Raw genomic sequence first — 57,671 nt, forward strand, 5'->3', positions numbered from 1 at the left:
CCGACCCAAAGGGACACGCCATAAAAAAAATCCAACTCTGATGAATTGGATTTTAATGTATTGGGTGTTAGTTTTTTATTTTGTTAAACCTCTTGATATAACGATTCGTTGAATTTCAGAAGTTCCTTCATATATTTGAGTAATTTTAGCATCACGCATCATTCTTTCTACATGATATTCGCTTACATAACCGTTTCCACCGTGAATTTGAACGGCTTCGATTGTGGTGTTCATAGCAGTTTCTGAAGCGAATAATTTAGCCATTGCACCTGAGTGAGAAATATCTTCACCATTGTCTTTTTCAAAACCTGCTTTAAAACATAACATTCTGGCAGCTGTAATTTGAACATGCATATCTGCTAATTTGAAAGCGATTGCTTGGTGTTGAATAATTGGCTTTTTAAAAGTTACTCTTTCTTGAGCGTATTTTAAAGCTAATTCATAAGCACCTTGAGCAATTCCTAAAGCTTGAGAAGCGATTCCGATTCTTCCACCATTCAATACGTTCATTGCGAAAGCAAACCCAAAACCATCTTCACCGATTCTATTTTCTTTAGGAATTTTTACGTCAGAAAACATTAAAGAATGTGTGTCTGAACCTCTAATTCCCATTTTCTTTTCTTTTGGTCCAATTGTAAAACCTTCCCATCCTTTTTCAATTAGAAAAGCGTTTATTCCTTTATGTCCTTTTTCAATATCAGTTTGAGCAATTACAATATATGTAGATGCAGAGTTACCATTTGTGATCCAGTTTTTTGTACCGTTTAATAAATAATGGTCTCCTTTGTCAATTGCAGTTGTTTTTTGTGAAGTTGCATCAGAACCTGCTTCTGGTTCAGATAGACAGAATGCACCAATTACTTCACCAGTTGCAAGTGGTACAAGGTATTTTTGTTTTTGTTCTTCGTTACAATATTTTTCGATTCCAGCACAAACTAATGAGTTGTTAACAGACATAATTACTGCTGCGGAAGCATCAATTTTTGCGATTTCTTCCATTGCACATATGTATGAAATGCTATCTAAACCAGCACCACCATATTTAGGATCAACCATCATTCCTAGAAAACCTAATTCAGCCATTTTTTTGACTTGTTCTGTTGGAAATTTAGAATGTTCATCTCTTTCAATAACACCTGGTAATAATTCTGTTTGAGCAAAATCTCTCGCAGCTTGCTGAATCATTAATTGCTCTTCGTTTAATTTGAAATCCATAATCTAAAATATATTGTTTTGAATTTGTACTAAAATAAGTTGTCAAATGTACTCAATAATTAGCAAATTTTCAATAACTATTTGTAATTTTAACCCATGTTTAAGCAGAACTATAACGTTATCGGAGTAATGTCGGGAACTTCATTAGATGGAGTTGATTTGGCTCATATTAGATTTACTAAAAATTCGGATTGGAATTACGAGATTTTAGAAACTGAAACGGTTTCATATTCTGAAGAATGGTTAAATAAATTAAAATTAGCAGTTAATTTTTCAGAATCTCAATTAGAAGAACTAAATGTAAATTATACTCATTTATTAGCTGAAATAATCAAAGATTTTATTACAAAGAATACTATTGAAAATTTAGATGCAGTTTGTAGTCATGGTCATACAATTCTACATAAACCTAATTTAGGATATACATTACAGATAGGAAATTTGCCAATAATATCGGAGTTAATAAATCAGAATATTGTTTGTGATTTTAGAGTTCAAGATGTTGAGTTAGGTGGTCAAGGTGCTCCTTTAGTTCCAATTGGTGATAAATTATTGTTTTCTGAATATGATTATTGCCTGAATTTAGGTGGTTTCTCTAATATTTCATTTGAAGATAAGGTTCAAAGAATTGCTTTTGATATTTCTGCAGTAAATACAGTTTTGAATTTCTATTCAAACACTTTAGGCTTTGAATATGATGATAAAGGTGAAATAGCTAGGTCAGGAAAATTAGATTTAGAGTTATTTGATAAGCTAAACAAGCTAGAATTTTACAATTTAAGTTATCCTAAGTCATTAGGAATTGAATTTGTAAATGAATTTGTATTCCCAATAACTGAAAATTTCAAAATTTCAATAAATGATAAAATGAATACTTTTGTGGAACATATTGCTTTCCAAATTAGCAAAGTTATTTCTAAAAAAGACACTTCATTACTTATAACAGGTGGTGGAGTATATAATGATTTTTTAATCGAAAGGATAAAATTTCATTTACCAGATAATAATGTGATTATTCCAACTCAAAAAACAATTGAATTTAAAGAAGCTTTGATTTTTGCTTTTTTAGGTGTTTTAAAACTTAGAAATGAAATTAATGTTTTGAGTAGTGTTACAGGTGCAAAAGAAAATCATAGTTCTGGTAAAATTTATAAAAAAAAATAGAGAAACTTGCATCTCTCTATTTTTCCAATTTAACCAAAACCATTAATTATAAGTTTTTTATTTTTTTGCTATTTGATATTAAAAACACACCTATCAGTATGCCAGAAACAAATAATATGGTCATGTTTGAATTTATAGGAGCTGTTACAGGATCTTCATCTTCATCAACACCACCTTGAGCATTTATTGTAAAGCTTGAAATTAATAATAAAGTTATTAAAGCTCTTTTTAATGTTATCATTTTCATTACAGTTTAATTTTTTTATAAATAATTTTATTGTCAGTTGTGTTTATTTGAATTAACCCTAAAAGATTTTTATAAATTGAAGTGTCAATAGTTATTGATTTATTTTTGACATTGTTTCTTTCAATTAATAATCTTCCTGTATAGTCATAAATTCTAATTTTTTCTATTTCTATTTTTTCAGAATTAATTTTAATTCCATTTTCTGTTCCAAAAACGATGATATCATTTTGATTTAAGATATTACTATCAGTATTTAAAGCAGAAGCATACATAATTTGAAATCTATTATCGATAGAACCACTAGTTGTGAAAAAAGTATAAGGATTTGATAAACTTTGAATGGTGTTGTTCAATAAATCTTTAATATAAATATCTTGAGCTGAACTAAAGAATCCTGAAATATGATCAATGCTTATAGAATAATTACCATCAGTTTGTGTTTTTATACCTATAGGAATTATTTCAGAACTTATTAATGGAACTGAACGACTTTGGATAGTATAATTGTTATTGTCAAAAATAGAATAGATAGAGAAATCTTGTTCTCTTAATAATTTAGCATCTTTTCCATGATCATAACCATTTGTTGATCCGTCAGCGTAAACGATAGCATTTTGACTAAAATTAGAATTATTGTCATTTAAATTTAGCCACATACCGTTAATAGTATTAGAATTATTTGATCTGTAGAAATTATCTGTGTTTTCTATAGTTCTCATTGTATTCTTAAAAGTAACAGAAGTTCCACTACTTGCTTGAACAATAAATGCTTGTCCAGGACTTATTTTATCATTAGTCGGAGCTAGTGCATTTGAAGTGTTAGTTGTCCAAACTCCAGAAGCCCAAGTACAATAACCATATCCATTAGCTGCTCCGTTTGTTTTTCTCCAAAAATATGCAGTACCAGTTAAATTAGTGTTTTCAGCAAAAAATAGAGGTAAATCTAAATCAGAAGGATAAGGATTTCCAATTGCGTTAAAGCCTGAAATTCCTGATTGATTTGGAGTTATTGAAGCAGAAATAGTTCCGTTATTAGGCAAACCATTAAAAACTCCATTCCAAACAGTTGCAACTGTAGGATGGTTGTCTGCAACTCTAATTAAATACCCTTTACCAATTTCGAAAGGTGAATTTATTAATGTGTTTGTTAAAGGTTCAAAATAACCATCAGGTAAAGTAGCAGGGTTATAACTATTAAAACGAATAGGAGAAGTAACAGTTAATGGTGAGAAGTTTTTTAAGGTTTGTGCACCATTAACAGGAGAAGACCACATGGTGTAATCTTGTCTTTTTATTAAACTACTGTTTCTGTTTACAATTGTATTTCCACTTCCAGTATTAGTTGAATTATTAATTTGAATTAAATTAGAATTGTTTTCTAAAGTTAATATTCCATCATTAACAATTTCATTAGTTACTGTTAGAGAATTTGTTGCTGTAACAAGTAACGTCGTAGTTGAGTTTAAAGTAATTTTATTTGCAGTAGCATTGTTGCTAATTACAGGTAAATTACTTCCACTTGAAGGATAATTTATTATGGCTTCCAATGTAGAATTAGGAATTCCGTTAGACCAGTTTCCAGTATTATTCCAATCAGTACTTACAGCACCTGTCCAAGATGTTGAAGAACCAGCATTAGAAAGATTACTTTCCCAAATACCTCTTCCATATGTTCCAGCTCTCAATTTGTTTGTTGGGTAATAAATTTCTAAATCTCGAACAGCTACATTTGGTAGTCCAGTCATAAAAGTTGTCCAAGTTGATGTTGCATTAGACATTGTAAAAATTCCTATATCAGCTCCAATATATACTTCGTCTTGTGGACTATTATCTCTATATACTACAGTGTTTATAGGTAGGTTTGGTAATCCACTTGAAATATTCGTCCATGTTAAACCTCCATCAATTGATTTGAATACTTTAGATGTTGCTATAAAACCAGAATAGGTTACCCAGATTTTATTTGGATTTGTATTTGAAACAGTAATACTCTTAAATGAAGCATTTGTAGGAAGTCCTGTAGTTATATTGCTAAAAGATGTTCCAGAATTTGTAGATTTAGAAATAGCATCTTCTTGTACAGTGTAAATTATTGCTGAATTAGATGGTGCTACTACAAAATCCTTTATGTTTCCTGTACCAGCTGAAGACCCTAGAGGTGACCATAAATTCCCTTTGTTGTTAGATGTGTATAATACAGGTGTTCCACCCGAATAAATTTTTAAATGATTATTTGGATCAATTTTAAAAGGACTATAAAAATCCATACCTGTTGGTAATCCAGTTTGAATTGGGCTTACATTTGTACCTCCATCATCTGAACGACTATATTTTCCTTCAACATATTGAACGTATATTGTGTTGTTGTCAGTATAATCAGTAAAACATTCACCACCATCACCACCATTGATGTTAGTCCAACTGCTTACTGTTTTTAAATTAGTTCCATTATCTTGTTGTCCTGCAACTATAAAGTCAGAATTTGTTTGTGATAAACCTAATCCCACAACTTGACCAATTGCTAAGTTTGAACTAATGTCTGTCCATTGATCACCATTGTCTGTAGATTTAAAAATTCCTCCATCATTACATGAAAAAACAGTTGTGCCACTATTTGGTAAGTAATATACATCATGTACATCAGCATGAACTTCTCCAGAATCCCAAACAGAAGTATTTATCCATGTAGAACCACCATTACTAGAAATCCAATGGTTAATTCCACCTACAACTAAATAATTTGCATCAACAGGAGAAACAGCAATTGCTAAATCATAAAATCCTTGACCAGCAGTATCATTACCGTCTTCTGCATATCCTAATAAATTAGGAGTAGTAGACATAGTTGAAAAACTTGAACCACTATCAGACGAACGATAAACACCTTTAAAGGATGAGTTAGCTTTTGCTATTAATGCATATACATAATTATCATTATTTGGTGAAACCCCTAAAGCGATTCTAATAATATCAGTAGTTGGTATTCCATTTGTAATTTGAACCCAAGTAGCTCCAAAATCAGTTGATTTATATAATTTAGTTCCAGCAGCATAAACGGTATTTGCATTTGCATTACCAGGTTTAAATTCCATATCATACAAAGTTGGATATTCACCATTTACACTTACAAAAGTATTAGTTTGCCATCCGTCAGTTGTGTAAAATATACCTGTATTTGTTGCAACTATCATTTTTTGAGAATTTGATGGATCCATTAGAAGTTTAGAAATTTTATAACCTTCTTGAACTGTAAAAGTCAGACTGGTCGGATTCCATGTATTTCCACCATCAATTGATTTTAAAATACCAATACTTTTTCTATCTGACTCAATGTCACCAGTTGCTAGATACATAACATTAGGATTACTTGGTGTAATTGCTATGTCAGAACAACCTATTACTCCTAAGAAGTCGGTATTTGTTGTCCATGATGCACCATTATTAGTTGATTTCCATAAACCTCCATCTGGAGTTCCAACATACATTGTAGCTAAATCTGGTGAAAATCTAATAAAAGTTGTTCTTCCAGCTCCAGTTCTAGTATAGGGACTTGGTCCAGTTGGAGAACCAATAGGTCCAACCTCTGTCCAATTAGAAGTGATTAAATTATTAGTAGCTTGTCTAGAAGAGTTGTTTCTTTTTTGCCACTCTATATAATTTGTGTAAGCACTAGAAGGTAGGTTCATGTTTCCAGAAGGATATACTCTTTCTGACATATAGCTTTCCCATCTTTTAAAAGGTTTATAGCCTCGACTTCGAGAAGGAGTTTTGTCTTTCCAATAATTCTTAAAATCATTTTGGATTTCATAAAAACTTACACCTTTATTGTTGCCCATTTTTCTCCAATTTATACTGTCTTGAGCCATAGAGGCTGAAGAATAAATTAGAACCATAAAAGCATAGAGAATAATTTTTTTCATGTTTTATTTATTAGATAATTTTTAATTTACTCATAGAGTTAATTTACATTTAAGAAAAAAGTGTATTCTTAACTACTAATGAAATTGAATTTTTATATTTTATTCGAAAGTATTATAAATAACCTTTAATATCACTTTGTTGTTAGGGTACAATAAAGGGTACAATTGTTTGAATTTTTTAAAATGAGTCAAATGATGTTTTTGTAAAAAAAAGCAGAGAAACGAATGTTTCTCTGCTTTCAAATTTAACCTCTATTATTAACCTATAAACTACTTAATTATTATTTTTCTTGTCATGTTGTTTATTCCATCATTTATATTGATTAAATAAACTCCATTTTGAATGCTTTTTAGTTGAATGTTCTCATTAAAAAAACCATCATTAGTATAAGAATTTGAGAAAACTTGTCTTCCTCTAATATCATTAACCTTAATATCTATTTTATTAGTTGATGTTGAATTAAGTTTAATTGTAAAGTTTCCTTCACTTGGATTAGGATATAAAGCAAAATCATCAAATGCAAAACCTGCATTACTTGCCACGGTTGTAATCTCAAATTCTTCTGAATTTACTGCATAATAGATATTTCCTGTTGGTTTTACCATCAATCTACAAGTAGTAGAAGAAACACTAGGTGCCGTAACAGATGTAGTACCATTATTAGCTACAGAAGCTGCTAATGTCGTAAATGTTAATCCACCATCTGTAGATAATAAAACATCTACATTTGTAGAACCAGCTAATGAACTTGTTCCGTTTACATTCCAAGTTACTGTTTGAGTAGACCCTTGCGCCCAAGTTATTCCAGTTGTGTTTTGAGATGTAACTACAAATGGACCAACTGCTGCATCAACAGTTACAACCATAGCATCTGTTTTAGTTTGTCCTGCTCCAAGGTGATTATCTCTAACGGTAAGTCTGAAATTTAAATCTCTAGCCACATTAGAAACTGATTCCCAATTAGTAGGAGTTGTTAATTCACCATATAAAACATTTTCTAATTTTGGTAAATATCTAATTGGCTCTGGTGTTGCAAGAAATAATCTAAAAGTTGGACCAACTGTTTTCATATCTGTTGTAGTACTGTTTGCACCAACTGTAGCTGCTGTTCCATCGTCATTTTGTTCCCAACTATAGCTTAATACATCATTTGCATCAGCATCAGAACCTGTTCCTGTTAATTTGAACGCTGTTCCTTTTGGAATTGTATAATCAGCTCCAGCATTTACAACTGGAGTTGCGCTTGAAGGTGTGCTTACTGGACAAGTTTTTGTAGCCATGTTTGCTTCAACTTGCAGAACACTTGCAGTAGAAAATTGTATAATATTATGAGGTTGAACATCCCAGTTTGTAACACCAGCATATCCCATTGTAGCACATCCACTACCAGGTTCAATATTTGTTCCAGAACCTTCATACTCATAACTAAAAGTATGAGTTGCGCCAAACTGATGACCAAATTCGTGAGCTAAAAAGTCAAAGTTAAAAACAGAACCTTCTGGCATTGTTTGTGCACTTGTGAAACCAGCTCCTTTGTTTATATCAGTTTGATCTGTAATATCATCATCATTACAAACACAACCAATACATCCCGCATTTCCATTTCCACCTGTATTACAGACTAAATGACCTACATCATAAGCAGCATTTCCTATAGTAGAAGAAAGCATGTTTTGAAGTTCTAAATTCCAAACATCATTAGCTGAACCAGTTGCAGCATTAGAATATGGATCAGTTGCTGCATTTAAATAAATTAGAGAAGCATTGTTTGCTATTAAATTAACATGAATTGCTAAATCTCTTTCAAAAAGCGCATTTATACTTGTTAATGAAGCATTCATTCCTGCTAGAGCACCTGCGACTGTTCCTCCAAAATATTGAGCATATTCTCCATTACAAGACATTGCCAAACGCATTGTTTTTAATTGACCTGCGCTTGATCTATTTGTATTTTGAATAGGAGTAAAGTTTAAATTCTTATCTTTAACACCACAAGAAAAAGTAGTAGTTTCCGAATGACTGTTTTTAGAACTAAATACTACATAAACAGTTGCTGCTTTATCATAAGATTCAATAAATTCAGTGTCTTTTCCAGTCCTAAATACAACAGTTTGAAAACCAATTGGAGCTAAACTAAAACTTATACTTGCAGATTTATCTGTAGTTCCTTTTCCAGAATAGGCTCTGATATCTGGATATTGAGCTTGTAAAATTGGATCAAAATTTGAGTTTTCCCAAACTTCAAATTGTTCTAATTCTCCGTTCAAATTAGGAATAGAAACTAAAGTTCCTGCATTTTTTGAATGTATACTAGAAGCATTGGTAAGTGTTTGTTTTAATTGTAATGCATTTAAAGCATAATACTTTTCACCTTCTGTGTTCTTATGAGCAGTTTTTCTCGAAACGTTTGAAGTTTCTACCGAAGAAATAACTTTCCAAATTGAAGTTTTTTGCGCGTTTACCTGCCCAAAAACAAATGCAATTAATAAATAGAGTAAATTTTTTTTCATTGTTTTTTTATTAAATAAATTTAAGTGAATTAATCTTAGTGCAAAAATAGTTTTAATAGGTTGTATAATATGTAAAAATAAAGGGTACAAAAAAGGGTACAATTTATTGAATAATACCTAAAAAGGTATAATTTTGTTGGACAAAGCACTTAAACAAAGAATAATGAAAAATAGCATATTTATTTTAATAATGTTTCTTGTAACTTTTTTATCGTTTTCACAATCAAATATCAATTTGGATATGTTAAACACAAATCCAATAAAAGATAACTCTGAATTATCTATTGATGAAAAAATAAAAGTCCATAAAAATCTTTTAGAAAAAGCAATTTCAGAAGAAAATAAAAAACTTCAAGTCTACAGTAATTTATATTTATTCGTAGATTATTATATGAAGAACGATTTTGTAAACATGAATAAATGTTTATTAGAAGCAGAAATTATTGCTAAAAAGGAAGGTAATCCTGCCTGGAACGGTGTAGTTCATAAACGAAAAGCAATAATTTACAAACTAAAACAAGATGAACAAGGAGCTTTAAAGGAATTTAAAGTAGCATTAGATTTTTATACAAAAGCTAATGACCACTTAGGTATGGGAGAGTGCTTAGAGCAGATTAGTACAATTTACAGTGAAACGGGTGATATAGAAAACGCCATTATTATTACAATAAAGCGATGCCTATACTAAAGAAATACGGTGATAGTCAACAAATGGCATTGACATATAATAATTACAGTAACTTATTAGTGTCTGAAGAAAATTATAAAGAAGCAGAAAAATACATCGATAGTGCAATAGGGTTAGCGAAAAAAAATAATGATTTATATAAAACTATGTTATATCAAAATAACAAAGCATCATTATTAACTAATAAAAAAGAATTTCAAAAAGCAATAATTATTTATGATGAGTGTGAGCAAATTAATCTTGAAAAAGAATGGGGTAATTTGTTAAAAGTAAACTACATAGGAAAGTCTGTTCTGTATGAAGAATTGAATAATTATAAATTAGCTAACGAATATTTAAAAAAATATCATACTATAAACGATAGTTTAAATGGAGCAGATGTCTTGGTGAAAATTAATGATTTAGAATTAAAATACAAAGTAAAACAAACAGAACTCGAACTTGAAAAAAACAAAAAAAAATTAGAAAGAAATTATTGGTTTTTATTTAGTGCTCTTTTTCTATTAATTATTCTGTTCTTAGTTTGGAGAATTAATGTAAAAGAGAACAAAATTGAGTCTGAAAATCATAAAATTAAATTATTAGAGTTAACAAATCAAATAATTGAAAAAAATGACAAAATTATCAAACAACAAGAGTTAATTGATAAAAAAGAAACTAAAGAACTAACAAAAGTTGATTTTGAATTTAGAAACCAAAAAATTCTAACAGATACAGACTGGACCTCATTTAAAAATTATTTTGAAAAGGCATTTCCTAATTATATTCAAAAAATAAGAATAAAATACCCAAAAATTACTGATGCCGAAGAACGATTGTTTTTGTGTATCAAACTTAATTTAAGGTCTAAAGAAACTGCACTTATGCTTGGGATTTCTACAGAAAGTGTTAAAAAGAGTAGAAATAGATTGCGAAAAAAAATAAACTTAAATATTGAAGATGATTTAGAAGTGTTTGTAGGAAATTTTTAATGATTTTTTTTATTTCAGTTTAAAAATAAGTTTAGTTGCATTATTAAGGATAACGTTTAATTTAAATGCTGATTTTTAATGTTTTGATAAGGAATGTGTTAAACCTTTTTTTAGTTTAGATATTATTAAATTGCTAAAAAAATGTGAATATTTTATCTAATCCTATAGATTATGTATATTTGTTGAATTACAATTTAAAAGAATTAATGAAAGATTTATTACAAAAATTTGAGAATAAAGAACCAGAAATAGTTTTTAATTGGAAAGATCCTGAAACGGAAGCTGAAGGTTGGACGGTAATCAACTCATTAAGAGGTGGTGCTGCTGGTGGTGGAACTAGAATGAGAAAAGGCTTAGACATGAACGAAGTTCTTTCTTTAGCTAAAACAATGGAAGTGAAATTCTCTGTTTCTGGACCAGCAATTGGTGGTGCAAAATCTGGAATTAATTTTGACCCAAGCGATCCAAGAAAAAAAGGTGTTTTAGAACGCTGGTATAAAGCTGTTTCTCCATTGTTGAAAAATTATTATGGAACTGGTGGTGATTTAAATGTTGATGAAATTCACGAAGTAATTCCAATGACAGAAGAATGTGGTGTTTGGCATCCTCAAGAAGGTGTTTTTAACGGACATTTTAAGCCAACAGAAGCAGATAAAATTAACAGAATCGGACAATTACGTCAAGGTGTAATTAAGGTTATTGAAAACCCAAATTTTTCTCCACACGTTTCTCGTAAATATACAATTGCTGATATGATTACGGGTTATGGTGTCGCTGAAGCTGTTCGTCATTATTACGATATATATGGTGGTAATGTTAAAGGTAAAAAGGCAATTGTTCAAGGATTCGGAAATGTAGGTTCAGCAGCGGCTTTTTATTTAGCAGAAATGGGAGCTAAAGTTGTTGGAATAATAGATAGGGATGGTGGTTTAATTAATGAAGAAGGATTTTCTTTTGAAGAAATTACACAATTATTCTTAAACAAAGACGGAAACAAATTAGTAGCCGAAAACATGATTCCTTTTGAAGAAATCAACAAAAGAATTTGGAATATAGAAGCTCAAATTTTTGCTCCTTGTGCAGCATCAAGGTTGGTGCAAAAATCACAAATTGATGAAATGATTGCTTCAGGTTTAGAAGTTATTTCTTGTGGTGCTAATGTTCCTTTTGCGGACAAAGCAATTTTCTTTGGACCAATTATGGAGGAAACAGACAAGCAAATTAGTTTAATTCCAGATTTTATTTCAAACTGTGGAATGGCTAGAGTTTTTGCTTATTTCATGGAGAAAAAAGTGCAAATGACTGATGAAGCTATTTTTTCAGATACATCATCAATAATAAAAAATGCGATTCAGAAAGCATATGACCAAAATTCTGACAAGAAAAACATTAGTGCAACCGCTTTTGAAATTGCATTAAAACAATTAATCTAAAATAATAAAATAATAAAATAATAAAATGGAAGCAATTTTAATCATAATATTCATCGTAGGATATTTAGCTATTGCATTAGAACATAATTTGAAAATTGACAAACTTGTACCAGCATTAGCCATGATGGCTATTTTATGGGCAATTATAGCAGTAGCTCATCTTGATGTTTTTGAAGTAAATACTGCTACAAGGTCATTAGATCTTCATCATTTAGAAGGAGTACTACTACATCATCTAGGTAAAACAGCAGAAATCTTAGTTTTCTTGTTAGGAGCAATGACAATTGTCGAAATCATTGATTACTTTGATGGGTTTTCAACCATAAAATCTTATGTAAAAACTAAGCGTAAAGTTAATTTACTTTGGTTATTTACAACTTTAGCTTTCATTTTGTCTGCTATAATTGATAATTTAACGGCTACAATTGTATTAATTACTATTTTACAAAAAATAGTAAAAGAAAAAGAAGTGCGCTTGTGGTATGCAGGTTTAATAGTTATTGCTGCGAATGCAGGAGGTGCTTGGTCTCCAATTGGAGATGTAACAACTACAATGCTATGGATTGCTAATAAAGTAACGGCATCTAGTTTAATAATACATGTACTTTTACCTTCATTAGTTTGTTATGCGGTTCCAACATTTATCGCTTCAAGATTGTCAATATTCAAAGGTGAAATAGCTGCTGAAGACTTAAAAGAAGAAAAGTCTACTTCAAAACATAGTGCAATAATGTTTTATCTTGGTTTAGCGGGAATATTATTTGTTCCAATCTTTAAAACTGTTACTCATTTACCACCTTATATGGGTATGATGTTGTCATTAGCAATCGTTTCAATTTTTGCTGAGTTTTTTAGTAACTCTAAATTCTCTATGGCAGAAGCATCAGCAGGTGGAGGAGCTTTACCACCAAGTCATAGCCCAATTCATCATTCTTTGTCTAAAATTGAAATGCCAAGTATTTTATTCTTCTTAGGAATTTTAATGGCTGTTGCAGCATTAGAATCTTTAGGAATGTTATTTGAATTTGCAGGAGTTTTAGAAAGTTCAGTGCCGTTTTTAGGAACAGAACTTGCTTCTACTCACATTTCAGATCTAGTAGTTCTATTATTAGGTGTAGGTTCTGCAATAATTGACAATGTACCATTGGTAGCTGCAAGTATCGGAATGTTTTCGATTCCAATAGACGAACCAGCTTGGCACTTTATTGCATATTCAGCAGGAACAGGTGGAAGTATGTTAATTATCGGTTCAGCTGCAGGTGTAGTTGCAATGGGTATGGAAAAAATAAACTTCATGTGGTATCTTAAAAAAATCGGTTGGTTAGCCTTAATCGGATTCTTATCAGGATTTGCTGTCTTTGTTTTATTAAGAGATTTTTTATTAAATGCAGCATAATACAATTTTTATAATACATTTACGTTTTAATTTATATTAAATAATTCTATGAGTATATTTCTTCAAGTCGATAGTTTAGCAGTTGCTAATCAGGTTTTAACTGATGATCAACCAGTAGAACAAACGCTTTCAATCTGGTCATTGTTAACAAGTGGTGGAATTGGTGGTATTTCTATAATGATAGTTTTATTTATACTATTGTTTTTTGCGTTATTCCTGTATTTCGAAAGAATTATGGCAATTAATAAAGCCAGTAAAATAGATTCTAGTTTTATGAATAACATAAAAATGAATATTTCTTCAGGAAAAATTGACAACGCTAAAATGATTTGTGCGCAAACAGATTCTCCAGTAGCTCGATTAATCGAAAAAGGAATTTCAAGAATTGGAAAACCTCTAGAAGATATAAATACTGCCATAGAAAACGCAGGAACGCTAGAATTATACAAATTAGAAAAAAATACTTCAATGCTTGCAACAATATCTGGGGCAGGGCCAATGATTGGTTTCTTAGGAACTGTTGTTGGTATGATTCTTGCTTTTCATAAAATGGCAAGTGGCGGTGGACAAATTGAAGTTGGAGCATTAGCCGAAGGAATTTACACAGCAATGACAACAACCGTGGTTGGACTTATAGTTGGAATTATAGCTTACATTGGATACAATCACTTGGTAGTAAAAACCAATAAAGTGGTAAATCAAATGGAAGCAAATGCCGTAGATTTCCTTGACTTATTAAACGAACCAGTATAATGAAGTTAGGTAAAACAAGAAATAAAGTCTCAACAGAATTCAATATGTCGTCCATGACAGATATTGTGTTCTTGTTGTTGATATTCTTCATGATAACATCAACAATGGTAACCACTAACGCATTAGACTTAGTTTTGCCAAAAGCAAAAGGTAAAACAGACAGTAACAAAAATACAACGGTTAATATTACTAAAGATTTAAAATTTTTTATAGATAAAGACCCAATTGAAGAAACAGATTTAGAAGCTCAACTTTTGGCAATTCTTCCACCAGAAGACGATAAAGGAAGAGCCTTAATTCTTCGTGCAGAAGAAGGAGTGCCAATAGAAAAAGCGGTTTACGTTATGGATATTGCCAATAGAAACAAAATTAAAATAGTCTTAGCAGTAGACCCAAAATAGTTTATCCTGAATTTATTTCAGAATCTAATTTTTAGTAGCTATTTCCAGCTATCCACTATATCTTTTTTGTTTCGTTTTAAAAACGAAACAAAAAAGGATGTCGTTCCTATCTGGGCTAGGACTTTTAGTTGCAATTTAAGAATTGTTGTAAAATAAAATAATTTGTGCAAATTAATATTTGCTCTAAATCATACTAAAATATGAATGTTTTAGAAACACCAGAAGAAAAAAAATCATTTGCAATTACATCGGCAATCTTTGTAATCATAGCTTTGATATGCATATTTTTCGGATTAACCTACATGGATCCACCACCAGAAAACGGAATCGCAGTAAACTTTGGCACAAGCGATAACGGTAGAGGAGACGTAGAGCCAGCAGAAACTCAAGCTGCGGCAGCACAACCTGTAAGTCAACCAGTAGAAGCTCAAGAAAATTTAGCTACTCAAGATGATGATTCTCCAGTTGTAGCTCCTAAAAAAGAAAAAGTAAAACCGGTTAAAACGCCAACGAATACAACTCCAACAAAAACAACTCCTACTAAAGAAGTTAAGGAAGAAATTAAACAAACTGTTAATAGTGCAGCTTCTAACATGATAAAAGGCAAAGGAAAAACTCCTTCATCTGGAGAAGGTGACGGTGATTCCGATGGTAATAAAGGACAGTTAACTGGAACAATGTACGGTAATTCATATTACGGTAGCGGAAATGGTTCAGGAACAGGAAGCGGAAACGGAACAAAATGGGGTTTAAAAGGAAGAAGTTTAGCAGGTAACGATAAAATTATACAAAAATGCGACGAAGCGGGTAGAATTATAATCCAAGTTACAGTAAACAAAGAAGGAAGAGTTATTGATGCTCAATATTCTGCAAAAGGTTCAAACTCAACAAGTCAATGTTTAATTCAGCCTGCCATTGCAACTGCAAAAACTTTTAAATGGAATCAAGCTGCAGATGCTCCAGATAGCCAAATTGGTTTTGTGGAAATTAACTTTAGTGTAGGAGAATAATTTTTTTTAAATGAATTATCAAGAAACAACAGAGTGGCTCTTCAATCAATTGCCAATGTTTCAACAACAAGGTGCTTCAGCCTATAAAAAAGATTTATCTAATACAATTGCATTAGTAAATCACCTTAACAATCCAGAAAACAAGTTTAAATCAATCCACGTAGCCGGAACAAACGGAAAGGGATCAACTTCTTCCATGTTGGCTTCAATTCTTCAAGAAGCAGGTTATAAAGTAGGATTGTATACATCGCCACATTTAAAAGACTTCAGAGAAAGAATAAAAATAAACGGAAAAGAAATTACCGAAGACTATGTTGTTCAATTCGTAAAAGAAAACAAATCGTTTTTCGAACAAAATCAATTAAGTTTTTTCGAAATGACAGTTGGTTTAGCTTTTCAATATTTTGTAGATGAAAATATTGATGTTGCAATCATAGAAGTTGGAATGGGTGGAAGATTAGATTCTACAAACATAATTACACCTTTAGTTTCAGTTATTACAAATATTGGATTAGATCACACACAGTTTTTAGGAAATACTTTAGAATTAATTGCTAAAGAAAAAGCAGGAATTATAAAACAAAACATTCCAGTTGTTATAGGTGAATACCTTCCAGAAACAAAAAATGTTTTTATAGAAATAGCTAATAGAAATAATGCGTCAATATATTACGCACAAGAAAGAGAAATTCAAGATCTACCATGTGATTTATTAGGAGATTATCAAATTAAGAATAAGAAGACAGTTTTACAAACGATAGAATTATTAAATAATCATTTTATTATTTCAGAGCAAGTAGTAAAAGGTGGTTTACTAAATGTTGTAAAAAATACTGGTTTATTAGGAAGATGGCAACAAATAGGTAAAAATCCAACAGTAATTTGCGATACGGCTCACAACGCTCATGGCTTGGAAATAGTAATGAAACAAATCCAAAAGCAAAAATTCAAACAGTTACATATTGTTTTAGGAGTAGTAAATGACAAAGATTTAGATTCAATTTTACCTTTATTTCCAAAAAAAGCTTTTTTTTATTTTTGTAAACCAAATAATTCAAGAGGTTTAGAAGCAACGATTTTAAAGGATGTTGCACTAAATTACGGATTAAGTGGAGTAGTATGTAATTCTGTTTCAGAAGCTTATATTTCGGCAAGGTTGGAAGCTAATCAAGATGACTTTATATATGTTGGCGGTAGTACTTTTGTTGTAGCAGAAATAATTTAATTTTTTTTAAAAAATGTTTGGAACATTAAAAAAGTAGTGTATATTTGCACTCGCAATACGGAACAAGTATAGCAAAATAAAATAGGGCGATTAGCTCAGCTGGTTCAGAGCACCTCGTTTACACCGAGGGGGTCGGGGGTTCGAACCCCTCATCGCCCACAAAAAACTTCAACAGAAATGTTGGAGTTTTTTTATTAGATCAATATGGAATATTTTGTTTATATACTTTACAGTAAGCTTAAAAGTAAATTTTACATTGGTTACACTTCTAATTTAGAAGAACGAATAACTCGCCATAATCAAAAATCAAAAGGCTTTACTGGTTCTGTTAATGATTGGGAGGTAGTTTATACGGAAACATTTAATAAAAAAGAATTAGCGATTCAGCGCGAAAGGGTAATAAAAAGCTGGAAGAGTAGTGTCAAAATCAAAGAATTGATAGGGAGAAATATGTGAATTCAGTGCATTCCGATTCATCGGAAGGGTCGGGGGTTCGAACCCCTCATCGCCCACAAAAAACTTCAACAGAAATGTTGGAGTTTTTTTATTTAATACAATTAAGTCAATTACGCTTCAATCTTAAAATGAGGTCTTATTAATTTTATAATGTTTAATTTTGTAGAAAATTAAATGCAATGGCTTTAGAATATCAAAACGCTAGTCCTTTTAAAACATTAATATCTTTTCATAAGCTTATAGAGAGCTTAGAAGAGATTGCTATGTCGAATGTTGATTATCGTTCAAATTATGCTAAAAGCCTACTAAAAGAGATTGAGGATAAGCCTGAATTCAGAACTGGTATTGAAGATTTATCCATAATTAAAGAAAATGAGGAGTTAATAAAATATTTATTAGCAGATTTATTCCCTACAGCTTTGACTCACAATGAAATAAAAGTTGCAACAATTCCTTTTAAGAAATTTACATTTAATTATTCTGAACGTTATCGCAAAATTTTAACCGATGTTGGTTATCCTTTAGATATTAATATCAGTGATTTTGATGACCATCAGTTTTATGTACTCAATTGTTGTTTAATTTTAAACATCATTTTTAAACAAAAAATTGAATTCACAAGTCCAATCTTCTTTGATATTCCAGATAGTAATGGAATTACAAGACATTATAGAATTTTATATAATGCTGATTTCATAGAAATCTTACCTACAGAAAATTCAATTAATCTAACAGGAGAAGAAATTAAGTTATTAATTGATAATTATGATAACTTAGATTTATGGAAAAAATATTTTCCTGAGCAATCTTGGATTTTAAAAGGGTTTGTGATTGCTACTTTAATTGATGTTACTACAGAAAATGCTATTTCAAAATTAAAAACAAACCTTTTACAGACAGGTTATAAATCAAAAGAAAAAGGTGAAACAGTAGAAGAAATATTTAGATCTATATTTAGGGTTCCAGATTTAAAAATTGGATTTACTTCATATGATAAAGAAGAAAAATCTTTTGTAAAGCCTCCTTTTAACGACAATACTTTTACAAGTTTTTTATTAAATAAAGAAGAACAAGAACCTTGTATGGGAATACTTTGTGATTATTCATATGAATCTTTAATTAAGCAGTCTAAGCCACTTATTTTTTCAAATGTAGCATTGTATAAAGAAAATACCAGTTTAAGTATGCTGGCTAATAAGTTGCTTTCTCAAGATGTTAAGAGTTGCGTGCTTGCACCAATTGTTAAAGACAATAACTTATTGGGTATTATGGAAATTGTTTCTGCAACTGCGGGAACTCTAAACTCTATTAATGCAAATAAATTAGATTTAGTGCTTCCTTTTATATCAGATGCAATAGATCGATCTTACAGTGATTTAAAAAACTTGGAAGAAGCAATTATTCAGAAAGAATATACAGCGATTCATTCAAGTGTATATTGGAAATTTAAACACGAAGTTAAAAATTATATTGATTCAATGAATCAGTCTAAAGAATATATTTTCAAAGAAATTAGCTTCAAAAATGTTTACCCTTTATATGGTCAAATTGATATTAAAGGCTCTTCTGATAAAAGAAATGAAACAGTTAAGAAAGATTTAATTGCACAATTAGAAACGTTAATTGCAATTTTTAAAAAGATTAAAGCATCGAGTAATTTACTTATTTTTGGACAACTTGAGTTTGAATTAAAAGAATGTCTTGATGAATTAGGTTTGCCTTTAAAAGCAGATACAGAACAACAAGTTCAGCGTTATATTGAGTCTAAAATTCATCCTGTATTAATAGCAAATCAAGATAGTGTTTCGATAAAAGAATTGATCGAAAATTATTTTCAAAGTTTAGATCCAAAAACAGGAATGTTTTACAAACATCGAAAAGACTTTGATTACACTTTAACCATTATCAATAAAAAAATGGCCTCAATTATTGATGAAAAACAAATTGAAGCTCAGAAAATATTCCCACATTATTATGAAAGATTCAAAACAGATGGTGTTGAACATAATCTTTACATAGGTCAATCGATTGCTCCTAGTCTTGCTTTTGATAAAATATTTATTAGTAATTTAAGATTATGGCAATTGCAAACTTTATGCGAAATGGAACTAGAACATCACCGTATAAAAGAAACTTTGCCTTATGCACTAGAGGTTACTTCATTAATTTTAGTTTTCAGTTCTCCTTTATCTATTCGATTTAGAATGGATGAAAAACGATTTGATGTTGATGGTTCTTATAACGCAAGATATGAAGTTATAAAAAAACGAATTGATAAGGCTTTTGTTTTAGGAACTCAAGAACGAATTACTCAACAAGAAAAAATTACAATTGTTTATTCTAATAGTGAAGAAGAAAAAGAATATTTAAATTACATCAAGTATTTACAACACATAAATCTTCTAGAAGATACTATAGAACAATTTGAAGTTGAAGAATTACAAGGTGTTTCTGGGCTAAAAGCAATTCGAGTAAAAGTAGTTAATACGATAATTTCAGACGAAAAATATTCGTATGAAGAACTTTTAAAAGAATTAAACTAAAGGTCTAATTTCAAAAGCATAGACAAATGCAATTACAGAAACGATAATTCCAATCATAAAAATATTATAAGTTATTCTTAATAATCTGTATTTGCGTTCTAAAACGATTCCCAAAAGATATAAATCTCTAATCATTGCATTGTAAAGATAATTTCTATCGCCCATCATTTCGTTTATAGCATCTTCATATTGTTCATAAGGCATTTTATAAAAATTCCCAAAAAACAATAAATTCACTTTTCGATCTTTAATGTCTTGAAGGCTATGGCTTCCGGTTGTTACTTTAGGACGCGTTGATAGTATAGCAAATATGATACTTGTTACACTAAAAAGTAATAGAATAAAAGTAGGAACAATTAAATGCTGGTTGCTTAGGCTGTCTAATTTTGGAATTATCGTAGAAAGTGCAATAGAAATTATAATCGCATTTACAGATAGTAAAATGTTAGCTTTACTATCAGCAATTTCACTTAATCTAGTATGATTGTTAAGTGTAACTCTAAACATCGTATCAATTCCTCTATCAGGTTTTATTTCTTTTCTTTTCTTACCTGAAGTCTCTTTTGCTTGTTTATTTTCTTCTATTAGAGCTTCTATTTTTTTTATGTTTTTTATTTTTTTAGATTTCCATTTAGCTTTTGCAAAAGAAGTATAATACTTATGTTTTTGGGTCAACATGTTATAATTTTCAATTGCCCATTCTTCATCTGTAAAAGATTTGTTGCAGGTTTTTTTCCACTCTAAGCGCAGCTTTTCACAAGTTTCAAGGTAGTTTTTCTTAGAGAAATGATGATAATCTGCATCGCGCATTATTTGCTCAAGTTTTGTTACTGGAACATAATTAAAAACCGTTGCACTTATTAATTTTTTTACAGAATCAATGTAGTTTTGATCAATTTCATTTTGCTTTAGAAAACTTTCAGCAATTTGACAGCTAATTTCTTCATGATTTGCAGTGCCTTCAACGTAACCTGTATCATGAAACCAAGAAGAAATTACTAATTTTTCTCTATCTTCGTCAGATATTTGATAATAATCAGCCATTTCTATCACAGCTTGAATCACTTCATTCGTATGATCAAAATTATGATAGCTAAAATCAGAAGAAAGTTTTTCATTAAATAATTCTTCTACAAATTTTTCTGCTTTTATTATTAAACTCATTGGATGGTTTTTATGCTACTAATTTATGAAAATGTTTTTATTTAACGCTAAAGGTATAGGTTTTCGTGTGAATTTAATAGGGATTTGTTTTCTATTGTTGTTAAATTCTTGTGCTTCAACAAATTTGCAAATTAATGAAGTTAAACTTTCTCAAAATAAAACTGAAATTGATTCTTCAGAAGTTGCTTATACCTTTTATTTAATGGGTGATGCTGGTAATGCAAAAATAGATAGTACAACAATTGCTTTAAAGAATTTAACTAGAAGATTAGATACTCAAGATAAAAATGCAACAGTTTTGTTTCTAGGAGATAATATTTATCCAAAAGGTTTACCTGAAAAAAACACAAAAGAAAGAGCTTTAGCAGAACATCATTTAAACGTTCAAATTGATGTTGTAAAAAAAATAAAAGGAAAAACTATCTTTTTACCAGGAAATCACGATTGGTATAACGATGGTGTAAAAGGGTTAAAACGTCAACAAGAATATGTTGAAGATGCTTTAGGAAAGAAGTCATTTCTTCCAAAAGATGGTTGTCCAATTGAAACTATAAAATATGGTGATGATGTAATTTTGATTTTAGTTGATTCACAATGGTATATTACAAATTGGGATGATAATCCAACAATTAATGACGATTGTGATATAAAAACGAGAGCTCAATTTTTAGATGAATTTAGGAATGAAATCAAAAAAGCTAGAGGAAAAACAACTATAGTTGCTGTTCATCATCCTATGTTTACTAATGGTTCTCATGGTGGCAAATATTCATTTAAGAGTTATTTTCAACCTTTTCCAGTATTAGGAATTTTAAAAAATGTTTTAAGAAAAACTACAGGTGTTAGTAATGCAGATTTGCAAAATGTACATTATAATGATTTGAAAAAAAACCTTGTAGCAGCTTCACAATTCAATGATAAAGTAATTTTTGTTTCTGGACATGAACACAATTTACAATATCTAATTCAGGATAATGTACCTCAAATCATCAGTGGTTCTGGTTCAAAAATTAGTCCTGTTAAAAATGTTGGTTCTGGAGTTTATGCTCATGCGGCAAATGGTTTCGCGGTTTTAGAAGTCCATAAAAATGGTTCTTCAAACGTTAAGTTTATCAATGCAATAAAAGATTCAATTGAATTTAAAACGGCTATTTATAGTGCGGATAAAGTAAAGCCAAAACCTGTTTTTGAACCGATTGAAAAAGATTCAGTACAAGTTTCAATTTATACTAAAGAAGAAACGACAAAAAATAAATTTTATACTTTTTTATGGGGAGAACGTTATAGAAAGCATTTTAGTCAAGAAGTAACTGCAAAAACGGTTGATCTAGATACACTTTTTGGAGGATTAAAACCCATTAGAAAAGGAGGAGGAACTCAATCCAAATCATTAAGGTTAGAAGCTAAAGACGGAAGGCAATACGTAATTCGTGCCATGAGAAAACAAGCTTCTCAATATATACAAGCATCAGTTTTTAAAGATCAATATGTTGAGCGACAATTTGAAAATACCGTTTCAGAAGAATTAGTTCAAGATGTTTTTACAGGTTCTTATCCTTATGCTGGTTTAACAATTGGAGTGCTTTCAGACGCAATTGATATCAGTCATTTAAATGCTAAGTTATATTACATTCCAAAACAAAAAGCATTAAAAGAATTTAATAATGAATTTGGTGATGAATTGTATCTTTTTGAAGAACATGCTTCAGAAGGTCATATGAATTTAGGGGGTAAAAATTTCACTGGGAAAATTATAAGTACTTATGATGTTTTTAAAGAAATTCAATCCGATGAGTCTAAAGTCATTGATGAAAAAGAATACATTAGAGCAAGACTATTTGATATGCTAATTGGCGATTGGGATAGGCATCAAGATCAATGGAGATGGCTAGAATATAAAGAAAACGGCAAAACTATTTATAAGCCTTTGCCAAGAGATAGAGATCAATCTTTTTCAATTATGTCTGATGGTTTTGTGCTTGGTGCTGCAGTTAAATTAATTCCGATGGCTAAATTACTTCGTAAATATGATAGTGATTTAAAAGATGTTAAAGGGTTTAATATAGAGCCTTTTCCTTTGGATATGGCATTTATAAATCAATCAGATAAGTCAATCTGGGATGAACAAGTAAGGGTTATTCAAAGTGGAATTACAGATGAAATTATAGACAAAGCCTTTGATGAAGTTCCGAATGAAGTTAAAGACGAAAGAACGAAATTAATTAAAGAACTATTAAAGGAGCGTAGAAATAATTTACAAGCTATCTCTAACAGGTATTTTAAATTAGTGAATCGTTTTGCTGTTCTAACGGCAACAAATAAAGATGATTATATTAAAATTAATTGTCTAGAAAACGGAAATGTTGAAGTGACTTTCTTAAGAAAAAAAGACAATACTTATAAAGATATTTTTCATAAACGAACCTATGATCACAATGAAACCAAGGAAGTTTGGATTTATGGCTTAGACGACGATGATACTTTTGAAGTTTTTGGAAAAAGTTCTAAAATCAAAATCAGATTAATTGGTGGACAAAACAACGATAATTATATTGTTGAAAATGGTAAAAACGTAGTTGTTTATGATTATAAATCTAAAAAAAATGACATTAGTAAAGTAAAAAATGCTACCTTAAATTTACAAGATGACTATGCAATTAATGTATATGATTATAAAAAAATAAAAAATAATACAAATCAAATAATACCTGTTATTGGTTATAATCCTGATGATGGTTTTAAGATTGGAATTTCTGATTTATATACCAAATATGGTTTTGAACGTAATCCTTTTTCAAGCCAACATCAATTAAAAGGAGCTTATTATTTTGCTACAAATGGTTTTGAAATTGCTTATCGCTTTGAAGTTGCAAAGGTGATAGGAAACATTAATTTTGAATTTCTTTCATCATTACAAAGTCCTAATTTTACTCAAAATTTCTTTGGTTATGGTAACGAATCTTTAAATGAAAACGATGATGATAATTTGAATTTTAATCGAATAAAAGTTAGAAAATTTGCAATCAATCCTTCGTTAAAATGGAGAAGTCGTTCAGGAAGTAATGCTTATTTGCAATTAAATTACGAATCAATTGAGGTAAACAATACATCCGGAAGATTTGTTGAGAACAACATTCAATTACCAGGTTATATTTTTGATGAAGTTCAGTTTGTTGGCGTAGAATCAAATTATGAGTTCGAAAATACAGATAGTAAAGCTTATCCAACTAACGGAATTAAAACTTCATTTACTTTAGGATATAAATCTAATTTAGATATGAAGAATAGAGCTTTTGCTTATTTTATTCCTGAAGTTAGTTTTACTCAAAAATTTGATCCAGCAGGGAATTTAGTTTTAGCTACTATTTTTAAAAGTCAAATGAATTTTGGTAATGATTTTGAATTTTATCAAGGAGCTTCAATTGGAGGAGTAGATGGACTTCGTGGTTTTAGAAATCAACGTTTCTTAGGAAATCAGTCATTTTATAATAATACAGATTTACGTTATAGCTTTAGTTCACAAAAAACAAGAGTAATCCCAGTAAGACTTGGAGTTTATGGTTCGTTTGATTACGGTAGAGTTTGGTTGAAAGGAGAAAATTCAAACAAATGGAATAACTCTTATGGCGGTGGCTTTTTCTTAAATGGAATAGAATTAATGACAGCTAATTTGGGAGTTTTTAATTCTTCTGACGGAATTAGAGTAGCTTTTAAATTAGGATTTGGATTTTAAATCAGTAAGCTTTACTTCATATACATTTCCGTCTAACTTGCCGTTTCTTTCATCAGCAATTAATAAAGTGGCATCGTCTTTAAAGCAAATGGATTCTTTTTGAGAAACATGATTTAACTCTAGTTTTTTCATAGTTCCATTAGTAAAGTCATCACCTTTGAAATTCTCAAATAGAAACACAGCATCATGTGTTAGAAGAACAACTTTTGTTCCATTTGAATTTATAGCAGCACTTGTTATAGTACAATTGTTGTCATTAGTACAAGTTTTAAAACTCGATATTAATTCCGCTTTTTGTTCTCCTTTTTGATTAGCAATTTTATAAACTAAACAAGTTCCGTCAAAATTTTTACTTCTGTTTTTAGTAAACAGATAAAAATTTCCATCCCATTCAAAAAATGCTTCACAATCAAACAATAAATCTTTCTTTTTCGGTGGAAATTTAGTTTGTTCAGGATAAGAAAAAGTTGTTTTATCAACTGAAATTATGTCTTTTTTTAAGTTGCTTTTGTCTATGGAATAAATACATAAATCTTTTCTTTCGTTTTCATTATTACCAAAATCACCAATATAAAGATTTCCTTTTGTGTCTGTAGTTAAATCTTCCCAATCAATATTATCAATGTTTGACACTTTAGATTCAATTTCGATTTTTCCTTTCTCAGTTAAGCCGTAAATTTTATTTTTGTTTCCTGCATCTTCAATTACCCAAGTTAAATTATCTGTAATGGCAATTCCGGAAACTTCTTTTAAGGATTTTGGTAATTTATATAGTACAATTAAATCCTCTTTTAATGAAGAACCACAGCTCCAAAAAAAAAGAAATAAGATAAAAATACTGATAAATAAGTTTCTAATTAATTTCATTTAAATAAAATCTAAGGTTCTTTCTAAAGCCATTCCTCTTGAACCTTTAATTAATAGTAAGCTATTTTTGAAATTTTTTCCTTTTAATGTGTTTGAAAAAGAGTCAAAATCTTCAAAAAAGTGAATATGCTTACTTTCTTTTTTAGTTTTATAAAAATGTTTCCCAATAAAGTTAACTTCAACTTCTGAATGATTAGAGACTAATTCTACGATTTTTTGATGTTCTTCAAAACTTTCATCGCCCAATTCAAACATGTCTCCTAAAATAGCGATTTTTGGAGTTTTTGTCAATTGAAAAAAGTTTTCCAAAGCAACAGTCATACTACTTGGATTCGCATTATAAGCGTCCATAATAATTTCATTACTGTTTTTTTGAATCATTTGCGAACGATTGTTTTCTGGAATGTAATTTTCAATAGCTTCTTTTGTTGCTATATCATCAATTTTAAAATATTTTCCAATTGATATAGCAGCGTTTATGTTGTTTGCATTGTAAATTCCGATTAAATTTGATTGTATAGAAACAACATTGTATTTAATGTTTACCATCGGATTTGCATCAACAGAAGAAATAAATACATCTGCTTTAGGATTGTTTTGAGAAAAAGTAAATCGATTAATTCCTTTTGTTCTTTCTTCTTGAATGTTGTCATCTAAATTTACAAAAACAGTTTTTTTGTTCTCATTTAAATAAGTGTACATTTCGCTTTTGCCTTTTATAACGCCTTCAATACCACCAAAACCTTCTAAATGAGCTTTGCCAAAATTAGTGATGTAACCAAAATCAGGTTCAGCAATAGAGCACAAGAACTCAATTTCTTTTTGGTGGTTTGCACCCATTTCTATTATACCAATTTCCGTTTCGTTTGTTAATCTTAACAAAGTTAAAGGAACACCAATGTGATTGTTTAGGTTTCCTATAGTGGCTATTGTTTTGTATTTTTTAGATAAAACTACATTAATTAGCTCTTTGGTGGTAGTTTTTCCGTTACTTCCTGTCAAACCAATAATTGGTAATTTTAATTCTTTTCTATGAAAATTAGCTAATTCTTGAAGTGTTTTTAAACTATCATTGACTAAAATTGTTCTTTCATCAATATAGAAATCTTTATTGTCTATAATAACATATTTTGCTCCTTTGTTTAAGGCTTCTTTTACAAAAGTATTAGCGTCAAAGTTTTCTCCTTTTAGAGCAACAAATAAAGAATTGTTGTCAATTTTTCTCGTGTCTGTTGAAACAGATGAACATTCTAAAAATTTAGAATAAATAGTATTTATTTCCATAAAGTAAAGATATAAAAAAAGCCCTTTTTGAAAAGGGCTTTTTTTTATAAAGTAGTAGAAAAATTAATTTCTTGCAGTCTTTTTGCTTGATTTTGGTCCAACTTTAGACATTGCACATCTAAATCCAATATAATCAGTTGACATATCTTGTGGAAAATATCTTCTTGATGCTGGATCTAGCCAATAAGCTCTATCTCTCCAAGATCCACCTTTGTAAACCCTAACGTTATCATCTACTAAAGTTGTTCTTTTACTAGATTTGTCATATTGTTTTAATAAATCACCTAAACTGTCTCTAGAAACTGAGTGCTCAGGAGAATCATACATTCTGTGTTTGTCTTTTTCAGCTTCTGATTCTTCTTCAGTATTTCCAAAGTCAAAATAACGAGTTGATTGTCTATCACCATCTCTGTAGTTTCTGTTATCAGAAGTAGAGAATTGAGTTCTTAAATAAGTTTCGTTTTCATCAACTGGAACTTGAGCAATTTGACCAGGAAAGTTACGAGCTACTATCTTACCATTACTTAAAGTATCGTAAGCAATGTTGTCCATGGTAACTAATTCAACTGTTCCGTCTTCTCCAATTTTATTTTTTAAGTAAACGTTTCCTCTATAATAGTTGAAGTCATTTGCTTCATCATCTACAATTGGTCTGTAAACATCGGCAACCCATTCTGCAACATTTCCAGCCATATCATATAATCCAAAATCATTTGGAGCATAAGCTTTTACGTATTGAGTAATATCTGCACCATCATCTGACCATCCAGCAATTCCACCGTAGTCACCTTTACCTTGTTTAAAGTTGGCTAATTGATCTCCTCTTTTCTTTCTTTTTCCAGAACGAGTATATTGACCATTCCAAGGATATTTCTTTTGTCCTTTATATAAGTTGTATTCTCTATTTCCTACTAAAGCTAGAGCAGCATATTCCCATTCTGCTTCAGTTGGTAAACGATATTCTGGTAAAATTAAACCAGAACTTCTTTGAGCATAAACATTTGTTGCAGTTTCATCTGCATTTTGTCCACTTTTTCCTTTAGAACCTCTAGCTCCTTTTTGTAAAACGATTTCTTCGTTTCCACCATAAGTTTGTGTTGGAGCAGCAAGATATGTTTCAGTACTAAAGTTTGCATCAGCAGCTACATCTGTTATTTTTGCATCTCTTTTTAAGAAACCTTCTCTTTCAAGAATATTTTCGTTAACACGATCAGTTCTCCATTTGCTAAATTCTACTGCTTGAATCCAGTTAACACCAACTACTGGGTAGTTTGCGTAAGCAGGGTGTCTTAAGTAGTTAAGAGTCATTGTTTCGTTATAACCAAGACGATTTCTCCAAACTAAAGTGTCTGGAACAACACCGTCATATATGTTTTTGTAACTTTCTTCTGTTGGAGGGAAAACTTTCTTAACCCAGAATAAATATTCTGTGTACATGAAGTTTGTAACTTCAGTTTCATCCATAAAGAATGATTGTACGTGTTGTTGATTAGGAGAGTTATTCCAGTCATGCATTACATCATCTTGAACTTTACCCATAGTAAATGTTCCACCTTCAACTGGGACCATTCCTGGGGGAGTTTCTGCTTTTTTGTATTTCGCATTATACTGAAATCCACCTTTTTTGTCGTTAATCTTCCATCCAGTAGCTGAGGAAGCTCCTTTAGAACTACCTTTTTTGCTACAACTTGTAAAACTTACTGTTGCTGCAACAGCTAATAATACAGGTAAGGCCTTGAATTTGATACTTTTCATACTTTAAGTAGGTAATAAATTTTGGTTCGCAAGATAATAATTAACCATTAAATCGCAACATTTTTTTATTTTTTTTTTAGTAGGTATTTTTTTCCATACAATCTTATAACGTTAGAAAATTATTTTTATTGTTTTTTTATTGTTTAGAAGAAAAAAATATTCTCTCTTTGTAATATATTATTAAGTTTTTCGTTTTGCTATTGATGAAAAAGAAATTTTTTACTGTTTTAGTTTTATTCTTGTTTTCCATTACAATTTTTGCTCAAAATAAAGAGGCAGTTAAAATTGAATGGAAACGTTCCGACTATTCGATACTCGAAAAGCAGTATGTTTTTCCTAGTTTTCAAGAAAAATTCTACGATGTTGATATAGTTCATAAAAAATTATTTTTCAAAAGTAATTTTATTTCGTCATCTTCTAGTACCATAAAGCTTATTGATTTTAAAACAGAAGTTATAAGTGAAAGGGATTTATATGACCTAGAGAAAAATAAATTGGAAACTAAAATTAATTTTCAAACTACTTTTTCTAAAGCAAGAGAAGATTTTTATATTTCTTATTCATTTAATCCAATTTACATTGAGAATGGGATAATTAGAAGAGTTGTTTCTTTTGAATATGAAATTGTAAATAGTCAAAGAAATTATATAAATAACAATTTTACTCAAAATATAGAAAATTCTGTTTTAGCAACAGGTGATTGGTATCGTTTTTATGTCGAAAAATCAGGTGTTTATAAAGTTAGCAAAGGTTTTTTGGAAAGTTTAGGTTTTAATACGAATGTAGATCCAAGAAATATTAGAATTTACGGAAATGGTGGGCGAATGGTGCCTTTGTTAAATAGCACCTCTTATCCAATGGATTTAGAAGAAAATGCCATCCAGTTTATTGGAGAAGAAGATGGAAATTTTTCTAGTCAAGATTACATCTTATTTTATGCTGAAGGTACAGATACTTGGAGTGCGGAAAATAGAACGCATTTAAATTTATATCAAGAAAAATCGTATTATTATGTTACTTCTTCACTAGGAACTGGTAAGCGAATTCAAGAAAGTATTCAGCCAACAGGAACTCCAACTTTGAATTTTGCCGTTTTTGATGATTATAAATTTTATGAAAAAGATTTGTTTAATCCAGGGAAAATTGGTAGAAAATGGCTAGGAGATCAATTTGGTGTAGATAATGAAAAAACATTTGAATTCAGTATCCCTAATATTGTTACATCTTCACCTGTAAAACTTTATGCCAATTTAGCATCTGCTTCATATGGTAATTCAAATTTTCAAGTTCAAGTAAATCAGCAAACTGTTGGAAATATTTCATTTACATCTTTAGCAAATGTTGATTTTGTTTCTGCAGTTGAGAATTTTATAGAAACAACATTTAACACTTCTAGTCCCAATATTGCAGTTAAATTAACTTATAGTAATGGAGGTGTTCCAGCTTCAAGAGGTTATGTCGATTATATTATTTTGGAGGCTAAAAGAAATTTAACGGGTTATGGAAATCAATTCATTTTTCGAAATTTAGAAGAAGAAAGTAATATAGGTATAGGACAATATACTATTTCAAATGCTTCTTCTATTTCTCAAGTTTGGGATGTTTCGGACATTTATAATGCAAAAAAATACAGTAATAATCAAACTAATTTTTCATATAAAGTTAATTTAGGTCAATCGAAAAAGTATATTGCTGTTGATACTAATGATTATTTTAATCCTTTAAAAGAATCAAATTCAAAGGTTGTAAATCAAAATTTAAAGGGAACAATTTTTAACTCTACACAAGGTGTTTTTGAAGATATTGATTATGTTATAATTACGCCAAGTTTTTTATACAATCAAGCTGAAAAATTAGCAAATTTTCATCGAAATTATAGTGGTTTAAAAGTAAGAACTGTTACACTAGAGAGTATTTATCAAGAATTTTCATCAGGCAAACAAGATGTTGCTGCTATTAGGAATTTTGTAAAGTATATCTATGGCAATGCATCTACGGTGCAGAATAGAGTGAAATATGTAAATCTATTTGGAGATGCATCATTTGATTATAAAAATAGAATCCCAAATAACACCAATATAGTTCCTGTTTTCCATGGTTTAAATCCAAATGCAAATATGGTTAACAACACTTCCAATTATTCCATTTTAACCACATTTATGTCGGATGATTTTTTTGGATTAATGGATGATAATGAAGGGCAAATGCTACCTAATGGAAATGAAGGTATAGATATTGCGGTTGGTAGAATGGTAGTGAGTACAACGCAAGAAGCAGATGATGTTGTAAATAAAGTTATTCATTATCATGATGAGAAATCATATGGTAGATGGAGAAATAGTTATGTCATTTTAACAGACGATGCCGATACAGCTTCAGATGCTACTCTTCAATCAGGTTTGAATACTATGATTGATAATTTAAATGCCAATTATCCATATATTAATGCAAAAAAAATACACACAGACGCTTATGTTCAAGAAGTTTCTGCAGGTGGAAACCGGTACCCTAAAGCAAAACAGGATTTTGTAGATGCAATTGAATTAGGAGCTTTAGTTGTTGATTATTATGGTCATGGTGGAGAATATGGTTTTGCACAAGAAAGAATATATGAAATAAGTGAAGCTATAAATTTAAGTAATTACAATAATTTGCCTTTGTTCATTACAATGACATGCGATTTTAGTCGTTTTGATAATCCTTATTTACAAACTGGTGGAGAATTTACTTTTTGGAATCCTGAAGGAGGAGCAATAAGTTTGGTTACAACTACTAGATTGATTTTTGTACCTGTTGCCTCAACAATGAATGATAATTTTAATTTCTACTTATATCCAGATGCTAATAACAACCAAGTGTCAGTTGGTGAGGCTTTAAGGTTGGCAAAAAATGATAATACAAGCGACAATAGGAGGGTTGTTTTTAATATTGGTGATCCAGCATTAATGTTAGCAATTCCAAAACCAAAGGTTGTTTTAACAAAAATAAATGGTGTAGATGTAAGTCAGCCAACAGATGTTTTAAATGCTTTAAGTTATGTTACTCTTACAGGAGAAGTTAGAAATGCAAACGATAATTTATTGTCAAGTTATAATGGCGATTTAGCGGTTCAGATTTTTGATAAAAACATTCAAAGACAAACTTTAGGTAATGATGGTGTTGTTAATGGGTCTGGAAATTTAATTAAGATGGACTTTACAACACTTGGTGAAACTATTTTTAGAGGAAATGCCTCAGTAGTAAACGGAAAGTTTGAATTCGGATTTGTTGTACCAAAAGATATTAAAATAGCCGAAGGAACAGGGAAAGTTAGTTTTTATGCAAAATCAACTAATCCAACGCTTCAAGATCAAACAGGGCATGACTTTTCAATAAAAATTGGAGGTATCAATCTTAATGCTCCGGAAGACACAACACCACCAACGGTTAGGTTGTATATGAATGATGAATCTTTTGTCTATGGTGGAATTACAAATGACTCACCAATATTTTTAGCATTTCTAGAAGATGAACACGGAATCAACACAGCAAGTGGAATTGGTCATGATATTGTTGCTATTTTAGATGGTGATGAGTTAAATCCGTACGTATTAAACGATTATTATGAAACAGAATTAGATAACTATCAAAAAGGGAAAGTGCGTTTTCCTTTTAGAGATTTAGAACCAGGATTACATACAATAACCTTCAAAGCTTGGGATGTTTACAATAATTTAATTACAGCCGAAATTCAATTTATTGTTGTAGGTAATGATGATATTACGCTTAGTAATGTTTTAAATTATCCAAATCCATTTGTGAGTTATACTGAATTTTGGTTTAATCACAATCGTCCCTTTGAAATGTTAGATGTACAAGTGCAAATTTTTACGATAACAGGTAAAGTGGTTAAAACAATTAATCAATCTGTTTTAACAGAAGGTTTCTTGTCAAGAGAAATAAAGTGGGACGGTAGAGATGATTTTGGGGATAAAATTGGAAAAGGTGTTTATGTATATAAACTAACAGTAGTTTCTACAATTGATGGAAAAAAATCAGAAAAACATGAGAAACTTGTAATACTTTAATAAATGAGAAACTTGTAATACTTTAATAAAATAGTATATTTGTCAATTAAATAAGAAGAATACAATGAAAAAAATTGCTTTAATAATTTTAATAATAACAACTTTTAAAACCCAAGCTCAAGATAGAGTAATTACAACGGGGGTTCCGTTTTTATTGATTGCTGCTGATGCGCGTTCTGCTGGTATGGCAGACATGGGAGTTGCTACTTCTCCTGACGCTTTCTCTCAACAATATAATCCTGCAAAATATGCTTTTGCTAAATCTGAAATGGGAGGTTCTGTAAGTTATACTCCATATTTAACAGATATTGCTAATGATATTTCATTAGGGCAACTTACATATTACTATCGTATGAATGAACGTAGCGCATTTGCTACTAGTTTAAGGTATTTTGGTTTAGGAGATATAGAGTTAAGACAATCTTTTGATGACACACCAAGAACTGTTTCCCCTAATGAATTGGCTTTAGATGGTTCTTATTCCTTAAAACTGAGTGAAAGATTTGCAATGGCAATTGGAGGTAGGTTTATACGTTCAAACCTAAAAATTCCTGACGGAACAACAGATGCTTCTGCAGCTTCAACATTTGCTTTTGATGTAGCAGGTTATTATCAATCAGAAGAAGAAGCTTATGCTGATTTTAATGGTCGTTGGAGAGCTGGTTTCAATTTGCAAAATTTAGGACCAAAAATTAAATATGATAATGACGTAACAAATACTAACTTTATTCCCTCAAATTTAAGATTAGGTGCTGGGTTTGATTTTATTTTTGATGAATATAACAAAGTAGCTTTAACAGGTGAAGTTACGAAACTATTAGTACCAACACCTCCAGAAATTACTGATGTAAATGGGGATGGAGAAATTGATAGTGAGGATTCTTCTCAATTATATAGCGATTACAGAAATATTGGATGGGTTTCAGGAGTTTTCAAGTCTTTTAACGATGCACCAGACGGATTATCTGAAGAATTAAAAGAATTTACTTGGGCTTTAGGAGCTGAGTATAGTTACCAAGATTCTTTTGCACTACGTTTAGGTTACTTTAATGAAAGTGTAGAGAAGGGTGCAAGAAAATATTTAACACTTGGAGCAGGTTTCAAGTATCAAATAGTAAAAGTTGATTTGTCTTATTTGTTCTCTGCATCAAAAGTAAAAAACCCATTAGAAAATACATTACGTTTTTCTTTAACGTTTAATTTTGGTGATGAATACGATGAATATTAATCAATAAGTAATAAAAGCAACAAAATCCAAATTCTAATTTTAGAGTTTGGATTTTTTTTCCCCTATTAAAGAAATAAAACATGAGAGAATTAGATATTAATATGTCTTTTAAAGTATATGATTCAGTTGGTGAATTAGATACAGAAACACAAAAATTGATGCAAAAAGCAATTGAAGCTAGAAAAACGGCTTATGCACCGTATTCAAATTTTTCTGTTGGTGCAGCTTTAAATTTAGATAACGGAGAAACTATAACCGGGACTAATCAAGAAAATGCTGCTTATCCTTCAGGGCTATGTGCTGAGCGTGTAGCAATTTTTTATGCAGGTTCAAAATATCCAAATGCTAAAGTTTTAAAACTTTGTATTACCGCTTCTCCAAATGATAGAGATTCTGATATTCCAATTCCACCATGTGGAGCTTGTAGGCAATCAATTGCAGAATATGAATTTAAACAAGAAGCAGCTATAGAAATTTATTTTATGGGAGCAAAAGGAGAAATCTATAAATCAGATTCTTTAAAGAATTTGTTGCCATTTATGTTCGATAAAAACCATCTATAACGATTTCGTTAATTATTTTTAACGAATTGTCAGTAAAAAACACAAAAATTTTGAAATTTAATTTTTTCAATAAGCAAGGAAATAGTATTTTTGCTAATTATGGAATCAATTTCATTTAATACTATCAAACAATGAAGCCAATTACAAAAGAAGTGTACCTAAAGTGGTACGAAGATATGCTGTTGTGGAGAAAATTCGAAGACAAATTAGCTGCACTTTATATTCAACAAAAAGTTAGAGGATTTTTACATTTATATAATGGTCAAGAAGCAGTTTTAGCTGGAGCATTGCATGTAATGGAATTAGGTGGAAAAGATAAAATGATTACAGCTTATCGTAATCACGTTCAGCCTATCGGAATGGGTGTTGATCCAAAAAGAGTAATGGCTGAGTTATTAGGAAAAGTAACGGGTACTTCAAAAGGAATGGGTGGTTCTATGCACATTTTCTCTAAAGAACATGGTTTTTATGGAGGACATGGAATTGTAGGAGCTCAAATTCCAGTTGGAGCAGGTATGGCTTTTGCTGATAAATATTTTGAAACTGGTGGAGTGACCCTAACTTATTTTGGTGATGGTGCTGCTCGTCAAGGATCTTTACATGAAGCTTTTAATATGGCAATGTTATGGAAATTACCAGTAGTATTTATTTGTGAAAACAATGGATATGCAATGGGAACTTCTGTTGAAAGAACAGCAAATCATACAGATATTTGGAAACTTGGTTTAGGGTATGAAATGCCTTGTGGACCAGTTGACGGAATGAATCCAGTAAAAGTTGCTGAAGCAATGGAAGAAGCAATGGACAGAGCAAGACGTGGTGACGGACCAACTTTCTTAGAAATGAAAACATACAGATATAGAGGTCACTCAATGTCTGATGCACAGTTATATAGAACAAAAGACGAAGTAGAAGAATACAAGAAAATTGACCCAATTACGCAAGTGTTGGATATCATAAAAGAGAAAAATTACGCTACGGAATCAGAAATTGAAGTAATAGACCAAAGAGTTAAAGATTTAGTGGAAGAATGTGTAACATTTGCCGAAGAATCTGACTTTCCAGAGATCAGTCAATTGTATGATGTAGTGTACGAACAAGAAAATTATCCATTTATACCTCATAAATTATAAAACATGGCAACAGTAGTAACAATGCCTCGCTTAAGCGATACAATGACAGAAGGAACTGTAGCAACTTGGTTGAAAAAAGTTGGGGATAAAATTAGTGAAGGAGATATTTTAGCCGAAATAGAAACCGATAAAGCTACAATGGAATTTGAATCTTTTAACGAAGGTACTTTATTACATATTGGCATTCAAGAAGGAGAAACTGCAACAGTTGACTCTCTTTTAGCAATTATTGGAGATGAAGGTGAAGATATTGCTGCACTTATTGCAGGTGGTGCTTCAAGTGATAAAAAAGAAGAGCCAAAAAATGAAGAAAAAGCTGCTTCTGAATCAGAATCAAAGTCAACTAAATTGCCTAAAGGAGTAAAAGTAGTAACAATGCCTCGTTTAAGCGATACCATGACTACAGGAACTGTAGCAACTTGGTTGAAAAAAGTAGGGGATAAAGTTAGTGAAGGAGATATTTTAGCCGAAATCGAAACCGATAAAGCTACAATGGAATTTGAATCTTTCAACGAAGGAACTTTACTTTATATAGGAATTCAAGAAGGAGAAACTGCTCCAGTGGATAGCGTTCTAGCAATCATTGGACCTGCAGGAACAGATGTTTCTGGAATAGCAGAAAGCTTTTCGAATGATTCGGGAACTAAAGAAGATGTAAAAGCAGAAAAAACTGAAACAAAAACAGAAACTACTGCTTCTCATTCTACTCCTACAAATAATGCAGGTGGAAGAATTTTTGCATCACCTTTAGCAAAACAAATAGCAAAAGAAAAAGGTATTGACTTAAATCAAGTTAATGGTTCTGGTGAAAATGGAAGAATTGTAAAATCTGATATTGAAAATTATACTCCAAATACAAACATAAATACAAGTTCTGTAGCTGCACCAGTTGCGGTTGCTCAAGCTAAAGAAGCTGTTGCAAATGTTCAGCCGTTTGTTCCAGCTGGAGAAAAATTAGTTACTACGAGTGCGAATTCTCAAATGAGAAAAACTATCGCTCGTCGTTTAGGAGAATCTAAATTTACTGCACCGCATTATTATTTAACAATTGAGTTAGATATGGACAATGCAATTGCCTCAAGAGCTACAATTAATTCTTTGCCTGACACCAAGGTTTCATTCAACGATTTAATCGTTAAAGCTTGTGCAATGGCTTTGAAAAAACATCCTCAAGTAAATTCTCAATGGACAGAAAAAGAAACTGTAGTAAATCATCATGTTAATATTGGAGTTGCTGTAGCTGTCGAAGACGGTTTATTAGTACCAGTTTTACCATTCACGGATCAAATGAGTTTGACTCAAATTTCGTCAAGTGTTAAAGACTTAGCCCAAAAAGCTAAAACTAAAAAATTATCACCTGCAGAAATGGAAGGAAGTACTTTTACAATTTCTAATTTAGGAGCTTATGGTATTATTGAATTTACTTCAATTATAAACCAACCTAATTCAGCAATTTTATCTATTGGAGCAATTGTTGAAAGACCTGTTGTTAAAAACAGTCAAATAGTTGTTGGAAATGTAATGAAAGTAACACTTGCTTGCGATCACAGAACAGTTGATGGTGCAACAGGAGCTTTATTCTTACAAACATTAAAAAACTTTTTAGAAAACCCGGTTACAATGCTAGCTTAATTTTTTATTTATATATAAAAGAAAGTCTCGATTTTATCGGGACTTTTTTTATGAAGAGGATTCAACTTATGTAATCTAACTAACAGAGAAGTAAAATTGAGTAACGTATTTTTGAATAAATAAAATTTGAGTTATGTTTAAAAAAATATTTATTTGGGCTTTACGTTTTGTAGTAGCAATAATCTTGTTGCAAACATTATATTTTAAATTTACTGGTGCACCAGAAAGTGTTTATATTTTTGAAACTTTAGGAATTGAGCCCTACGGAAGAATTGGTTCAGGAATTGCAGAATTAATCACTTCTATTTTGATTTTAATTCCAAGAACTACTTTGTTAGGTGCAATATTGGGTTTAGGAATTATGATTGGAGCAATTTTGTCACATTTAACTAAATTAGGTATAGAAGTTAATAATGATGGAGGAACTTTGTTTACAATGGCTATAATTGTTTTTATTAGTTGTGTGGTATTAATTTATGTAAATAAAGATAAAATTCCAGCACTTTTGAAGTTTAAAATCTAAATTGTTGATAGATTTAACAATAAACTATACTAATAAAGTCGCGAAATTGTCGGGATTTTTTTATTTTTACTAAAACTTAGATAAAATGAGAAAATTATATTTTTTTGCTTCTTTATTAATTATAGCATGTGGTTCGCCAAATTTAATTCCGACAACTAATCCAGTTACAACAGAATCTACTTCAGGAATAACCAAAGTTAATTTTGCTAAAGAGGAAAATGTTGCTAAAACCTTAAAATTTTTAGCTTCTGACGATAATGAAGGAAGAGATTCAGGAAGTAAAGGAATTGAAAAAGCTAGTGTTTTTTTAGAAAACTTGATGAAAGAAAATGGTATCAAACCTTATTTCAAGACTTATAGAGATACACTTTCAAATTTTGATAAACCAGCATACAATATTGTTGGATATATTGAAGGAAATGATCCGAAACTGAAAAATGAGTTCGTTATTATTGGAGCTCATTACGATCATATCGGAAAAATTGCTGCTGTAAATGGTGACGATATTGCAAATGGCGCCAATGATAACGCTTCAGGTTCAACAGCTGTTTCAGAAGTTATGAAGTATTTTGCTAAGAATAAAACGAACAAAAGAAGTTTAATTTTTACATTTTTTTCAGCTGAAGAAAAAGGTTTATTAGGTTCGAAACATTTAGCTAAAAAATTAAAAGCAGCAAATTTAGATTTGTACGTTATGTTTAATTTTGAAATGATAGGTGTTCCAATGCAAAACAGAGATTTTCTACTCTATTTAACTGGTTTTGGAAAAACAAATATGGCTTCAAAAATAAATGAATATGCTGGTGAAAAAGTTATTGGATATGTTCCAGCTGAAACCAAATATCAATTGTTTAGAGCTTCTGATAATTATCCGTTTTTTACAGAATTTGAAGTTCCAGCACAAACGGTTTCAACTTTTGATTTTGAAAACTTCGATTTCTACCACAAACCAGATGACGAATTTGAATTAATGGATCCAAAACACATGACTAATATTGTCAATACAATGATTCCAGTTTTAGAAATAATGATGAACAAGCCCACAAAAGAAATTACAATAAATGTCAAGTAAAAATATAATTATAACAGGAACTTCAAGAGGAATTGGCTACGAAATGGCTTTGCAATTTGCAAATGAAGGTCACAATGTTTTAGCCTTATCAAGAAAAACGCCTAAAACTTTAATTGAACACAAAAACATAACTTGTTTATCAGTTGATTTATCTTTAGATTCAGCTATTGATGAGGTAGAAGATTTTATCAAAAACACGTTCAAGAAAGTGGATGTTTTAATTCACAATGCTGGAGCTTTATTGCATAAACCATTTGAACAAATTTCATCGGGTGAATTTGAAAACATATATAAAGTCAATGTTTTTGCAGTAGCAAGTTTAACAAGAATTTGTATTCCATATCTTCAAAAGGGAAGTCATGTTGTAACAATAAGTTCAATGGGTGGAATTCAAGGAAGTATGAAATTTGCAGGTTTAGCAGCTTACAGTTCAAGCAAAGGAGCAGTTATTACTTTGTCAGAATTACTTGCAGAAGAGTACAAAGAACAAGGAATTAGTTTTAATGTTTTAGCTTTAGGTTCGGTTAATACAGAAATGTTACAAGAAGCTTTTCCAGGATATGAAGCACCGCTTTCGGCTTTAGAAATGGCTAATTACATTCACGATTTTGCTTTAACTGGAAATAAATATTACAACGGAAAGGTATTGGAAGTTTCATCAACAACTCCTTAATTAAATTTCAACTATTATGAATTATAGTCGTTTCAAGAACTAATAATTCATAATTCATAATTCACAATTAATTTGAGTAACGTTTTAGAAAAATATTTACCTTCTCACGCAGTCGAACCTTGTTTTGAACTTGTAAAAGCCAATCATGTACATCTAAAAATTGTAAATGAAAGGCAAACCCGTCATGGTGATTATCGAAAAGATGCACAAGGTTTTCATTTGATAACAGTAAATTCTAATTTAAATAAATATAGATTTCTAATCACTTTAATTCACGAAATTGCTCATTTGGTAGCTTTTCAAAAGTTTGGAAGAAACATAAAGCCACATGGAGTAGAGTGGAAACATTCGTTTCAAAGACTTATGGTTCCTTTCATTCGACCAGAAATATTTCCTCATTCTGTTTTGTCTTTAGTGGCTAATCATTTTAGAAATCCAACGGCAAGTAGCGATACTGACGCAAGATTAGCATATGCTTTAAAACAGTTTGATGAACGAAAAGCGGATATTTATTTCATACACGAAGTGCCAAGTGGAAGTTTATTCAGGATAAAAAATGGTAGGATTTTTCAAAAAATCGGACTTCGTGTAAAGCGATACGAATGTACAGAAATGAGTTCTGGAAAAACGTACTTATTTAATGCAAATGCAGAAGTAGAAATAGTTCCAGGTTAAATATTTACGATATAAAATTACATATATTTGTTAAGCATAAAAAATTAAAAAAATGAATAAGAATTATTACGCAATATTAATGGCTGGTGGAGTTGGTTCAAGATTTTGGCCAGTTAGTACAGTAGATTTTCCTAAACAATTTCACGATATGTTAGGGACTGGTGATACTTTAATTCAAAAGACATTTTCAAGATTAGCAAAAATAATTCCAGTTGAAAACATATTTATTTTAACCAATGAGAAATATAATAATTTGGTTTTAGAGCAATTGCCAATGGTAAAACAAGAGCAAGTTTTGTTAGAACCTGCAATGCGTAATACGGCACCTTGTATCTTATATGCTTCACTTAAAATTCAAAAACAAAATCCAGATGCAGTTATGGTTGTTGCGCCAAGTGATCATTGGATTGAAGATGAAGGTGAATTTGTGAACAATTTAAAACAATGTTTTGATTTTTGTACTTCAGAAAATGCGTTAATGACATTAGGAATACAGCCAACTTTCCCAAATTCAGGTTTTGGTTATATTGAATATGATAAAGCAGATTCAAATTCAGTAAAAAAAGTTAATCAATTTAGAGAAAAACCAGATTATGAAACTGCAAAAGCATTTTTAGCTAGTGGAAATTTTCTATGGAATGGAGGAATTTTTATTTGGAGTGCAAAAGCAATAACTGAAGCTTTTTCACAATTTCAACCAGTGATGAATAATTTATTTAAATCTGGATTAGAAAATTATAATACAAATTCAGAAAAAGAGTTCATTAATGAAAATTATGCTCAAGCAGAGAATATTTCTATTGACTATGCTGTATTGGAAAAAGCAAAAAATGTTTATGTTTTACCAGCAACTTTCGATTGGAATGATTTAGGAACTTGGGGTTCATTACACGAAAAATTAGATAAAGACGAAAAAAATAATGCTGTAGTTAATGCAACCGTTGTGTTAGAAAATGCATCTAATAATATAATAAGAGCAAACAATAAAAAAATAATTGTAATTGATGGACTAAACGACTATATCATTGTAGATAAAGATGATGTTTTATTGATTTATCCAAAAAGTAAAGAGCAAGATATTAAGAAAATTGTTTCTAAATTATAGGTTTTATTCCTTATCGTCTTCCAAATACATTTGCCTAACTTTTTTGAATAATTCAGACGAATAAACAAAATCGGTAACTGCTTCGTTGTTGGTTTTAAAAATTTCTTTATTTGAACCTTCCCAAGCCAATAATCCATTTTTAAGAAAGACAATTTTTTCACCAATTTCCATTACAGAATTCATATCATGCGTATTAATTACGGTCGTGATATTGTATTCTTCCGTGATTTCTTTAATTAAATTATCAATCACAATAGCGGTTTTTGGGTCTAAACCAGAGTTTGGTTCATCACAAAAAAGATATTTTGGATTATTTACAATAGCTCTAGCTATAGCCACACGTTTCTGCATTCCCCCTGAAATTTCAGACGGTTTTTTGTCATTTGCATCAACTAAATTAACTCTAGCTATTACAAAATCTACACGCTCCTTAATTTCTTGAGGTGTTTTTTTGGTAAACATTTTTAGAGGAAAGCCAATGTTTTCTTCAACAGTCATACTATCAAACAATGCACTTCCTTGAAAAACCATTCCTATTTCAGTACGTAAAGCTCTTTTTTCATCATTAGAAAGTTCAGAATAAATTCTACCATCAAATGAAATTGTTCCAGTTTCTGGCATGTGAATTCCCAATAAAGACTTTAAGAAAACCGTTTTTCCAGAACCACTTTGTCCAATTATTAGATTAGTTTTTCCGGCTTCAAAACTTGTAGTAATTCCTTTTAATATTTTTTGGTCACCAAAAGTTTTCTCTAAATTTTTGACTTCTATCATGAGCTTAAAAGGAGTTGAGTTAATATATAGTTCAATAAAATAATTACAACCGAAGTCCAAACAAAAGCAACCGTACTGGCCTTACCAACTTCAAGTGCACCACCTTTCATATAAAAACCATGAAAGGAAGGAATTGTAGCTAAAACAAAAGCAAAAACAGAAGTTTTTACAAAAGCATAAGCAATATGAAAAGGAATAAAATCTGTTTGAATACCTTGGATAAATTCAGCACTAGAAGTAAAACCTCCATAAACACCAGCCATCCAGCCACCAAGAACACCTAAAAACATACTAATTCCAATCACAAAAGGATACAATAATAAAGCAATCAGTTTAGGAAAAACCAAGTAGTTAAGCGAATTTACTCCCATAACTTCAAGCGCATCAATTTGTTCGGTAACACGCATTGTACCTATACTTGATGTAATAAACGAACCCATTTTTCCAGCCATAATTATCGAAATAAAGGTTGGGGCAAACTCAAGAATTACAGATTGTCTAGTTGCAAAGCCAATTAAATATTTTGGAATTAATGGATTTGTTAAATTCAAAGCTGTTTGAATCGCTACAACACCACCAACGAAAAATGAAATAAAAGCAACAATACCCAAAGAATCAATGATTAAGTCATCAATTTCTTTAAAAATAAGTTGTCGCATAACCTTCCATTTAGTAGGTTGTTTGAAAATCTCTTTCAACATTATGAAATAACGACCTATCTGCGTTAAATATCTTATCAGCATCATAGTTTTAAAATATCTTCAAAAATAGTAAGAAGTTATGAGTTATGGGTTATGTCTTATGATTTTTTTGGGCGTTACCTTTCAGGTCGTGCTGTCCACTATATCTTTTGTTCCATTTCATTCCACAAAAGGATGCCGTTCCCATCACTAACGCAAACTTCGGTAAGATTAAAATAATTTTTCCTTCATCTTCTTCCAACGATAGTTTCGGATAAACCTCGCTTGTTCTTTAGTGACAAATAATTCTTTTCCAGAAGACTTAGCTTTCAAAAAGCCGTTTATGTAATCTATAAAAAGTAATGGTTTTTTCTTTCTTAAAGCCAGCTTTAAAGATGCTATTGTTGTAATAGTTAATCCATAACCCAAGCTATAAAAAGCTTCTCCTTGTTTGTAACGTGCAGCTTTGTTGTAATTGGCTCCAGTTGGCTTAAGGTGTTTTACTTTTAAAGATTCATCTGTAACCACTTTCCAATTGTAGAATTTACATAATAACTCGTCAACTGTATCCCAACCCATCGCTGGTTTTAAGCCACCAATTTGTTTAAAAGTTTCTTTTCTGTAAGCTTTAAATGCACCACGAATATGATCTTTGTCGGTTAGGTTTTCTAAAATCCAATTCCCATCTTTTTCTATGTATGCAAAACCACCAACCATCCCGATTTTATCATCCAATTTAAAATGGTTTAATATCGTTTTGAAATAATTTAAAGGTAAAATTAAGTCAGCATCAAGTTTTACAATCACATCATATTCATCGTCTAATTGCGATAATCCTTTATTAAGTGCCTTAACGACTTTGCTTCCAGGTAAATGTATTGCTTCAGAATTGTTTTTTACAGCAGAAATATAAGAGAATTTTTTAGCATATTTTTCAGCAATTTCAAAAGTTTTGTCAGTCGAATTATCATCAACTATAACTACTTTTTTGGGTAAAATAGTTTGATTAACAATAGATTGAAGTGTTAGCTCAATAAATTGTTCTTCGTTATAAGCTGGAATGATAATGTAATAATTCATAATATTTAATTCTGAAATACGGAACACTAAAAACTAATTACTGAACACTATTTTTAACAGCGTAAACTAAATAGTAACGATTTGTAAAATATCTCAACAAAGGTCTAAATCCGATTTTTTTGACTGGATGCGTAAACTTTATACTATCCATAATTTTAAAGCCAGTTTTTTCTAATAACCAATCTAATTGCCAATCTTCAAATTCGTGATAATGCCTGTCCCATTTATCAGTTTTACTTCTATAAGCAGAAGAAAACCATAAACGCATTGGAATTGAAATTAAAATTTTATCACATTTTACATTTTCTAAAATCGTGTAAGGATTTAATAAATGTTCAAAAATCTCAAAAGCAGTGACAACTGTATAATCTTCGTTTTGTAAATTTGATTGATCGTTGTCTAAATCTTCCCCTTTAGTATTTTTTACAACATAGCCGTTCTCATCCATAATTTTAGAAAAAGGATTTGGAACTCCTAAGTCTAAAATAGTTTCATTTGAAGAAATATGCTTCTTTAGGAAATCTAAAGTAATATTGAATCGTTTGCTAGGATATGTCTTTTCGTACATTAAAAGTAGATTAAGCAACAAATTTAATTTTTTCTTATAACATACAACTTACAACTTGCAACTTTTTTACATTTGATAAGCAATAGCATTTATGTTCATACCAGCACCAACAGAAGCAAAAAGTATAATATCTCCTTTGTTTAGTTCTTGATTCTCAATTTGACCTTTCATGATTAAATCATAAAGAGTCGGAACTGTTGCTACACTTGAGTTTCCTAATTTGTGAATACTCATTGGCATAATTCCTTCGGGATAAGGTTCTTTGTAAAGCTTGTAAAAACGTTGAACAATAGCTTCATCCATTTTTTCATTAGCTTGATGAATCAAGATTTTTTTAACTTGTTTGATGTCTAGATTTGCAATTTCCAAGCATTCTTTCATGGCTTTAGGAACATTTATCAAAGCAAATTCATAAATTTTACGGCCATACATTTTTATGTAACGAACATCAGGATCATTGTCTTGGTTGTATGAGTTTCCAAAAAACAAATAATTGGCTTCATCATAGGTGTATGAAGCACTATTAGTTGCTAAAATTCCACCAGTTTCGTTTGTTCCTTCAATTATTGTAGCTCCAGCCCCATCAGAATAAATCATTGAATCTCTATCGTGTGGGTCAACCACTCTTGATAAAGTTTCTGCACCAATTACTAAACATCTTTTTGCCATTCCTGCTTTAATGAAAGCCTGAGCCTGAATAACGCTTTCTACCCAACCAGGACAGCCAAAAAGCATGTCATAGGCGACACATTTTGGGTTTTTTATACGTAAGTTATATTTGACTTTAGCTGCTAAACTTGGTAACATATCACCTTGAATAGCTCCTTTTTTTACATCTCCAAAATTATGTGCAAAAATTATATAGTCTAAAGTTTCTGGGTCAATTTTTGCATCTTCAATTGCTCTTTGAGCAGCAATAGTAGCAATTTGTGAAGTGGTTTGGTTTTCTTCAACATACCTTCTTTCCACAATACCAGTAATTTCAGTAAACTTCTGAGCTATTACATCATTTGGCTGATTTAACTTGGAACCATCATCATTTAAAAATTCATGATTCGCAAAATCTTGATTTGTAACTTTTAATGTTGGAATATAACTTCCTGAACCTGTTATTTTTATTTGCATTGTGGAGGATTTAATTTGCTAAATTAATGATAAATAATTAAATGACAACCAAAAAGTAGTATGCATGCATATTATTATCGAATAATTAAGATATCCTGCATAAAAATAGTAATAATGCAGTATATATTTATTTTATTGAAATTTTATTTGCATTACTGTTGCCATACTCAAGGCATTGGTTTTCATTTGTTCAGCATGTTTGCCTTCATAATTAGAATCTATTGTTGAATAAAGATGTTTAAGCCAAGCGTCAAAATGTTCTTTTTTAAAAGAATGTTTTTCATGTAAATCTTTATGAATTTGGAACATATTGTTATGGTATCCACCTTTCATAAATAAAGACTGTTCCCAAAAAGTTGCTAATACATCAAAGTGATGTTCTAAATGTTTGTCTGTATCTGTTATTTTAGTAAAGTAAAAATTAATACTTTCATCTACCAAGAGTTTATCATAAAATTCTCTCATTATAGAAAGAATATCTGCTCTAGTTTTAATATCATTCATTATTTAAAAATTTATACAAAGTTACTATTATTGAGTTGCTTTTATCTGACATTTGTCATAAAAAAGAAAAAGGTTTCAAAATAAATTTGAAACCTTTTTAGTCTTAATACTTAATTCTACAATCTTAATACTTTTTACATATATGCTTCAATAGGAGCACAGCTGCAAACTAAATTTCTATCACCAAAAGTTTCATCAACTCGACGAACACTTGGCCAGAATTTATTTTCAATAACATAGTCTAATGGATAAGCAGCTTTTTCTCTTGTATATGGTAAAACCCATGTATCAGAAGTCAACATATTTAATGTATGTGGTGCATTTTTCAAGACATTGTTAGGTTCGTCTTCAGAAGCTTCTTCAATTTCTTTACGGATAGAAATCATTGCGTCACAGAATTTATCTAATTCTGCTACATCTTCCGATTCAGTTGGTTCAATCATTAAAGTTCCTGCAACTGGGAAAGAAACTGTTGGAGCATGGAATCCATAATCCATTAATCTTTTTGCAATATCAGAAACTTCTATTCCTTTTTCTTTGAAACCTCTACAATCTAAAATCATTTCGTGAGCTGCTCTTCCTTTTTCACCAGAATATAAAATTGGATAATGATCTTCTAAACGTGCTTTCATGTAGTTTGCATTTAGAATTGCATATTTTGTTGCATTAGTAATTCCTTCAGCACCTAGCATACAGATATAACCGTAAGAAATTAAACAAACTAAAGCAGAACCGTAAGGTGCTCCAGAAATTGCAGAAATTGCTTGCTCACCACCAACTTGAACTAATGGATTACTAGGTAAAAACGGAGCTAATTTTTCGTTTACGCAAATTGGTCCAACGCCTGGTCCACCACCTCCATGAGGAATAGCGAATGTTTTATGTAAATTTAAGTGACAGACATCAGCACCAATTGTAGCCGGATTTGTTAATCCAACTTGAGCATTCATGTTTGCGCCATCCATATAAACTAAACCACCATTATCGTGAATGATTTGTGTGATTTCTCTAATCGCACTTTCAAAAACACCATGAGTTGAAGGATAAGTTACCATTAAACATGATAATTCATTTTTGTATTGAATTGCTTTTTCTCTAACATCTTCTACGTCAATATTACCGTTTTCCATAGTTTTGGTAACGATAATTTTCATCCCAGCCATTGCGGCTGATGCAGGATTTGTTCCATGAGCCGAAGCGGGAATTAAACAAATTGTTCTTTTTTCGTCACCTCTTGATTGATGGTAGGCACGAATAGTCATTAAACCAGCATACTCACCTTGAGCACCAGAATTTGGTTGTAATGTAGTTGCAGCAAAACCTGTTATTACATTTAATTGATGCTCTAATTTTTTAAGCATTTTAGTGTAACCTTGCACTTGATCCAATGGAGCAAAAGGGTGAATGGTGTTCCAATAAGGCATACTTAAAGGTAACATTTCAGCTGCTGCATTTAATTTCATTGTACATGAGCCTAAAGCAATCATCGAATGATTTAATGATAAATCTTTACGCTCTAATTTTTTAATATATCGCATCAAACTTGTTTCGGAGTGATACTTGTTGAATACTTCATGCGTTAAGAATTCCGATTTTCTGTTTAAGTGCATCGGATAATTGTTTTCTAAAACATATTCAGAAACTTCAAAAGCTTCTTTTCCAACTGCTTCAGCAAAAATGGCAATTACTTCATTTACATCACTAAATAAAATCGTTTCGTTTAAAGAAATAGAAATCGTTTCATCATCAATGTAGAAGAAATTTACTTCTTTACTTTCGGCAATAGTTCTTACTTTTTTGGCGTCAGCTTTTACTACGATAGTATCGAAGAATGAAGTGTTTGTTTGGTAAACTCCTAATTTGTTTAATGCATCAGCTAAAGTTGAAGCCATTCCATGAACTTTATCAGCGATGTATCTTAAGCCATTTGGTCCGTGATAAACAGCAAACATTCCAGCCATTACAGACAATAAAACTTGAGCTGTACAGATGTTTGAAGTTGCTTTTTCACGTTTGATATGTTGTTCACGTGTTTGTAATGCCATACGCAAAGCACGATTACCATCAGCATCTTGCGAAACTCCGATAATTCTTCCTGGCATTGAACGTTTGTATTCATCCTTTGTTGCGAAGTAAGCAGCATGTGGTCCACCATAGCCCATTGGAATTCCAAAACGTTGTGTTGTTCCAACTACTACATCAGCGCCCATTTCTCCTGGAGGCGTTAGTTTTACTAATGATAAAATATCAGCAGCAACTCCAACTTTTATTTCGTTTTCATTTGCTTTTTTGATGAAATCAGCATAATCATAAACTTGACCGTATTTTCCAGGATATTGTAGGATTGCTCCAAAATACTCTTTAGAAAAATCAAATTCTTGGTGATTTCCAACAACTAACTCCACTCCAATTGGTGTAGAACGTGTTTGAAGTACAGATAATGTTTGGGGTAAAATTTCTTCAGAAACAAAGAATTTACAAACATTATTTTTCTTTTGATCTCTTGAACGAACATCAAATAATAATGCCATTGCTTCAGCTGCAGCTGTACTTTCATCTAATAAAGAAGCATTTGCTATTTCCATTCCAGTTAATTCGATAACTGTAGTTTGAAAGTTTAAAATTGCTTCTAAACGACCTTGAGCAATTTCTGCTTGATAAGGTGTGTAAGCTGTATACCATCCTGGGTTTTCAAAAATATTTCTTTGAATTGCAGGAGGAACTATTGTAGGATGATAGCCTAATCCTATGTACGATTTAAAAACTTTGTTTGTACGACCTACTAAACGAATGTGATTTGCATATTCGTATTCCGTCATGATATGTTCTAATTCTAAAGGATTCTTCAAACGAATATCAGCTGGAATAGTTTCGAAGATTAATTGGTCTAATGTTTCAACACCAATAGTTTCCAACATTTTTGGTAAATCATTTTCTCTTGGTCCTAAGTGTCTTAATGCAAATGAGTCTGTTTTCATTTATGTAAAGATAAAGTGTGTAATTGTGTTGTGTATTTTGAAATGCAAAAGTAATTATTATACTTCTAATTTTCCATTAATTTGAGTCAATTTTTTGTCTTTTTATCAACTAAAAGCTATTTTTATTAACACTTTGATTATTTTTGTGGAATGCGCATTTTTAAATACATATTTGATTTTTACATCCAAAGTAGCCTTCATGTTGCTTTGGCCGTTTATGCTTTGATTTGTATAACTTTTTTTAAGTTAAACATTTCTTATGATGAACCTGTAGCGTATTTTGGCTTTTTTGGGACAATTGTTGGTTATAATTTTATAAAATATGATGAATTAGCAAGAATTAAGAAAATCAAATTGACAAAAACTTTTAAAGCAATTATTTTTTTAAGTATTTTATCTGCTTTAGCAACTTTTTATTATTATTTAGAATTAAAAACAAAAACTAAATTAATAGGATTTGGAGCACTGTTACTTACAATTTTATACACATTACCTTTTTTTCCTCATAGAACTAACATGCGGAATTGGAGTGGGTTAAAGATTTATTTGGTTGCTATTGCTTGGGTTGGAGTTACCGTTCTTTTGCCAGTTATAAATGCAGATATGGATTTTTCAATAATCGTTATCTTGAAATGTATTCAACGCTTTTTTTTCGTTTTTATATTGATGTTGATTTTTGAAATTATTGATTTGCAATTTGATGAAAAGTTTTTGGAAACGATTCCGCAAAAACTAGGAGAGAAGCAAACCAAAAACTTGATTTATCTATTGGTTTTGGTATTTTTGGCTTTAGAATATTTCAAACCTAATATTACTCTAAATCAATTTGCTGTTACTTTTTTAGTAGCTATAATTTTGGGATTACTTACTTATTTTGCTAGTTCAAAACGAAACAAGTATTTTACGTCTTTTTGGGTTGAAAGTATGCCTTTTTTTTGGTTGATTTTGTTGCTGGTTTTCAGCTAGCTTATTTTACCAGCCGCCACCACCGCCACCGCCACCACCGCCACCGGAAGAGCCGCCTCCAGAGCTACCTGAGCTCCAACTTCCACCGCTACTAGAAGACGATTCGCTTGGTTTTGAACTTGAACTGTTTGCAGTGTCAGTAAAAGAATTTGAAAAACTATGCATTGAACTCGAATTAAAAGGTACAGTACCTACATACCATGTAGATTGATATTCTATTGCTGAATTGTTTAACATTTCGGCAAATTTTTCTCCCCAAATTTCATCAACACCTAAAGCCATTGCATAAGGAAGAATCATTTCAAAATACTCAGGTGTCATTTTTGGAGGATTCGAAAATTGCAAACGGTTCGCTTCAGTTGTTACTATATACATTTTAAAACCTTCTATCAAGGATTGCATTCTTAATTTTTCTGTACTTGGACTTTTAATTAAGTGTTGAAAATGTATTAATAAAATTAATGAAATGGCTACATAAATAGCAATAGATATTGAGTTTATTGAATACTCATCTTTAATCAGTACAATTCCTAAAATAACTACAATGTTAATTATGGTAAATACTACTCTAAAAACTGCACCATAAGTCGTTTTAGATTTGAATAGCTTCATGATTAGTTTAATAAAACCAGACAATAAAAGGGATGCAATTATGGTAAATATAAAGAAAAAGATAACAGGTGGAATATCATAAGCATAAAAATAAACTGTTACAATTAGGGTTATGATAAAAAATAATATTGGATAAATTATTTTGCTTAAGTTGTTTCCTTTTTGCAGAATACTATTGTATTGATCATAAAGATTTTGATAATGATCATTGAAAGCACTTTCTATTTTAGGATTGTAATTTCCTTTAAAAGTAATTTTTGTATTTTCTTTAAATAGTCTTTTTAAAATAGATTGTTCTTCAGTTGCAATTTTTTCATCTGAATCTTTTAATTTTTCTAATTCATATATATATGAATTAAAAAGACCTAATATTTTTTTAGAAGTATCTGTAATTTTGACATAACCTTTTGTAGCTAAATTCACAATAGAATAAGTTGTTGAGGATTTGTCATAACTTTCATTTATAATCATATTCATTGCTGCTGGCGATAAATTTTCTGGAGGATAAAATTGAGGAACAACAGTTGGTTTCTGTGGGTCTTTACCATATTTTACCCAACTTTTAATCATAAAAAGTAATGTACCAATTAATGAGAAGGCAAATAGAAAAATACTACCAAATTTTTCTAGAAAAGTTGGTGGTGGAGGTGGGTTTACAACGCCTTTTGGAAAACCAACGGCAATAGTAAGTCCTTCATAAGCCTGAAGGTTTTCTGCTTCAAAATACGTTTTATTTCCATCAACTTTAAACGAACAATTTTTTTCTATTGAGCCTTCAGTACCTGTATAGCAAGATGATTGTATTGCAGATGCAGAAGTTGGTAAAATAATTGTTGCCGATGCTTTGGTAATACTTAGACTCCATTCAGAACCTGTTACATTCCAATATAATTCATCAAACGTATCATAAAAACCAATCTGACCTTGAATAGTATATTTAATCTCATAATCATGTATGCCAGAAGGAATTAAAACATCTTTTTTTCCAATTTTCAATGAAAAATAACTAAAATTTTCTTCTATGTATTCAGAATCCTGACCATTATGTTTTACAGATTCTAATTCAATGTTATATCGAAATGTTTTTCCGTTTTTATCTGTTCGTGTTTGAGGAATTTTTCTAAAAATACCACGAACGATTTCATCACCATTGGCATAAACTTTAATGTTTTCAGTAACATTTATGGTTCTGTCGTTGTTGATGATAATCTCTGCATGAAAATCAATTATTTTTTCTTCTTGAGCAGAAATTAAATTCGTAAGTAAAAAAAAAGATAAAATTTGTAGAACTTTTAGGCTAATTTTCATTAGAAAGTAACTTTAGGATTTTCTCTTTCTTGAGTTGCAATTTCAAAGAAATCTTTCTTTTCAAAATTAAACATATTTGCTACAATTACACTTGGGAAAGTAGTAACTGCAATATTCAAATCTCTAGCTGTTGCGTTGTAATAACGTCTAGAGCTTTCAATTTCGCTTTCAATTTTGCTCAATTCAGCACTCAGTTGTTGAAAATTTGTACTGGCTTTTAAATCAGGATACTGTTCTACTACAATATTTAAACCTTTTAAAGCACCATTTAATTGTTGTTCTGAAATTTCTTTTTCTTTTACTGTTGAAGCATTTATGGCATTGTTTCTTGCTTTTACAATGTTTTCGAAAGTTTCGCTTTCATGTTTAGCATAACCTTTTACAGTTTCTAAAAGATTTGGAATCAAATCATATCTTTTTTTCAAAAACACATCAATTGCACTCCAGCCTTCTTCACAAAGTACTTTTAATTTTACCAATTTGTTGTAAATCATCACAAAATACATGACAATTAAAAAAGCAGCACCTATGATTATTAATATTATTAGCATGATTTTTGTTTTTTTAATTTAATCTCAAATATAACTATTTTTGTTACTATTTTATAAAATGAACCTTTTTTTCTGTAATTAAACAATAGAAAAAGAGTTTTATTTTTACATTAAATTATTAAAATTTCCTGATCATATTAATGATTTTCGGCTACTGCTTTTAAAATTTGATTTCTATTAATTAGAAAATTAGTCATGTGTTTTTTTAGAAATAGTTTGTCAAATAGTTTTCCAAAGACTCCAAAAGGAGTTTTATAAACTAAATTATCAATCATAATTGTTTCTCCGTTCATTTCTATGAAGGAATGTTCGTGAATGAAAGATCTAAAGTTTCCACTTTCCATTTCATCCACAAAAAAATCATACAATTCCATTTTGGTAATTCTACTTGTGTGTGTTAAGTAAAGTCCAAAATGCTTTCCCTTCCAGGTTACAAATTCATTTAAATTTATTAAACCAGAAGTAGTTCCTGCAATAGCTTTTTCATTAGTTTTACTAGCAGAATTTTGATGCACATCGATGTTTCTTGCTAAATCAAAAACGATCTGCTTTGGTGCGTTTATTCTAGTATTAAGATTGATGATTGCCAAATTGATTGACTTTTTTGTTAAATGTTTAAGATTCGTCTTTTGTTGTTTTGACTAAGCTTATTCCTGTAATGAAGAAAACAAAACCTAAAACGCCATAAATAATTAAAGACCTAATATCTTGATTACTTCCAGATGTATTTGCAAATAAAACAGCAGTATATATTAAACCACTTATTCCAAGAACAGTTAATATTGTTCCAAAGATTCTTTTAAGATTCATAATTTTTTTGTTTAATTAGTAAGTTATCAAAATTAGAAAACACTAGTTACTTTGTAATTATATAATTTTAAAAGAATCTTTCAATTTTTCCACTTAATTATTGACTAATTATTTCAACATTTAGTTCTTTGTGATTTTCTTTTGCTTTGCGTTTTCCTCTAAAGAAGAAATATAAGTTTACAAAAAGCATTATTCCTAAATATATTGCAAAACCTCCAATTTTGTAACTCAATTTTTCAATTAATTCTTGATAACTATCTTTATACAGATAAAGTTCTAAAATCATAAGAGCGAAACCTAGATTTAAAAGATAAAAACCTGTTTCAAATAATTTGTTTGTTGCTTTTGCAATTTCTTCTCTACCTTTAAAAATATCTGTCATATATACTAAACTGTTTTTGAATAAAGTTTTAGATACATAAATTGTTAAACCAATAGCAATAGGTAAATAGATAGCGTAACCGATTAAAATTTTTGAAGTTTCCATAATATAAATATTTAAATTAATTTTTTTACTTGTTTTGTGATGACTAATATGTTGAAATAATGCATTATTCCTATTAAGAACAATATGATTGAAGTTTTGATTGCAATCGTTTCAAATAATTGTGTGTGTGATGAAATTGTATTCCATTGAATCAAGGTAATTGCACAATAACCCAAATTAAAAAGATAATATGCAATTAGCAGTACTTGATTTATTTTCAAGCATAAATCTTCGTGATTTGGAATTAATTGAGCTACAAAAACATTTCCGTTTGTGTAACAAACCTTTCCAACTTTTACAATAATTATTGCTGTTATGATTAAGTAGATTATGTATCCAAGAATGTTTAGGTTCATGGTTTGTTTATTTTAAAACTCATGTAACAATGATAAATTGCTATTAGAATAGGTGCAATTAATAATTTGATGGTCATGTTTGAAAATATATTTATTACAATAAGAAAATAAGTTATTATTAACGACCAATAAATTAAAATTTCGTAACTTAATTTTCCTTGATAACTTTTAACAATTAAAAGAATTAGTGCAGTTGTTAATTGAAAAAATCCCAAAAGGAAATAAGCAGATAAGGCTTTTTCTCCTTGAATTAATGCTAATATTATTGTTATGATAACAAAAGCTAAATTGACGTAATTAAATATTTTTTTCATAATTTTATTTATTTTTAAACTTTCAGAAAAAAATGAAAGTTTTGATTAAATTTTTTTATTTTAAGTTTTACTTCATAATCTTGATAACCAATCTACCTAACCAGTTGTCTTTGAATTCAGTTGCTTTTTCTAGCATATTGTCAGCTTTTAAAACAAAATCGTATAGTTTAGTAGTTTGATCTACAAAATGTCTTTCTTCTTCTGTAGCATTTGATTTAATGCTAGAAACTTCCTTTAATACTTTTAAAGCAGGTTTAATTTCTCTTTTACTTCGTTCTCTTGAAATTTTAACGGCTAATTCGTCTAAATCTTTTTCAGCAGTAAAAAATTCTCTTCGTTCACCAGCTTTGTATTCTTTATAAACAATTCCCCAATCCATCAAAGCACGGAGATTCATAGAAGCATTTCCACGAGAAATTTGTAGTTCTTCCATAACATCTTCCATAGAAACAGGTTCGTTGCTAACCATCAAAAGAGCATGAATTTGAGCCATGGTTTTGTTAATTCCCCATTGACTGCCTAATGCACCCCAAGTTTGTACGAATTTATTTTTTGCTTCTTTGAATTCCATTTTAGAATTATTTTACTTTGATGAGACAAAGATATATAAAAGTTTTTAAACTTTCAATAATAAATGAAAGTTTATTTTGAAAGAAAAAAATATTTATTTAATAACTGATTTGCTACACAGTGTTTTAAAAAAAAAGATCAGTTGGTTTAAGATCAGTGTCTAAATCAATAATTAAATTTTCTGCGATTAATTTTACTAAATCCGCATTTACTGCATTACCAAGTGCTCCAAAACAACTTCCAAGATTTTTAGGTAAAGTAATTCCGTTTAATGATTGGATTTTTGCTCCTTCACTTGGTGTAATATATCTATTTTCCCAGCCAATAATTGGTATTTGTGTACTTACAGTAACCAATGAAGGAAAGAAATCAGTTTTCTTAACTCTAACTCCTGAACCTCTAAATTGTATAATATATTTTGACAAATCTCTTTCTCCTCCTTGTACGTTCCATTCAAATTTTTGCCAACTTGACACACCTAATTCATTAATTTTTTTAACAACTGGCTCCAATTCCACTTTATATTTTTCATAAAAAGCTCTGTTACTTCTTATATAATGTTTTTTCCAATTAGGAAATGGAATAGGTTTTCCTGTTTCTTTATGTAATTGATTTTTCTTTACATAATTAGGTAAATTATTAAATTTTTCTTCTCTAGTCATACCTTTAAGTGGTATTCCAAATTTACCTTTACATCTTCCTAAAGCATTAGAAGAAGTTCTAAATGGTATTTCATCTTCATATGGATAAGTTGCTCCAAATTCCATACTCCAAATAGGAAAACTAGGCAAGTTGTCTTCTAAGGGAACTTTATCAATAAACTCCTGCCATAATTTAATAACCGAAATTTTTTCATCTTCAAGTTTGGTTGCATCAGTTGGATTTACATCTAAAAAATTTAATATTGAATCAGTTGAATCAGATGGGTCTGGCCAACTAAAATGTTGTAAGCCATTTCTTGAACCTATTATAAATATTCTTTCTCTATGTTGTGGAATTCCAAAATTATGAGGAGATAAAATTTTATCATCTATAAAGTATTTAACTTTATTTTCAAGTTTATCTTTTATATATTTCCAAGTATTGAAATTGTCGTGAGTTTTTAAATTTCTTACATTTTCCAATATAAAATATTCTGGTTTGTGATAATCTATTATCTCAACTAATTTGTCAAAAAGATTTCCGTTTCTTTGGTCTTCCAATCCTAATTGATCTCCAGCTTTTGAAAATGGCTGACAAGGAAATCCTGCACACAAAATATCAAAATGTGGTATTTCTTCAATCTTAACTTTAGTAATATCTCTATTTACTTCAATTTCAAAATTTTTTTCATACAATTTTGCCAAATGTTCTTTTTTTTCACTTGCAAAAACACACTCATGACCAAGATTTTCTAATGCAATATGAAATCCTCCTAAACCTGCGAATAAGTCTATAAACTTCATATTCCTTGTGCTATTTTGTCATTACACCAATTTATAACTTCTAATCTCAAAGCAGGATCGACGGTTTTCTCATATAAAAAATTATAAATCCTTAACCGATCAATTAGCATTCCAAAAGTAGAAGTCCTCTTATTCCATCTTACATTTTCAACAAAATCTACGGTGGAAATTGATTGAATAATATTTTCTCTATACCATTTAATGTATAGCCCCCAATTATTCATGTTGATAGGTTTTTTTGCATCCCAATGTTTTCCTGCAGCACATTGTAGTAATACATATAAATTAGAACTTCTTCTGTCATCAAAAGATTTATAACCAACAACATCTACACCATCATCTTTGTAAGAATAATGAGCAGGTAATATTCTATCTTCAAAACAAAGATTTCCTATTTCATCTAAATAATCATTAAAACTTTTTCCAGCAGGAAAGCCTAGAATGAAGACTTCTCCATTTAGAAAATTCTTTAACGCTTGTGCAGATATTTTTTCAAAAAGGGAAGTGCCTCCTGAGTAGTCGTTTGCTCCGTTAAAAGAATAATAAAGACAAAGAAAATATTCTGGAATTTGGTCCCAAGAATAATTCGGGATAATTCTATTTTTTAAAATTGAGTAAATGGGTTGTTTGTATAAATGAGTTCTGGATTCTAAAATGCTAATCCATTCATCCACTTTTGTCTCATCTTCCCCACTTAAACTACAAATAGTAGACTTACTTAAAGGCCTATGATTCTTTAGTAAGTTTAATTCTAACCATTCAATTTCTTTGCCGTCTTTAAATCCTATAAATTCAGCCATTGCTATAATAAATTTGATTTTAATGCTACAATCAATTCTTCTAATTCAGTGACTTGTTTTATAAGTTCATCATCATTTTTATGCCTGAAAGCGAATTTTAAGGATTCTTGCATAGCTCTACTTGCATCAGTTAATTTCTTTGAAAGATATTCTCTTTCACCATTTGTTCTTTCATAAGCACCATCAAGATCTCTGTACTTTAATAAATATTCAATGGACTCCTCTTTTTTGACAACATGGCTTAAAGTATTTGTGATTTTTCTAGAGTCTGTTAAAACGGGTTGTTCGCTAGTATCTAAATTGCCATATATCCAAGTCAAAACATTTTTAAAATTA

49 protein-coding genes and 1 tRNA gene (1 of these 50 running past the window's edge) are annotated in these 57,671 nt (G+C 30.3%); 24 read left to right on the forward strand and 26 right to left on the reverse strand.

The features are described from left to right. Positions 1 to 75 precede the first annotated feature (75 nt). Positions 76 to 1,215 (reverse strand): acyl-CoA dehydrogenase, encoded by a 1,140-nt coding sequence (locus AAC008_RS10595; RefSeq protein WP_339889270.1) that lies wholly within the window; start codon positions 1,213 to 1,215, stop codon positions 76 to 78. Positions 1,216 to 1,311: 96 nt separating this feature from the next. Between AAC008_RS10595 and AAC008_RS10600 the strand changes: the two genes are divergently transcribed. Then, positions 1,312 to 2,379: an anhydro-N-acetylmuramic acid kinase gene (locus AAC008_RS10600; RefSeq protein ID WP_339889271.1), complete on the forward strand. Its 1,068-nt coding sequence runs from the start codon at positions 1,312 to 1,314 to the stop codon at positions 2,377 to 2,379. A 46-nt stretch (positions 2,380 to 2,425) separates the two neighbouring features. Here AAC008_RS10600 and AAC008_RS10605 read toward each other — a convergent pair whose 3' ends face one another. The 3 genes from AAC008_RS10605 to AAC008_RS10615 all read right to left on the reverse strand — a co-directional run bounded on the left by AAC008_RS10605 (position 2,426) and on the right by AAC008_RS10615 (position 9,057). Continuing rightward, positions 2,426 to 2,620 carry a hypothetical protein gene (locus AAC008_RS10605; RefSeq protein WP_339889272.1) on the reverse strand — a complete coding sequence of 65 codons (195 nt, stop codon included), beginning with the start codon at positions 2,618 to 2,620 and terminating at the stop codon, positions 2,426 to 2,428. A gap of 5 nt (positions 2,621 to 2,625) precedes the next feature. Next, complete coding sequence (locus tag AAC008_RS10610) at positions 2,626 to 6,546, reverse strand: hypothetical protein (protein WP_339889273.1); 3,921 nt, start codon at positions 6,544 to 6,546, stop codon at positions 2,626 to 2,628. A 270-nt stretch (positions 6,547 to 6,816) separates the two neighbouring features. Next, complete coding sequence (locus AAC008_RS10615; protein ID WP_339889274.1) at positions 6,817 to 9,057, reverse strand: reprolysin-like metallopeptidase; 2,241 nt, start codon at positions 9,055 to 9,057, stop codon at positions 6,817 to 6,819. A gap of 163 nt (positions 9,058 to 9,220) precedes the next feature. Between AAC008_RS10615 and AAC008_RS10620 the strand changes: the two genes are divergently transcribed. From AAC008_RS10620 to AAC008_RS10670, 11 genes are all read left to right on the forward strand, one after another. Further along, positions 9,221 to 9,745 (forward strand): hypothetical protein, encoded by a 525-nt coding sequence (locus tag AAC008_RS10620; RefSeq protein ID WP_339889275.1) that lies wholly within the window; start codon positions 9,221 to 9,223, stop codon positions 9,743 to 9,745. Further along, positions 9,733 to 10,716 (forward strand): hypothetical protein, encoded by a 984-nt coding sequence (locus tag AAC008_RS10625; RefSeq protein ID WP_339889276.1) that lies wholly within the window; start codon positions 9,733 to 9,735, stop codon positions 10,714 to 10,716. The genes AAC008_RS10620 and AAC008_RS10625 overlap by 13 nt, the downstream gene beginning before the upstream one ends. A gap of 206 nt (positions 10,717 to 10,922) precedes the next feature. Further along, positions 10,923 to 12,149 (forward strand): Glu/Leu/Phe/Val dehydrogenase dimerization domain-containing protein, encoded by a 1,227-nt coding sequence (locus AAC008_RS10630; protein WP_339889277.1) that lies wholly within the window; start codon positions 10,923 to 10,925, stop codon positions 12,147 to 12,149. 25 nt (positions 12,150 to 12,174) lie between these two features. Beyond that, positions 12,175 to 13,545, forward strand: a complete 1,371-nt coding sequence (gene nhaD, locus AAC008_RS10635; protein WP_339889278.1) for a sodium:proton antiporter NhaD — start codon at positions 12,175 to 12,177, stop codon at positions 13,543 to 13,545. Between the two features lie 48 nt (positions 13,546 to 13,593). Further along, a complete protein-coding gene (locus AAC008_RS10640) occupies positions 13,594 to 14,298 on the forward strand; it encodes a MotA/TolQ/ExbB proton channel family protein (RefSeq protein ID WP_339889279.1) in 705 nt (234 codons plus the stop codon). Next, positions 14,298 to 14,699, forward strand: a complete 402-nt coding sequence (locus AAC008_RS10645) for a biopolymer transporter ExbD (protein ID WP_339889280.1) — start codon at positions 14,298 to 14,300, stop codon at positions 14,697 to 14,699. Before AAC008_RS10640 ends, AAC008_RS10645 begins: the two co-directional genes overlap by 1 nt. Positions 14,700 to 14,899: 200 nt before the next feature. Beyond that, complete coding sequence (locus AAC008_RS10650) at positions 14,900 to 15,709, forward strand: energy transducer TonB (RefSeq protein ID WP_339889281.1); 810 nt, start codon at positions 14,900 to 14,902, stop codon at positions 15,707 to 15,709. Between the two features lie 10 nt (positions 15,710 to 15,719). Further along, positions 15,720 to 16,934 (forward strand): folylpolyglutamate synthase/dihydrofolate synthase family protein, encoded by a 1,215-nt coding sequence (locus tag AAC008_RS10655; protein ID WP_339889282.1) that lies wholly within the window; start codon positions 15,720 to 15,722, stop codon positions 16,932 to 16,934. A gap of 84 nt (positions 16,935 to 17,018) precedes the next feature. Beyond that, a tRNA-Val gene (locus AAC008_RS10660) sits at positions 17,019 to 17,093 on the forward strand. Positions 17,094 to 17,138: 45 nt separating this feature from the next. Then, on the forward strand, positions 17,139 to 17,390 hold the full coding sequence (locus tag AAC008_RS10665) for a GIY-YIG nuclease family protein (protein ID WP_339889283.1): 252 nt from the start codon (positions 17,139 to 17,141) through the stop codon (positions 17,388 to 17,390). A 179-nt stretch (positions 17,391 to 17,569) separates the two neighbouring features. Then, positions 17,570 to 19,933, forward strand: coding sequence for a GAF domain-containing protein (locus AAC008_RS10670; RefSeq protein WP_339889284.1), 2,364 nt, complete (start codon positions 17,570 to 17,572; stop codon positions 19,931 to 19,933). Here AAC008_RS10670 and AAC008_RS10675 read toward each other — a convergent pair. After that, positions 19,925 to 21,097: a Pycsar system effector family protein gene (locus AAC008_RS10675; RefSeq protein ID WP_339889285.1), complete on the reverse strand. Its 1,173-nt coding sequence runs from the start codon at positions 21,095 to 21,097 to the stop codon at positions 19,925 to 19,927. The genes AAC008_RS10670 and AAC008_RS10675 overlap by 9 nt on opposite strands. A 31-nt stretch (positions 21,098 to 21,128) precedes the next feature. Here AAC008_RS10675 and AAC008_RS10680 point away from each other — a divergent pair, with 31 nt between their 5' ends. Further along, the gene (locus AAC008_RS10680; protein ID WP_339889286.1) at positions 21,129 to 24,830 is read left to right on the forward strand and encodes a metallophosphoesterase; all 3,702 of its coding nucleotides are present in this window, start codon (positions 21,129 to 21,131) and stop codon (positions 24,828 to 24,830) included. Here AAC008_RS10680 and AAC008_RS10685 read toward each other — a convergent pair. The 3 genes from AAC008_RS10685 to gldJ form a co-directional block, all read right to left on the reverse strand. Continuing rightward, positions 24,813 to 25,697 carry a hypothetical protein gene (locus AAC008_RS10685; protein ID WP_339889287.1) on the reverse strand — a complete coding sequence of 295 codons (885 nt, stop codon included), beginning with the start codon at positions 25,695 to 25,697 and terminating at the stop codon, positions 24,813 to 24,815. The genes AAC008_RS10680 and AAC008_RS10685 overlap by 18 nt on opposite strands. Then, positions 25,698 to 26,981 (reverse strand): UDP-N-acetylmuramoyl-tripeptide--D-alanyl-D-alanine ligase, encoded by a 1,284-nt coding sequence (murF, locus tag AAC008_RS10690; protein ID WP_339889288.1) that lies wholly within the window; start codon positions 26,979 to 26,981, stop codon positions 25,698 to 25,700. Between the two features lie 63 nt (positions 26,982 to 27,044). After that, a complete protein-coding gene (gene gldJ / locus AAC008_RS10695; protein ID WP_339889289.1) occupies positions 27,045 to 28,736 on the reverse strand; it encodes a gliding motility lipoprotein GldJ in 1,692 nt (563 codons plus the stop codon). A 203-nt stretch (positions 28,737 to 28,939) separates the two neighbouring features. Between gldJ and porU the strand changes: the two genes are divergently transcribed. From porU to AAC008_RS10745, 10 genes are all read left to right on the forward strand, one after another. Next, positions 28,940 to 32,803 carry a type IX secretion system sortase PorU gene (gene porU, locus AAC008_RS10700; protein WP_339889290.1) on the forward strand — a complete coding sequence of 1,288 codons (3,864 nt, stop codon included), beginning with the start codon at positions 28,940 to 28,942 and terminating at the stop codon, positions 32,801 to 32,803. A gap of 64 nt (positions 32,804 to 32,867) precedes the next feature. Further along, on the forward strand, positions 32,868 to 34,031 hold the full coding sequence (porV, locus tag AAC008_RS10705; protein ID WP_339889291.1) for a type IX secretion system outer membrane channel protein PorV: 1,164 nt from the start codon (positions 32,868 to 32,870) through the stop codon (positions 34,029 to 34,031). 80 nt (positions 34,032 to 34,111) lie between these two features. Beyond that, a complete protein-coding gene (cdd, locus tag AAC008_RS10710) occupies positions 34,112 to 34,594 on the forward strand; it encodes a cytidine deaminase (protein ID WP_339889292.1) in 483 nt (160 codons plus the stop codon). A gap of 131 nt (positions 34,595 to 34,725) precedes the next feature. Next, entirely contained in the window at positions 34,726 to 35,727 is a 1,002-nt protein-coding gene (gene pdhA, locus AAC008_RS10715) for a pyruvate dehydrogenase (acetyl-transferring) E1 component subunit alpha (protein ID WP_339889293.1), read from the forward strand. A gap of 3 nt (positions 35,728 to 35,730) precedes the next feature. After that, positions 35,731 to 37,359, forward strand: coding sequence for a 2-oxo acid dehydrogenase subunit E2 (locus tag AAC008_RS10720; protein ID WP_339889294.1), 1,629 nt, complete (start codon positions 35,731 to 35,733; stop codon positions 37,357 to 37,359). 133 nt (positions 37,360 to 37,492) lie between these two features. Further along, positions 37,493 to 37,882 (forward strand): DoxX family protein, encoded by a 390-nt coding sequence (locus tag AAC008_RS10725; protein WP_339889295.1) that lies wholly within the window; start codon positions 37,493 to 37,495, stop codon positions 37,880 to 37,882. An 85-nt stretch (positions 37,883 to 37,967) separates the two neighbouring features. Continuing rightward, on the forward strand, positions 37,968 to 38,954 hold the full coding sequence (locus AAC008_RS10730) for a M28 family peptidase (RefSeq protein WP_339889296.1): 987 nt from the start codon (positions 37,968 to 37,970) through the stop codon (positions 38,952 to 38,954). Then, positions 38,944 to 39,627 carry an SDR family oxidoreductase gene (locus tag AAC008_RS10735; RefSeq protein WP_339889297.1) on the forward strand — a complete coding sequence of 228 codons (684 nt, stop codon included), beginning with the start codon at positions 38,944 to 38,946 and terminating at the stop codon, positions 39,625 to 39,627. The genes AAC008_RS10730 and AAC008_RS10735 overlap by 11 nt, the downstream gene beginning before the upstream one ends. Positions 39,628 to 39,699: 72 nt before the next feature. After that, on the forward strand, positions 39,700 to 40,302 hold the full coding sequence (locus tag AAC008_RS10740) for a SprT-like domain-containing protein (protein WP_339889298.1): 603 nt from the start codon (positions 39,700 to 39,702) through the stop codon (positions 40,300 to 40,302). 52 nt (positions 40,303 to 40,354) lie between these two features. Beyond that, positions 40,355 to 41,407 (forward strand): mannose-1-phosphate guanylyltransferase, encoded by a 1,053-nt coding sequence (locus tag AAC008_RS10745; RefSeq protein ID WP_339889299.1) that lies wholly within the window; start codon positions 40,355 to 40,357, stop codon positions 41,405 to 41,407. Positions 41,408 to 41,410: 3 nt separating this feature from the next. Here AAC008_RS10745 and AAC008_RS10750 read toward each other — a convergent pair whose 3' ends face one another. The 7 genes from AAC008_RS10750 to gcvP form a co-directional block, all read right to left on the reverse strand. After that, complete coding sequence (locus AAC008_RS10750; RefSeq protein ID WP_339889300.1) at positions 41,411 to 42,181, reverse strand: ATP-binding cassette domain-containing protein; 771 nt, start codon at positions 42,179 to 42,181, stop codon at positions 41,411 to 41,413. After that, positions 42,178 to 42,927, reverse strand: coding sequence for an ABC transporter permease (locus tag AAC008_RS10755; RefSeq protein ID WP_339889301.1), 750 nt, complete (start codon positions 42,925 to 42,927; stop codon positions 42,178 to 42,180). Before AAC008_RS10755 ends, AAC008_RS10750 begins: the two co-directional genes overlap by 4 nt. A gap of 165 nt (positions 42,928 to 43,092) precedes the next feature. Then, entirely contained in the window at positions 43,093 to 43,941 is an 849-nt protein-coding gene (locus tag AAC008_RS10760; RefSeq protein WP_339889302.1) for a glycosyltransferase family 2 protein, read from the reverse strand. A gap of 37 nt (positions 43,942 to 43,978) precedes the next feature. Further along, on the reverse strand, positions 43,979 to 44,509 hold the full coding sequence (locus tag AAC008_RS10765) for a methyltransferase (protein WP_339889303.1): 531 nt from the start codon (positions 44,507 to 44,509) through the stop codon (positions 43,979 to 43,981). Between the two features lie 66 nt (positions 44,510 to 44,575). Beyond that, the gene (locus AAC008_RS10770) at positions 44,576 to 45,634 is read right to left on the reverse strand and encodes a ketoacyl-ACP synthase III (protein WP_339889304.1); all 1,059 of its coding nucleotides are present in this window, start codon (positions 45,632 to 45,634) and stop codon (positions 44,576 to 44,578) included. A 132-nt stretch (positions 45,635 to 45,766) separates the two neighbouring features. Beyond that, complete coding sequence (locus AAC008_RS10775; protein WP_339889305.1) at positions 45,767 to 46,138, reverse strand: group III truncated hemoglobin; 372 nt, start codon at positions 46,136 to 46,138, stop codon at positions 45,767 to 45,769. Between the two features lie 134 nt (positions 46,139 to 46,272). Then, on the reverse strand, positions 46,273 to 49,116 hold the full coding sequence (gene gcvP / locus AAC008_RS10780) for an aminomethyl-transferring glycine dehydrogenase (RefSeq protein ID WP_339889306.1): 2,844 nt from the start codon (positions 49,114 to 49,116) through the stop codon (positions 46,273 to 46,275). 150 nt (positions 49,117 to 49,266) lie between these two features. Here gcvP and AAC008_RS10785 point away from each other — a divergent pair, with 150 nt between their 5' ends. After that, on the forward strand, positions 49,267 to 50,082 hold the full coding sequence (locus tag AAC008_RS10785; protein WP_339889307.1) for a hypothetical protein: 816 nt from the start codon (positions 49,267 to 49,269) through the stop codon (positions 50,080 to 50,082). Positions 50,083 to 50,088: 6 nt separating this feature from the next. Here the strand turns inward: AAC008_RS10785 and AAC008_RS10790 are convergent, their stop codons facing one another. From AAC008_RS10790 to AAC008_RS10840, 11 genes are all read right to left on the reverse strand, one after another. After that, positions 50,089 to 52,002, reverse strand: a complete 1,914-nt coding sequence (locus AAC008_RS10790; protein ID WP_339889308.1) for a DUF2207 domain-containing protein — start codon at positions 52,000 to 52,002, stop codon at positions 50,089 to 50,091. Next, positions 52,002 to 52,553 (reverse strand): LemA family protein, encoded by a 552-nt coding sequence (locus tag AAC008_RS10795; protein WP_339889309.1) that lies wholly within the window; start codon positions 52,551 to 52,553, stop codon positions 52,002 to 52,004. Before AAC008_RS10795 ends, AAC008_RS10790 begins: the two co-directional genes overlap by 1 nt. 137 nt (positions 52,554 to 52,690) lie before the next feature. Beyond that, entirely contained in the window at positions 52,691 to 53,143 is a 453-nt protein-coding gene (locus AAC008_RS10800; RefSeq protein WP_339889310.1) for an SRPBCC family protein, read from the reverse strand. 25 nt (positions 53,144 to 53,168) lie between these two features. Beyond that, positions 53,169 to 53,363 (reverse strand): hypothetical protein, encoded by a 195-nt coding sequence (locus tag AAC008_RS10805; protein WP_339889311.1) that lies wholly within the window; start codon positions 53,361 to 53,363, stop codon positions 53,169 to 53,171. A 97-nt stretch (positions 53,364 to 53,460) separates the two neighbouring features. After that, positions 53,461 to 53,850, reverse strand: a complete 390-nt coding sequence (locus AAC008_RS10810) for a hypothetical protein (protein WP_339889312.1) — start codon at positions 53,848 to 53,850, stop codon at positions 53,461 to 53,463. 11 nt (positions 53,851 to 53,861) lie between these two features. Beyond that, a complete protein-coding gene (locus tag AAC008_RS10815) occupies positions 53,862 to 54,206 on the reverse strand; it encodes a hypothetical protein (RefSeq protein ID WP_339889313.1) in 345 nt (114 codons plus the stop codon). Further along, complete coding sequence (locus AAC008_RS10820; RefSeq protein WP_339889314.1) at positions 54,203 to 54,520, reverse strand: hypothetical protein; 318 nt, start codon at positions 54,518 to 54,520, stop codon at positions 54,203 to 54,205. Before AAC008_RS10820 ends, AAC008_RS10815 begins: the two co-directional genes overlap by 4 nt. 67 nt (positions 54,521 to 54,587) lie before the next feature. Then, entirely contained in the window at positions 54,588 to 55,091 is a 504-nt protein-coding gene (locus AAC008_RS10825; RefSeq protein WP_339889315.1) for a MarR family transcriptional regulator, read from the reverse strand. Between the two features lie 124 nt (positions 55,092 to 55,215). Continuing rightward, positions 55,216 to 56,535, reverse strand: coding sequence for a DNA (cytosine-5-)-methyltransferase (gene dcm, locus AAC008_RS10830; RefSeq protein ID WP_339889316.1), 1,320 nt, complete (start codon positions 56,533 to 56,535; stop codon positions 55,216 to 55,218). Further along, positions 56,532 to 57,335 carry a hypothetical protein gene (locus AAC008_RS10835; RefSeq protein ID WP_339889317.1) on the reverse strand — a complete coding sequence of 268 codons (804 nt, stop codon included), beginning with the start codon at positions 57,333 to 57,335 and terminating at the stop codon, positions 56,532 to 56,534. Before AAC008_RS10835 ends, dcm begins: the two co-directional genes overlap by 4 nt. 2 nt (positions 57,336 to 57,337) lie before the next feature. Continuing rightward, positions 57,338 to 57,671 carry the final stretch of a hypothetical protein gene (locus AAC008_RS10840; protein WP_339889318.1) on the reverse strand. Its footprint extends 857 nt past the window's final position, so only the last 334 of its 1,191 coding nucleotides appear in the window; the start codon falls outside the window, past its right edge; it ends in the stop codon at positions 57,338 to 57,340.

Source organism: uncultured Flavobacterium sp., assembly GCF_963975515.1.
GTDB lineage: Bacteria > Bacteroidota > Bacteroidia > Flavobacteriales > Flavobacteriaceae > Flavobacterium.

What these genes read in the sequence shown, in the direction of transcription:
- AAC008_RS10610 (WP_339889273.1), bottom strand. Translation starts at nt 6,546, where the DNA reads ATGAAAAAAATTATTCTCTATGCTTTTATGGTTCTAATTTATTCTTCA.
- dcm (WP_339889316.1), bottom strand. Translation starts at nt 56,535, where the DNA reads ATGAAGTTTATAGACTTATTCGCAGGTTTAGGAGGATTTCATATTGCA.
- AAC008_RS10620 (WP_339889275.1), top strand. Translation starts at nt 9,221, where the DNA reads ATGAAAAATAGCATATTTATTTTAATAATGTTTCTTGTAACTTTTTTA.
- AAC008_RS10595 (WP_339889270.1), bottom strand. Translation starts at nt 1,215, where the DNA reads ATGGATTTCAAATTAAACGAAGAGCAATTAATGATTCAGCAAGCTGCG.
- AAC008_RS10745 (WP_339889299.1), top strand. Translation starts at nt 40,355, where the DNA reads ATGAATAAGAATTATTACGCAATATTAATGGCTGGTGGAGTTGGTTCA.
- AAC008_RS10655 (WP_339889282.1), top strand. Translation starts at nt 15,720, where the DNA reads ATGAATTATCAAGAAACAACAGAGTGGCTCTTCAATCAATTGCCAATG.
- AAC008_RS10750 (WP_339889300.1), bottom strand. Translation starts at nt 42,181, where the DNA reads ATGATAGAAGTCAAAAATTTAGAGAAAACTTTTGGTGACCAAAAAATA.
- AAC008_RS10765 (WP_339889303.1), bottom strand. Translation starts at nt 44,509, where the DNA reads ATGTACGAAAAGACATATCCTAGCAAACGATTCAATATTACTTTAGAT.
- cdd (WP_339889292.1), top strand. Translation starts at nt 34,112, where the DNA reads ATGAGAGAATTAGATATTAATATGTCTTTTAAAGTATATGATTCAGTT.
- nhaD (WP_339889278.1), top strand. Translation starts at nt 12,175, where the DNA reads ATGGAAGCAATTTTAATCATAATATTCATCGTAGGATATTTAGCTATT.
- AAC008_RS10775 (WP_339889305.1), bottom strand. Translation starts at nt 46,138, where the DNA reads ATGAATGATATTAAAACTAGAGCAGATATTCTTTCTATAATGAGAGAA.
- pdhA (WP_339889293.1), top strand. Translation starts at nt 34,726, where the DNA reads ATGAAGCCAATTACAAAAGAAGTGTACCTAAAGTGGTACGAAGATATG.
- AAC008_RS10675 (WP_339889285.1), bottom strand. Translation starts at nt 21,097, where the DNA reads ATGAGTTTAATAATAAAAGCAGAAAAATTTGTAGAAGAATTATTTAAT.
- AAC008_RS10600 (WP_339889271.1), top strand. Translation starts at nt 1,312, where the DNA reads ATGTTTAAGCAGAACTATAACGTTATCGGAGTAATGTCGGGAACTTCA.
- AAC008_RS10645 (WP_339889280.1), top strand. Translation starts at nt 14,298, where the DNA reads ATGAAGTTAGGTAAAACAAGAAATAAAGTCTCAACAGAATTCAATATG.
- porU (WP_339889290.1), top strand. Translation starts at nt 28,940, where the DNA reads ATGAAAAAGAAATTTTTTACTGTTTTAGTTTTATTCTTGTTTTCCATT.
- AAC008_RS10605 (WP_339889272.1), bottom strand. Translation starts at nt 2,620, where the DNA reads ATGATAACATTAAAAAGAGCTTTAATAACTTTATTATTAATTTCAAGC.
- AAC008_RS10625 (WP_339889276.1), top strand. Translation starts at nt 9,733, where the DNA reads ATGCCTATACTAAAGAAATACGGTGATAGTCAACAAATGGCATTGACA.
- AAC008_RS10805 (WP_339889311.1), bottom strand. Translation starts at nt 53,363, where the DNA reads ATGAATCTTAAAAGAATCTTTGGAACAATATTAACTGTTCTTGGAATA.
- AAC008_RS10770 (WP_339889304.1), bottom strand. Translation starts at nt 45,634, where the DNA reads ATGCAAATAAAAATAACAGGTTCAGGAAGTTATATTCCAACATTAAAA.
- AAC008_RS10665 (WP_339889283.1), top strand. Translation starts at nt 17,139, where the DNA reads ATGGAATATTTTGTTTATATACTTTACAGTAAGCTTAAAAGTAAATTT.
- AAC008_RS10640 (WP_339889279.1), top strand. Translation starts at nt 13,594, where the DNA reads ATGAGTATATTTCTTCAAGTCGATAGTTTAGCAGTTGCTAATCAGGTT.
- AAC008_RS10680 (WP_339889286.1), top strand. Translation starts at nt 21,129, where the DNA reads ATGTTTTTATTTAACGCTAAAGGTATAGGTTTTCGTGTGAATTTAATA.
- AAC008_RS10650 (WP_339889281.1), top strand. Translation starts at nt 14,900, where the DNA reads ATGAATGTTTTAGAAACACCAGAAGAAAAAAAATCATTTGCAATTACA.
- AAC008_RS10825 (WP_339889315.1), bottom strand. Translation starts at nt 55,091, where the DNA reads ATGGAATTCAAAGAAGCAAAAAATAAATTCGTACAAACTTGGGGTGCA.
- gcvP (WP_339889306.1), bottom strand. Translation starts at nt 49,116, where the DNA reads ATGAAAACAGACTCATTTGCATTAAGACACTTAGGACCAAGAGAAAAT.
- AAC008_RS10720 (WP_339889294.1), top strand. Translation starts at nt 35,731, where the DNA reads ATGGCAACAGTAGTAACAATGCCTCGCTTAAGCGATACAATGACAGAA.
- AAC008_RS10835 (WP_339889317.1), bottom strand. Translation starts at nt 57,335, where the DNA reads ATGGCTGAATTTATAGGATTTAAAGACGGCAAAGAAATTGAATGGTTA.
- AAC008_RS10755 (WP_339889301.1), bottom strand. Translation starts at nt 42,927, where the DNA reads ATGATGCTGATAAGATATTTAACGCAGATAGGTCGTTATTTCATAATG.
- AAC008_RS10725 (WP_339889295.1), top strand. Translation starts at nt 37,493, where the DNA reads ATGTTTAAAAAAATATTTATTTGGGCTTTACGTTTTGTAGTAGCAATA.
- AAC008_RS10670 (WP_339889284.1), top strand. Translation starts at nt 17,570, where the DNA reads ATGGCTTTAGAATATCAAAACGCTAGTCCTTTTAAAACATTAATATCT.
- murF (WP_339889288.1), bottom strand. Translation starts at nt 26,981, where the DNA reads ATGGAAATAAATACTATTTATTCTAAATTTTTAGAATGTTCATCTGTT.
- AAC008_RS10795 (WP_339889309.1), bottom strand. Translation starts at nt 52,553, where the DNA reads ATGCTAATAATATTAATAATCATAGGTGCTGCTTTTTTAATTGTCATG.
- porV (WP_339889291.1), top strand. Translation starts at nt 32,868, where the DNA reads ATGAAAAAAATTGCTTTAATAATTTTAATAATAACAACTTTTAAAACC.
- AAC008_RS10685 (WP_339889287.1), bottom strand. Translation starts at nt 25,697, where the DNA reads ATGAAATTAATTAGAAACTTATTTATCAGTATTTTTATCTTATTTCTT.
- AAC008_RS10615 (WP_339889274.1), bottom strand. Translation starts at nt 9,057, where the DNA reads ATGAAAAAAAATTTACTCTATTTATTAATTGCATTTGTTTTTGGGCAG.
- AAC008_RS10735 (WP_339889297.1), top strand. Translation starts at nt 38,944, where the DNA reads ATGTCAAGTAAAAATATAATTATAACAGGAACTTCAAGAGGAATTGGC.
- AAC008_RS10730 (WP_339889296.1), top strand. Translation starts at nt 37,968, where the DNA reads ATGAGAAAATTATATTTTTTTGCTTCTTTATTAATTATAGCATGTGGT.
- AAC008_RS10810 (WP_339889312.1), bottom strand. Translation starts at nt 53,850, where the DNA reads ATGGAAACTTCAAAAATTTTAATCGGTTACGCTATCTATTTACCTATT.
- gldJ (WP_339889289.1), bottom strand. Translation starts at nt 28,736, where the DNA reads ATGAAAAGTATCAAATTCAAGGCCTTACCTGTATTATTAGCTGTTGCA.
- AAC008_RS10790 (WP_339889308.1), bottom strand. Translation starts at nt 52,002, where the DNA reads ATGAAAATTAGCCTAAAAGTTCTACAAATTTTATCTTTTTTTTTACTT.
- AAC008_RS10760 (WP_339889302.1), bottom strand. Translation starts at nt 43,941, where the DNA reads ATGAATTATTACATTATCATTCCAGCTTATAACGAAGAACAATTTATT.
- AAC008_RS10820 (WP_339889314.1), bottom strand. Translation starts at nt 54,520, where the DNA reads ATGAAAAAAATATTTAATTACGTCAATTTAGCTTTTGTTATCATAACA.
- AAC008_RS10630 (WP_339889277.1), top strand. Translation starts at nt 10,923, where the DNA reads ATGAAAGATTTATTACAAAAATTTGAGAATAAAGAACCAGAAATAGTT.
- AAC008_RS10815 (WP_339889313.1), bottom strand. Translation starts at nt 54,206, where the DNA reads ATGAACCTAAACATTCTTGGATACATAATCTACTTAATCATAACAGCA.
- AAC008_RS10785 (WP_339889307.1), top strand. Translation starts at nt 49,267, where the DNA reads ATGCGCATTTTTAAATACATATTTGATTTTTACATCCAAAGTAGCCTT.